This window comes from Pseudomonas sp. NKUCC02_KPG (assembly GCF_019345465.1).
Taxonomy (GTDB): Bacteria; Pseudomonadota; Gammaproteobacteria; order Pseudomonadales; family Pseudomonadaceae; genus Aquipseudomonas.
Map to the genome: position 1 here is coordinate 1 of NZ_JAHKRC010000015.1, position 57671 is coordinate 57671.

The following is a 57671-nucleotide window of genomic DNA, read 5'->3' on the forward strand; positions in this document are numbered from 1 at the left end:
CGATAGCATCAACGCGGTGTATCAGATACACCCCGTTGATGCTATCGCGAGCAAGCCCGCTCCCACACGCGGTTTAGCTGTACACCCTGCCAAGGAGTTGGCGATGGCTTTCAAACTGGTCGAGCACGTCACGACCGATTTGCTCTTGGGTGAAGCCCATCAGGTCGTACTCCTGGTTGCCGTTGTGCAAATACACCTCGGCCCGGTAATAACGACTGCGCACTTCATCCTGTTCGGACTCGCTCGGTGCGGCCAGATAACCGTCCAGGCTGACTTCGTAGACAAACGGGTTGCCCTCTTCCATCTCCACCCGCACGCCCATGCAACGCTTGGCACTGCCCAGCAGGGTTTGCACCTCCAGGCCCCGACTGCGCAGCTGTTCTGCCGCATCTTCCAGGGCCGGGGTCACGTGTTTGTCCATAAAGCGCTGCACCACCGCCTGGGTCGGTTGCAGGTCCTGGGCAGTCAAGCGCTCGCTGAAACCTCGACGACCACGGGCGGCCAACTCGGCTTGTTCCTGCTCAACCAGGGTGTCCTGGCGCATCGCTTTGTGCAGGCCAAACATAAACAGGACCAATACCACCGAAAACGGCAGACCGGCCAGCACCACCATCGTTTGCATGGCCGCAAAGTTACCGGCGAACAACAGGCCGATGGTCACCAGAGTGATCACCGCAGACCAGAAGATACGCAGCCAGTGCGGCGCGTCTTCATCCACATCGCCGCCTTTGCACGACAGGTTGGCCATCATCACCGCGCCGGAATCCGCCGGGGTCAGGAACAGCACAAAGCCCACAAAGATCGACACGCCGATGACGATTTTCGACGCCGGGTAATGCTCAAGCAGTTGGTAAATAGCCATCGACGGCTGTTCAAGCGCCGTTTTCCCCAACTCCACCGCACCGTGGTTAACCACCAGGTCCAGTGCCGAGTTACCGAAGATCGACAGCCAGGCCAGGGTGAAGCCCAGCGGAATCAACAACACGCCCGCCACCAGTTCACGCACGGTACGACCACGGGAAATACGCGCGATGAACATCCCTACGAATGGTGCCCAGGAAATCCACCACGCCCAGTAGAACAGGGTCCACAGGCCCAGCCAGCCCTCGGTTTTCTTGCTGTCGCCTTCATACACGTACAGGTCGAAGGTTTTCATGACGATACCGTTGAGGTAGTCACCGGTGTTTTGCACAAAGCCGTTGAGCAGGTGCAGCGTGGGGCCGAACAACAACACGAAAATCAGCAAGCCGCTGAACAGCACGATGTTCAGGTTGGACAACCGGCGGATGCCGTTTTCAACGCCAGAGACAGCGGCGATGGTGGCCACAGTGCTCATCACGATGATCACGATCAGCAGGTTGGTATTGCTGTGTTCCATGCCGAACAGGTTCTCAAGCCCGGACGACACCTGCATCGAGCCAATGCCCAGGTTGGTCACCAGCCCCAGCAGGGTCACGAACATGCCGAAGCCGTCCACCGCATGGCCAGCAGCACCTTTGACCCAACGCTCGCCCATCAACGGATACAGCGCCGAACGCAGCGCCAGCGGCTGGTTGTGACGGTAGGCAAAATACGCCACGGCCAGGCCGACCAGCGCGTAAATCGCCCAGCCGTGCAGGCCCCAGTGCAGGAAGGTCAGTTGCAACGCCTGACGCGCGGCTTCGTGGCTGCCCGACACGCCTTCAGGCGGGTTGAAGTAGTGATCCAGCGGCTCGGAAGCGCCGAAATAGAGCAAGGAAATACCGATACCGGACGAAAACAACATCCCGGCCCAGGCGCCATAGCTGAAATCCGGGGTGTCTTGCTTGGTGCCCAGCTTCAGTTTGCCGTAGGACGAAAACGCCAGACCGACTACGAAGATCAGGTAAGCGGCGATCACCACCATGTAATACCAACCGAAGCTGCGCGACAGCCATTCCTGGGCAACGCCCAGAATACGACCCGCTTCTTCGGGGGCAATGATCAAAATGGCAGTCAACAACAATATCAAGGCAGTGGAGGTGTAAAACACCCAACCATTGACCGTCACCTTTTGCGGCGGGGTCTTTATAAGAGAGGCAGAACTCATTGCACGGGTGCTCCAGGCAGTGCGAGACAAGGACTTAAGGCAACGCACCACTCGACCAAAGGGTTGGATTACGACCAACGGTCGAGTGATATAAAGACACCGCTAAAAAACCGGACCCGCCCAGACCGCGTTCAGAACCTGTGTGCGTCCCCTTGAAATCAAGGGCTGCCCCGCGTGGTCTGGTGCGTTATGCCTGTTTGGACCTCCTGTCAGCGCCTGCGAAAGCCTGCTTCTGCCTAGGTTCCATGGGAATTTACCGTGTCGTTTTGCGCCATTCATGCGTAAGGAAACGACATAAATCGCGACGATTTGTCGCAGAGCTTATTCTTTGTTGATTGAACGTTCAATCAAAACAAAATAGACTGGCTGTCGTTCAGTGATGCTTATGCACTGCTCGCCGGCCCAAGGAGATTTGCGAAATGCCCAAGGTCGGTATGCAACCCATACGCCGCCAGCAGTTGATCGAAGCCACGTTGACGGCGGTCGATCAGGTCGGGATGGCAGATGCCAGCATTGCGCTGATTGCCCGTCTGGCCGGTGTGTCGAACGGCATCATCAGTCACTACTTCAAAGACAAGAACGGTCTGATTGCCGCCACCATGCGGTACTTGATGAACGTCTTGATCGACAACGTCACCGAGCGCCGCCTGGCGTTAAGCGATGACAGCCCACGGGCTCATCTGCAGGTGATTGTTGAAGGCAACTTCGACGCCAGCCAGGTCAGTGGCCCGGCAATGAAAACCTGGCTGGCCTTTTGGGCCGCCAGCATGCACCAGCCGTCGTTGCACAGATTGCAGCGGATCAACGATCACCGCTTGTATTCCAATCTGTGCTGCCAGTTTCGCCGCGTAATGCCGCAGGCCCAGGCCCGCAATGCAGCACGGGGCCTGGCAGCTCTCATCGATGGTCTATGGTTGCGGGGTGCCCTGTCGGGAGACGCGTTCGACACCGAACAGGCACAACGCATCTGCTACGAATACATGGATCTACAACTGGCGAAACAGGTGAGTTAGGCCCCAATAAATGCTTAACCCCTGAACTGTCGTGAGTTTGAGTTGCCCCAATCAGATGGCACCCGACTCACGACCAACGCCAACCACTTATGCACTTGCGAGGATTTTATGGCCCGTTTCGAACTGCAAAAACTCTACATCGACGGCGGCTACACCGACGCCGGTAGCGACGCTACTTTCGATGCCATCAACCCGGCTAACGGCGAAGTCCTCGCTCAAGTGCAACGCGCAACCAAAGAAGACGTCGAGCGCGCGGTTGTCAGCGCTGAAAAGGGCCAGAAAATCTGGGCCGCCATGACGTCCATGGAGCGCTCGCGCATCCTGCGTCGCGCCGTGGAAATCCTGCGCGAGCGCAACGATGAACTGGCCGCCCTGGAAACCCTGGACACCGGCAAGTCGTACTCCGAAACCCGTTACGTCGACATCGTGACCGGTGCCGATGTACTCGAATACTACGCAGGCCTTGCACCCGCCATTGAAGGCGAGCAAATCCCGCTGCGCACCACCTCTTTCGTTTACACCCGCCGCGAGCCGCTTGGCGTTGTAGCCGGTATCGGCGCGTGGAACTACCCTATCCAGATCGCCCTGTGGAAAGCCGCACCGGCACTGGCTGCCGGTAACGCGATGATCTTCAAGCCAAGCGAAGTCACCTCCCTGACGACCCTCAAGCTGGCCGAGATCTTCACCCAGGCGGGCCTGCCGGATGGCGTGTTCAACGTACTGACCGGCAGTGGCCGTGAAGTCGGTACCTGGCTGACCGAGCACCCGCGCATCGAAAAAATCTCGTTCACCGGCGGCACCGACACCGGCAAGAAAGTCACCGCCAGCGCCACCAGCTCGTCCTTGAAAGACGTGACCATGGAACTGGGCGGCAAGTCGCCCCTGATCATTTTCGACGACGCCGACCTGGATCGCGCCGCAGATACCGCGATGATGGCCAACTTCTACAGCTCGGGTCAGGTGTGCACCAACGGCACTCGCGTGTTTATCCCGACGGCCATGAAGGCTGCGTTTGAAGCCAAGATCCTGGAGCGCGTTGCGCGCATCCGCATCGGCAACCCGGAAGACGAAAACACCAACTTCGGCCCGCTGGTCAGCTTTGCTCACATGGAAAGTGTGCTGGGCTACATTGCCAAGGGCAAAGAAGAAGGCGCCCGCGTACTGTGCGGCGGCGAACGCCTGACCCAGGGCGATCTGGCCAAGGGCGCATTCGTGGCACCTACCGTGTTCACCGACTGCACCGACGAGATGACCATCGTCAAAGAAGAAATCTTCGGCCCGGTGATGAGCATCCTCACCTACGACACCGAAGAAGAAGTGATCCGCCGCGCCAACGACACCGAGTTCGGTCTGGCTGCGGGCGTCGTGACCCGGGACCTGAACCGCGCCCACCGCGTCATCCATCAACTGGAAGCGGGTATTTGCTGGATCAACGCCTGGGGCGAGTCCGACGCAAAAATGCCGGTAGGCGGCTACAAGCAATCGGGCATTGGCCGTGAAAACGGCATCAGCTCGCTGGCTCAGTACACCCGGATCAAATCGGTACAGGTAGAGCTGGGCGACTACGTCTCGGTGTTCTAAACCCAACTGGCAGCCGATTACCTGTAGTCGCTGCCACAGGCTGCGATGAAGTCCGTGGAGGCTTCGGGAAAACGGGTTGCTGAGCAACCCTTCGCAGCCTTCGGCAGCGACTACAGGCTTGTTTATTTCAAAGAGGGTGCATTTTATGTCCCAAGAATTCGATTACATCATCATTGGTGCCGGCTCTGCCGGTAACACCCTGGCGACCCGTCTGACTGAAGACCAAGGCGTCACCGTGCTGCTGCTTGAAGCGGGCGGCCCGGACTACCGTTTCGACTTCCGTACCCAGATGCCGGCCGCCCTGGCATTCCCGCTGCAGGGTCGTCGCTACAACTGGGCCTTCGAAACCGATCCAGAGCCACACATGGACAATCGCCGCATGGAATGTGGCCGTGGCAAGGGTCTGGGCGGTTCGTCCCTGATCAACGGCATGTGCTACATCCGTGGCAACGCGATGGACTACGACGGCTGGGCAAAACTGCCAGGCCTCGAAGACTGGGATTACCTGAACTGCCTGCCGTACTTCCGTAAAGCCGAAACCCGCGACATCGGCCCCAACGATTACCACGGTGGCGATGGCCCGGTCAGCGTGACCACGCCCAAAGCCGGGAACAACGTGTTGTTCCACGCCATGGTTGAAGCAGGCGTACAGGCCGGCTACCCGCGTACCGAAGACCTGAACGGCTATCAGCAGGAAGGTTTTGGCCCGATGGACCGCACCGTGACGCCTAACGGCCGTCGCGCCAGTACCGCCCGTGGCTACCTGGACACCGCCAAGCAGCGCTCGACGCTGACCATCGTGACCCACGCCCTGACCGACAAGATCGTTTTTGAAGGCAAGCGCGCCGTTGGCGTTTCCTACATGGTCGGCGACAGCGACACCCGCATCCAGGCCAAGGCCCGTAAAGAAGTGCTGCTGTGCAGCGGCGCAATTGGTTCGCCAACCGTGCTGCAACGCTCCGGCGTCGGCCCGGCCGAACTGCTCAACAGCCTCGATATTCCGGTCGTTCACGACCTGCCGGGCGTTGGCCAGAACCTGCAGGATCACCTTGAGCTGTACCTGCAGTACGCCTGTACCCAGCCGGTTTCGCTGTACCCGTCGCTCTTGTGGTGGAACCAGCCGGCCATTGGCGCCGAGTGGATGTTCCTGGGCAAAGGCATTGGTGCCAGCAACCAGTTCGAAGCCGGTGGTTTTATCCGCACCCGCGAAGAATTCGAATGGCCGAACATTCAGTACCACTTCCTGCCGGTAGCGATTAACTACAACGGCAGCAATGGCGTAAAAGAACACGGTTTCCAGGCGCACATGGGCTCCATGCGTTCGCCAAGCCGTGGCCGGATCAACGTGAAGTCCAAGGACCCGCGTGAGTACCCGAGCATCCTGTTCAACTACATGGCAGCCGAGCAAGACTGGCAGGAATTCCGTGACGGCATCCGCCTGACCCGCGAAATCATGCAGCAGCCTGCGCTGGATGCGTACCGTGGCCGCGAAATCAGCCCTGGCATCGACAAGCAGACCGACGAAGAGCTGGATACCTTTATCCGCGAACACGCCGAGACTGCATTCCACCCGTCCTGCTCGTGCAAGATGGGCACCGACGAGATGGCCGTGGTAGACGCCGAAGGCCGCGTGCATGGGATGCAGGGTCTGCGTGTGGTCGATGCGTCGATCATGCCGCTGATCACGACTGGCAACCTCAACGCACCGACGATCATGATTGCCGAGAAAATCGCCGACAAGATCCGTGGCCGCCAGCCGTTGCCGCGCAGCACTGCCGACTACTACGTGGCAGGCGATGCACCGGTTCGCGGCAAGCCGCTGCGTGAAGTCAGCCGTACCGCGCAGTAAGCACACCACCCTGTAGTCGCTGCCGCAGGCTGCGAAAAGGGCCGAAGGACCTTCGCTTTTGAAATGAGCGAACCCTTCGGGCCCGATCGCAGCCTTCGGCAGCGGCTACAGGTTTGTTGCCGTTTTTGGTTTCATCTTCCCCCCCGCTTGCCCCCGGCCTCAACGCAGGCCTACTCTGTTGCCTCGTTTCGCTCCCCTATTCCAAACCTCGATACGTTTCCCGTTTTTCGGAGGTCAGTGCATGTTCGATTTTTACCCTCAGCTCAAGCAACGCTTTGGCGCGTTGCGCACCCGGGCCGAGTTCTTTTCGCTGCGTTATGTGCGCGAGTCCGGGCAATACCTGTCGGTACGCAAGAACGTCGCAGAACCTCCTTCATTCAATCACGATCAGGGCGCGATGCTCACGGTGCGGCTCAAGGGTGTCGAAGCCTACGCCGCCACCAATGACCTGTCGCAAGCCGGCTTGCAGGCAGCCCTGGAACGTGCCGAGGCACAGGCTCAACTGATTGCTGCCCACGCCCTGCTCGATCTGAGCCAGGAGCCGGTGTCCCACGAACGCGCTGACTACTACTCGCCCCATCTCGATCAAGCATTCCCGTCACTCAACGAATGCTTTGAACTGTTGGGCGCTGAGTCGGCTGCCGTCCCCAAGGACGAGCGGCTGGTCAGCTGGGACGTTTCGTTGGGCCTCAATCACGTCGAGCAGATCTATCTCAACAGCGCTGGCGCCGAGTTGCGCCGGGCACAACGTTTTGTCTACCCGGGCATCAGCGTCACCGCCTATGACGGCAACGACAGCCAGACCCGCAGCCTGGGCCGCGAAAACTTCGGTCAGCAAGGTGGCGCCGACGTGATCAGCCGCTGCGGGTTGATCGGAGCCGCGCCAAAGGTCGCCGACCAGGCCCTGCAATTGCTGCTGGCACCCAATGCCCCAAGCGGCAAACGCGACCTGCTGCTGATGCCCGACCAGATGATCCTGCAAATCCACGAATCCATCGGCCACCCGCTGGAACTGGACCGCATCCTCGGTGACGAGCGCAATTACGCAGGCACCAGCTTCGTCAAGGCCAGCGACTTTGGCAGCCTGCAGTACGGTTCCAAACTGCTGAACGTCACCTTCGACCCTGACATTCCCGAGCAGTTGGCCAGCTACAGCTTCGACGATGACGGCACACCGGCCCACAAGGAGTTCCTGATCCGCGAAGGCCTGCTGCTGCGGCCTTTGGGCGGCGCGCTGTCGCAGTTCCGGTCGGGCCTTGATGGCGTGGCCAACAGCCGCGCCTGCGGCTGGAACCGCCCTCCGATCGACCGCATGGCCAACCTCAATATCGAACCTGGCGACCAGTCGATGGCCCAACTGATTGGCGGCATTGAACACGGCATCCTGATGGCCACCAACCGTTCCTGGTCGATTGACGATGCGCGCAACAAGTTCCAGTTCGGTTGCGAGTGGGGCCAGTTGATCGAGAACGGCGAACTCAAGGGCGTGGTGAAAAACCCCAACTACCGGGGTATTTCCGATCAGTTCTGGCGCAACCTCAGCGCCGTGGGTGACGCCAGTACCTTCAAGGTGCTGGGCACGCCGAACTGCGGCAAGGGCGAACCCAATCAGGTGATTCGCGTAGGGCATGCGTCACCCGCGTGCGTGTTCAATCAGATTGATGTGTTTGGAGGCGATGTCTGATGAGTACCCCATTGAGTCAGGCCGAGCAGTTCAAGGCGTTGGTCGAATGGCTGGGCAAGGCCATTCGACCGCCAGAGCAGTTCACCCTGAGCTACGACGCCGAAGCCTCGGAGTTCATCCGTTTCAACAAGGGCAAGGTGCGCCAGGCCGGGCGTGTGCAGCAGGCCAGCCTGAGCCTGAAACTGATCAACGACGGCCGCCACGGGGATATCCGCCTTACCCTGGCCGGTGAGCCGGATGTCGACAAACAGCGCCTGGCCGACGCGGTGCAACAACTGCGTGACACTTTGCCGTTGTTGCCCGCCGACCCTTATTTATTGCTGAACCCCCAGCCTTGGCACAGTCATGAGGTGCAGGACCATCCACTGCCGGACACCGCTCGGGTCCTGGATGAAATCCGCCGTGCGTGCGACGGCGTCGATCTGGTGGGGTTTTATGCCTGCGGCCCGATCAGCTATGGCTACGCCAGTTCCGAAGGTGCGTTTGGCTGGCATCAGGCCAACAGTTTCAACTTCGACTGGAGCCTGTTCCACAGCAACGGCCAAGCGGTGAAAGCCAGCTACGCCGGGGCCGATTGGGACAGCGAACGTTTCGCCCAGCGCATGCAACTGGCCCGTGAGCAACTGAGCTTTCTGGATCGCCCGCTCCATGCCCTGGCACCCGGCGAGTACAGGGCCTACCTGGCCCCCGCGGCGCTGGAAGAAGTGATGAGCATGTTGTGCTGGGGCGGTTTTTCGGCACAGGCGCTGGCCAGCAAATCCAGCCCATTGCAGCGACTGTACGGCGGTGATGCGCAACTGAGCCCCCTGGTGTCATTTGACGAGCAGGTCAGCCAGTCCCTGAGCCCGGCGTTTTCCGGCGAAGGGTATCCGCGCCAGGACTTGTCCCTGGTCAAGCACGGCAAGGCCAACCAGCAACTGGTGGGTTCGCGCAGTGCTGCCGAATATGGCCTTGAGGTCAACGGCGCGCCACAGGGCGAGGCGCCGAGCGCACTGGCGATGGCGGCGGGTACGCTGGAGCAGGCCGATATTCTCAAGCAATTGGGCACCGGGTTGTACATCAGCAACCTGTGGTACTTGAACTACTCGGACCAACCGGCCGCGCGCCTGACCGGCATGACCCGTTTTGCCACCTTCTGGGTCGAAAACGGCGAGATAAAGGCCCCGGTCAACACCATGCGTTTTGATGACAGCGTCTATAGTCTGCTGGGCTCGCAGTTGGAGGCACTGACGGCAGATCGTGAGTTGTTGCTGTCGGCCAGCACCTACGACCAGCGCCAGACTGCGTCGAATCTGCTGCCGGGAGCGTTGGTCAAGAAGCTCACGCTGACGCTGTAATACCTGTAGTCGCTGCCGAAGGCTGCGATGAAGTCCGTGGAGGCTTCGGGAAAACGGGTTGCTGGGCAACCCTTCGCAGCCTTCGGCAGCGACTACAAAGAATGCTCATCATAAAAAAGAGGTCTTATGCCCGTACGCCCGGTTCTGAGTCCTGAAACCCTGCGCTGGTTGCCGTGGGTTGTGGCCATCGCGTTTTTCATGCAGTCGCTCGACGGCACCATCCTCAACACCGCCCTGCCCGACATGGCCAGGGACTTGAAAGAAAACCCGCTGCGCATGCAAGGCGTGATCGTTGCCTACATGCTTACCGTGGCCCTGCTGATCCCTGCCTCGGGCTGGATTGCCGACCGCTTCGGCACCAAGAAAATCTTCTTCAGCGCCATTCTGCTGTTCAGTTTCGGCTCGTTGCTTTGTGCGTTGTCCAACACCCTCAACGAGCTGATTGGGGCACGGATCATCCAGGGCCTGGGCGGTGCGCTGATGCTGCCCATCGGACGGCTGGTGGTGCTCAAGGCTTACCCGCGCTCGGAGTTGGTGCGGATCATGGGGTTTATCACCATCCCGGGCCTGCTCGGTCCATTGATCGGCCCCACGATGGGCGGCTGGATGGTGCAGTACCTGAGCTGGCACTGGATTTTCCTGATCAATCTGCCGGTGGGCGTTCTGGGCTGCTGGGCAGTCTGGCACTTCATTCCGGACCTGCGCGGCAGCGAGCGCACCCGCTTCGACGGGCTGGGTTTCGTGCTGTTTGGCGCCGCGATGATATTTATCACCATTGCGATGGAGGGGCTGGGCGAGTTGCACATGCCGCATTTGCGCGTGATGTTGCTGCTCTTCGCCGGGATGGCGTGCCTGGCGGCCTACTGGTTGCGGGCGGGCAATATCAGCAACCCGCTGTTCTCGCCGGCACTGTTCAAAACCAAAACCTTTGCGGTGGGTATTCTGGGTAACCTGTTTGCTCGCCTGGGCAGCGGGGCGCTACCGTTCCTGGTGCCGTTGCTGCTGCAAGTGGCGCTGGGCTACTCGCCGTCACAAGCCGGGATGAGCATGCTGCCACTGGCCGCAGCCGCCATGCTGGCCAAGTGGATAGCCCGACCGCTGATCGAGCGCGCGGGGTATCGCACGGTACTCACGGCCAACACCTTTGCCCTGGGCCTGATGCTGGCCAGCATGGGCCTGGTCACCGAACACACGCCCTACCCGCTGTTGCTGTCAATGCTGGCCGTTTTGGGGGCGATCAACTCGTTGCAGTTCACCGCGATGAATACCGTCACCCTGATCGACCTCGATGACGCCAGCGCCAGCAGCGGCAACAGTTTGCTGTCGGTGGTGGCGCAATTGTCCTTGAGCCTGGGCGTGGCCTGCGCCGGGGCATTGCTCGGCGGCTTCACTGGCGATGGCGGCAGCGACGGGGTGGACACGGTGCTCGGGGCATTCCAGCTGACCTTCCTCACGGTCGGGATCATGGCGATGCTGGCAGCGGCTATTTTCCTGCAACTGTCACCGCAGGACGGCCGCAAACCCAAGGCCAACTCGGAGCATGACCTGGAACATTAAGCGACTTTTTAATCAGAACTGGATGACATCTCGTCCAGAATGTTCAGGCAAAGGGCATGGGACTGGTACACTGCGCGACATTTTGTTTTGCAGGCCAGTCCCGTGACCACCATTGCCACCGCTTTTAACACTCTGCCTCTGTCCGCCGCCATGCTGGCTAACCTCGACTCCCTCGGTTATGCCCAGATGACGCCGATTCAGGCGCAGAGCTTGCCGGTGATCCTCAAAGGCATGGACCTGATCGCTCAGGCCAAGACCGGCAGTGGCAAAACTGCCGCCTTCGGCATCGGCCTGCTGAACCCGATCAACCCGCGCTTCTTCGGCTGCCAGGCCCTCGTGATCTGCCCGACCCGCGAACTGGCTGACCAGGTTGCCAAGGAAATCCGCCGTCTGGCCCGCGCCGAAGACAACATCAAAGTGCTGACCCTGTGTGGCGGCGTGTCTTTCGGTCCGCAAATCGGTTCGCTGGAGCACGGTGCGCACATCATCGTCGGCACGCCGGGCCGCATTCAGCAGCATTTGCGCAAAGGCTCGCTGGTACTGGACGGTCTGAACACTCTGGTACTGGACGAAGCGGACCGCATGCTGGACATGGGTTTCTACGATGCCATCGAAGACATCATTGTAAAAACCCCGGAGCGTCGCCAGACCCTGCTGTTCTCGGCCACCTACCCGGCCGGTATCAAGCAACTGTCGTCCAAGTTCATGCGCAACCCTCAGCAAGTAAAAGCCGAGGCGCTGCACACTGACAGCCAGATCGAACAACGCTTCTACGAAATCTCCCCTGAAGAGCGCATGAGCGCTGTAACCAAGGTGCTGGGCCATTTCCGCCCGCAATCTTGCGTAGCGTTCTGCTTCACCAAGCAGCAGGTTCAGGAAACCGTTGATCACCTGACGTCCAAAGGCATTTCGGCTGTTGGCCTGCATGGCGATCTGGAACAGCGCGACCGTGACCAGGTGCTGGCGATGTTTGCCAACCGCTCGACTTCAGTACTGGTTGCCACCGACGTAGCGGCCCGTGGTCTGGACATCGACGCGCTGGACATGGTGCTCAACGTTGAGCTGGCCCGTGATTCGGAAATCCACATTCACCGTGTTGGCCGTACCGGCCGCGCTGGCGAAAAAGGTGTTGCGATCAGCCTGGTTGCCCCGTCCGAAGCGCACCGCGCCCAGGCCATCGAGCAGCTGCAGAAAGCCCCGCTGAACTGGGAAACCCTGGACACCCTGACCTCCCAGGGCGGCGCACCGTTGCTGCCGGCCATGAGCACGCTGGTGATCGGTGCCGGTCGTAAAGACAAGGTTCGTCCGGGCGATATCCTCGGTGCCCTGACGGGTGACGCGGGCATCCCGGGTGCCCAGGTTGGCAAGATCGCGATCTTTGACTTCCAGGCCTACGTGGCCGTTGACCGCACCGTGGCCAAACAGGCTGCCCAGCGCTTGAGCGAAGGCAAAATCAAAGGCCGCGTATTGCGCGTTCGGGTTTTGTAAGAGATCGCCTGAACACTGGCGATCACATGTGGGAGCGGGCTTGCCCGCGATGCAAACAACTCGGTTCAGCTGAATCACCGGGGTGCTGCAATCGCGAGCAAGCCCGCTCCCACATTAGGTTTGGATTGACTATGAATTTTGTGAGGACACCGCTTTGCGCTCTACCGACGTTGTGATTATTGGCGCTGGCGCCGCTGGTTTGATGTGCGCGCTGACCGCTGCCGGTCGCGGGCGAAAGGTCATGCTCATCGACCACGCCAACAAGGCGGGCAAAAAGATCCTGATGTCGGGCGGTGGCCGCTGCAACTTCACCAACATGTACACCGAACCCAACAATTTTCTGTCGCAGAACCCGCACTTCTGCAAGTCGGCCCTGGCCCGCTACACCCAGTGGGACTTTATCGAGATGGTCGCCAAACACGGCGTGCCCTATCACGAGAAAAAACTCGGCCAACTGTTCTGCGATAACAAATCCAGCGACATCCTGGAAATGCTCCTCGATGAGTGCCAAAAAGCAGGCGTCAGCCTGCACCTGGACACCTCGGTCGAGCAGATCGAAAAAACCGACAACGGTTACAGCCTCAACACAACGCTGGGGCCGATTGACTGCCTGTCGCTGGTGGTCGCCACCGGCGGCCTGTCGATCCCGACGCTCGGTGCCACCGGCTTCGGCTATCAAATCGCCAGGCAATTTGGCCACACCTTGCTGCCCACCCGCGCGGGCCTGGTGCCGTTCACCATCACCGACCAGCTCAAAGAGATCTGTACCGAACTCTCGGGCACGTCAGTCGACTGCCTGGTGAGCTGCAACGATCAGAGCTTCCGGGAAAATATCCTGTTCACCCATCGAGGCTTGAGCGGACCGGCGATTTTGCAGATTTCGTCGTTCTGGAATACCGGCGACACGGTTGAAATCAACCTGCTGCCCGACCTCGATGCGCTGAGCTGGTTGCAAACCCAGCAGGCCGAACGCCCCAACAGCGAACTGAAAACCCTGCTCGGTGAGATTTTCACCAAGAAGATGGCCAACCTGTTGGCCGAGCACTGGTTCGAGTCCAAGCCCATGAAGCAGTACACCCCGGGTGAACTGGCGCACGTGGCTGACAAACTGGCGAGCTGGAAAGTGATACCGGCTGGCACTGAAGGCTACCGCACTGCTGAAGTGACCCTGGGCGGGGTTGATACCCGCGAAGTGTCTTCCAAGACCATGGAGTCGCTGAAAAGCCCCGGCCTGTACTTTGTGGGTGAAGTGCTGGATGTGAGCGGCCACCTGGGCGGCTTCAACTTTCAGTGGGCGTGGGCTTCGGGGTATGCGGCGGCGCAGTACGTTTAACGCCAGGTGGCATTAAAAATATTTTGTGTTCGATGTGACAGTGCCATTGCGCTGTCGTCTTAACTGGCTCAAGTTAGCGAATCACGAGCCAGGCACCGCCACTCCATGTCATCGAAAAGCTTTCAGCATTCCCTGCGCCGCTTGTGGGCGCTGGACAAGTTCAGTTACAGCGTGCGGGTGTTTGTCGCCCTGACCGGCAGCATGGCTTTTTGCTGGTATCAGGATGAAATGTCGCTGCTGATCCCGCTGTTCCTGGGGATTATCGCCAGCGCGCTGTCCGAGACTGATGACAGTTGGCAAGGCCGACTGAACGCTTTGCTGGTAACGCTGGTGTGCTTCACCGCCTCGGCACTCAGTGTCGAACTGCTCTTCCCCTATCCCTGGCTGATGGTCTGCGCGCTTGCCCTGGCCAGCTTCGGCCTGACCATGCTCGGTGCGCTGGGCGAGCGCTACGGGGCGATTGCTTCGGCCACACTGATTCTGGCCGTGTACACCATGATTGGCGTCGACCAGCGGGGTGGCGAAGTCACCAATTTCTGGCATGAACCCTTGCTGCTGGTGGCGGGCGCGGCCTGGTACGGGATGCTGTCGGTACTGTGGCAGGCGCTGTTTTCCAATCAACCGGTACAGCAAAGCCTGGCGCGGTTGTTCTGGGAGCTGGGCCTGTACCTGAAGATCAAATCGTCGCTGTTCGAGCCGATCCGCAAGCTGGATGTCGAAGCCGGCCGACTGGAACTGGCGCGGCAAAACGGACGTGTGGTGGCCGCGCTCAATACCGCCAAAGAGATCATTCTGCACCGGGTCGGCAACTCCCGGCCGGGCTCCAAGCTCAGCCGCTACCTCAAGCTGTACTTCCTGGCGCAGGACATCCACGAACGCGCCAGTTCTTCGCACTACCCCTACAACGCCCTGGCCGAAGCCTTCTTCCACAGTGACGTGATGTTCCGCTGCCAACGCCTGCTGCGCCAGCAAGGCGTGGCCTGTCAGCGCCTGTCGGAGTCGATCAAGCTGCGCCAGCCGTTTGTCTACGACGACAGCTTTGCCGAAGCGCTGAGCGACTTGCACGCCTCGCTCGAACACTTGCGCATCCAGAGCAACCCGGCCTGGCGCGGACTGTTGCGTTCACTGCGGGCACTGGCCGCCAACCTGGGCACCCTCGACCGTTTGTTGAGCGACGCCAGTAACCCCGACAACCTGGCAGATGCCACCGACAGCAGCCTGCTGGACCGTTCGCCACGCAACCTCAAGGACGTGTGGTCGCGCCTGCGTCAGCACCTCACACCCACGTCGCTGATCTTTCGCCACGCCTTGCGTCTGCCTTTGGCCCTGAGCATCGGTTTTGCGATGGTGCACTGGATTCACCCGAGCCAGGGCTACTGGATCATCCTCACCACGCTGTTCGTGTGTCAGCCAAGTTACGGCGCCACCCGACGCAAATTCAGCCAGCGCATCATCGGCACCGCCATCGGCCTGGCCGTGGGCTGGGCGCTGTTCGATCTGTTCCCCAACCCGCTGGTGCAGTCGATGTTTGCGGTGGTGGCCGGTGTGGTGTTCTTTATCAACCGCACCACGCGCTACACCTTGAGCACCGCAGCCATCACCCTGATGATCCTGTTTTGCTTCAACCAGGTGGGCGACGGCTACGGGCTGTTCCTGCCGCGACTGTTCGATACCCTGGTGGGCAGCGTGATTGCGGCGGCAGCGGTATTCCTGTTCTTGCCGGACTGGCAGGGCCGACGCCTGAATCAGGTACTGGCCAATACCTTGAGCTGCAACAGCCAGTATCTGCGCCAGATCATGCAGCAGTACGCCCAGGGCAAAAGCGACAACCTCGCCTATCGCCTTGCGCGGCGTAACGCCCATAACGCCGATGCGGCGCTGTCGACCACACTGGCCAATATGCTGATGGAACCGGGGCACTTCCGTAAGGATGCCGACATGGGCTTCCGCTTTCTGGTGCTGTCCCACACCTTGCTCAGCTATTTGTCAGGACTGGGCGCTCACCGTGACACCGAGCTGCCCGGTGAAGTGCGGGAACAGTTGATCGAGGGCGCCGGACGCAGGATTGCCGACAGCATTGACCAGATCGCACAGGATCTGGCGTCCAAGCAGGCGGTGGCGGTACAAAGTGATGATGAAGAAGCACTGGCCAGCGAGCTTGAGCAAATGCCCGACGAGATCGATGAAAACCAGCGTCTGGTGCAAACCCAACTGGCGTTGATTTGCCGTCAGCTCGGGCCGCTGCGCACCCTGGCTGCACATTTGGTCAAGGCACCTTAGAACTTGGCGCGAGTACACATCGCGCCTACTATCGGGTCATACACTCACCAAGAAGGACACGATCGTGACCACCGACTGGCTCTGCAAACACCACAACGACCTGGGCAAGGAACAGCTCTACGCCATTCTGGAATTGCGCTCGAAAGTATTCGTCGTCGAGCAGAAATGCGCCTACCAGGACGTCGACGGGCAAGACCTGACGGGGGACACGTTGCATGTGATGGGCTGGCAGAACGATCAACTGGTGGCGTATGCCCGCGTGCTCGACCCTGAATCCCAGGGCGGCGACGTGGTGATCGGCCGCGTGATCATTGCCCCCGAGGGTCGCGGGCAAAAGCTGGGGCATGTCCTGATCGAGAAAGCCCTGGAAAACATCGAGGATTACTGGTCGGGGCAGCCCGTGTTCTTGTCCGCCCAGGCGCACTTGCAGCCGTTCTACGGGCAACACGGGTTTCGCGCCGAGGGCGAAATGTATCTTGAAGATGACATCCCGCACATCGGCATGCGCCTGACGCCTCAGGGATAACCCAGCACCTGCTTGATCTGCACCAGATGCTCGCCGACCCAGGTTTTGTCGACAGGGCCCCAACTGTGAATCTGATAACGCCCGGCATGATTACGGGCGCCGTCCTGCTGCTCGAACTCGCAGACAATATCCAGATCAGCCAGCGCCGCGATGGTGTCCTGCGCGGTACGGCGCGGCATGCCGGTCACTTCGGTCAGTGCGGGCACGCTGCTGGCAATCTGGCTATCGATTAACCAGGCCACGTACAAGCGCCGGTAAAAGCTGCTTTTGGTTTTGCTGACGTCCATTCAGAACTCCTGATGCGGATGATTGCTGGCTTTCTGTGGGAGCGGGCTTGCTCGCGATTCAGGCGCTGCGGTCCTTCTGGGAAGACGCGTCGATACCATCGCGAGCAAGCCTGCTCCCACACGGGTTCAGGGTTGGGGTTTTCCTGCCAAGTCACGCCACGTCAGATACACCCGCAAGTCAAACTCCAGCTGGTGGTAACCCGGCAACATGTGTTCGCACAATTTGTAAAAAGCCTTGTTGTGGTCCGACTCCTTGAGATGGGCCAGTTCGTGAACCACGATCATCTTCAGGAATTCAGGCGCCGCCTCCTTGAACAACGAGGCCACACGCAGTTCTTTCTTGGCCTTGAGCTTGCCACCCTGAACCCGTGAGATGGCGGTATGTAACCCCAGCGCACGGTGAGTCAGGTCGAGCTTGTTATCAAACAGCACCTTGTCGAAGGACGGCGCATTGCGCAGGTATTCCTGCTTCAGTTCCAGCGCGTAGGTATACAGCGCCTTGTCACTTTGCACCGCGTGACGCTGCGGGTAGCGTTCGCTCAGGTAGCTGCCCAACTGATCGCGCTCAATCAATTGGCGCACCTGCTCTTGCAAGGTCTGGGGGTAGGCCTGGAGGTACTTGAGAACGGTCATGGGACGCCAACGCACAGCATAGAAGGGCGCCAGTGTAGCGAATTCAACCCAAAGGCGCCCACGTCAGACTTTTACGCGGACATAAGCCAGACATTTCCGAGAAAACCCGGTGCCCACAAGCGTCGCTTGCAGCCCGAAAAGCCTCGGGGCTATCTTCACCAGTCGCCGATGATCCCCGTGGAAGAGACATGAAAAAGACGACGCCCGACGATCCCAAAGCAAATCACACCCCCCGTGATGATCATCAGCACGATGAGGCCACCCGCCGTATTCTCGATGCCGTGCTCCGTGCCCCGCCTGTTGACCTCGACAGCCTCAAGCCCACCAATGCGCAACATGTCAGCCCCAAATCACCCTTTGCCGTGCGGCCTGATATCCGGGCAATAGAGGCCTTGTCTCACATCTGGCTGATGCTCAAGAGCACAGAAGAGGTCTCGGATGAAATCACCGAGTATGCCAGTGGCATCGAGCGCGGGCTGATATGGTCATTGGTGCATTCGGTCGAGATGTCCCGCTCGCTGGTGAGTGCCCTGCTCAAGGCCAATGGCGTTGATCCGGAACAATTACACCGATCTGCATAAACATCGCACCCACAAAAAAGCCCGCATCGCTGCGGGCTTTTCAGTACGCGCCGGTCTTAGTTGACCTTGGCGTTCAGCTCACCTTTGAGGTAACGCTGGTACATCGCTTCCAGGGAGATCGGCTTGATCTTCGAAGCGTTACCGGCAGTACCGAAGGCTTCGTAACGAGCGATACACACGTCACGCATGGCCGTTACGGTGGCGCCGAAGAACTTGCGCGGGTCGAACTCGCTCGGGTTGGTTGCCATCAGGCGACGCATGGCGCCAGTCGATGCCAGACGCAGATCGGTGTCGATGTTGACCTTGCGCACGCCGTGCTTGATGCCTTCAACGATTTCTTCTACCGGCACACCGTAAGTTTCTTTGATGTCGCCGCCGAACTCGTTGATGATCGCCAGCCATTCTTGTGGAACAGAAGACGAACCGTGCATCACCAGGTGAGTGTTCGGGATACGCTTGTGGATTTCTTTGATGCGGTCGATCGCCAGCACGTCGCCAGTAGGTGGCTTGGTGAACTTGTAAGCGCCGTGGGAAGTACCGATGGCAATGGCCAGGGCATCCACTTGAGTGCGCTTGACGAAGTCAGCGGCTTCTTCCGGGTCGGTCAGCATCTGGCTGTGATCCAGAACGCCTTCTGCGCCGATGCCGTCTTCTTCGCCAGCCATACCGGTTTCAAGCGAACCCAGGCAGCCCAGCTCGCCTTCAACCGACACACCGCACGCGTGTGCCAGGGCAACGGTTTGCTGAGTAACGCGAACGTTGTAGTCGTAGTCGGTAGGGGTTTTGCCGTCTTCGCCCAGCGAGCCGTCCATCATGACCGAGCTGAAGCCCAGCTGGATCGAGCGCTGGCACACGTCAGGGCTGGTGCCATGGTCCTGGTGCATGCACACCGGGATATGCGGGAATTCTTCGATTGCAGCCAGGATCAGGTGACGCAGGAAGGGAGCACCTGCGTACTTGCGCGCACCGGCCGAAGCCTGAACGATCACCGGGGAGTCGGTCTTGTCAGCGGCTTCCATAATGGCGCGCATCTGCTCAAGGTTGTTTACGTTGAAGGCTGGAACGCCGTAGCCGAATTCGGCGGCGTGGTCCAACATCTGGCGCATGCTGATAAGTGCCATTGTGAGTGTCTCTCCCGGACAAGGGTCGTTAATCGTGCAAGCCTGCCGTAGCGGCGGCTGCTATTCAAGTTATTGCAGATCGGGGGTTGTGCCCCATTCTGCCAATCCGATTTAGCTGAAACGATACAGCTCCAGCTATAGCTATGCGGCCTGATTGTGAGAGCGGGCTTGCTCGCGATGCAGGCAATTCGGTCTATTTGCCGAACCGCGGTGATGCAATCGCGAGCAAGCCCGCTCCCACGCAAAAACCCATATCAAATCAAGGGCACCCACGCTCTTGTGAAGCCTTGGGCGACTCGTATTTTTCCAGCGCTTCAGGACCTGAGCGTTTATTGACCAGCGGCACGCTTTGCGCCTGCCAGTCTGCCTGGTAGCAACCACTCTCTTCAGGGGTTGCAGCTTCGGGCGTCGGCTTGCCCGAACTGGCGCAACCGGCCAAAAAGCCCACGATCATCAACAGCGGTAACAACTTGACCATGTCCATGCTTCCTTTCAGGGCCTGAAACACCTTCAGGCTTTGGCGCGGCTTTCCAGAATTTCGACGGCAGGCAGTACCTTGCCTTCAACGAACTCAAGGAAGGCACCACCGCCGGTGGAGATGTAGGAAATTTGATCAGCAATGCCGTACTTGTCGATAGCCGCGAGGGTGTCGCCGCCACCCGCGATCGAGAACGCTGCGCTGTCAGCAATGGCCTGGGCCAGAACCTTGGTGCCGTTACCGAACTGGTCAAACTCGAACACACCTACCGGGCCGTTCCACAGGATAGTCTTTGACGACTTCAGCAGCTCGGCGAAATGCGCGGCGGTTTGTGGGCCGATGTCCAGAATCATGTCGTCGGCAGCCACATCAGCGATCAGCTTGACGGTTGCAGCAGCGCTTTCAGCGAACTCCTTGGCCACGACCACGTCAGTCGGCAGAGGCACATTGACCTTGGCGGCGATGGCGCGGGCGGTGTCCAGCAGATCAGGTTCGTACAGCGATTTGCCAACCGGGTGCCCGGCAGCTGCCAGGAAGGTGTTGGCAATACCGCCACCCACGATCAGCAGGTCGCAGATCTGGCTCAGGCTGTTGAGCACTTCAAGCTTGGTCGACACCTTGGAGCCGGCAACGATAGCGGCCATCGGCTTGGCCGGGGCGCCCAGTGCCTTGCCCAGTGCGTCCAGCTCGGCAGCCAGCAACGGGCCAGCAGCCGCAACCTTGGCAAACTTGGCCACGCCGTGGGTCGAGCCTTCGGCGCGGTGGGCAGTACCGAAAGCATCCATCACAAACACGTCGCACAGGGCGGCGTATTGCTGGGCCAACTCGTCGGCGTTTTTCTTTTCGCCCTTGTTGAAGCGCACGTTTTCGAACAACACGATGTCGCCCGCTTTAACGTCGACGCCATTGAGATAGTCGCTGACCAACGGCACTTCGCGGCCCAGGGCCTTGCTCAAGTAATCGGCTACAGGCTTGAGGCTGTTTTCAGCCGAGAACTCACCTTCAGTCGGACGTCCCAGGTGCGAGCAGACCATAACCGCCGCGCCTTTTTCCAACGCCAGCTTGATGGTCGGCAGCGAAGCAAGGATGCGCGCATCGCTGGTGACTACACCGTCCTTGACTGGGACGTTGAGGTCTTCGCGGATCAGTACGCGCTTACCTTGCAGATCGAGGTCGGTCATCTTCAACACGGTCATGGGTCGCAGTTCCTGAGTTTCTAATGTTAGAGAGCGGGTTTGGGGTGAGTAACGTGCAAATAGTGCTCTGCCACATCGATCATTCGATTGGCAAAACCCCATTCGTTGTCGAACCAGGCCAGCAGGTTCACCAGCCGGGGGCCGGAAACGCGGGTCTGGCTGGCATCGACAATGGCCGAATGCGGGTCATGGTTGAAATCACAGCTGGCGTGGGGCAACTCGGTGTAGGCCAACAAGCCTTTGAGCGGGCCGCAGGTGGCCGCCTCGCGCAGCAGGCGGTTCACCTCTGCGGCATCGGTGTCCCGTGCCGTGGTCAGGGTGATATCCAGGCACGACACATTCAATGTCGGTACCCGCACCGCTTTGGCTTGAATTCGGCCGGCAAGTTCCGGCAACAAACGCTCAATGCCCTTGGCCAGGCCGGTAGAGACCGGAATGACCGACTGAAAGGCCGAGCGTGTACGACGCAGATCTTCGTGGTGGTAGGCATCGATCACGGGCTGATCGTTCATCGCCGAGTGAATGGTGGTAATCGATACATACTCAAGACCCAATGCCTCATCCAGCAAACGCAGCAGCGGCACGCCGCAGTTGGTCGTGCAGGAGGCGTTGGACACCAGTCGTTCTTCGCCGGTCAGGCTGTGCTGGTTAACGCCGTAGACGATGGTGGCGTCAACATCGGCGTCACTGGCCATCGGTTGCGAAAACAGCACGCGGGGAGCCCCGGCATCAAGGAAACGCTGGCCGTCGGCGCGGGTGTTGTAGACGCCGGAGCATTCCAGCACCAGGTCAACACCCAGGGCAGCCCAGTCGATCCCCTCGGGGGTGGCACTGCGGAACACTTTCACGCAGTCGCCATTGATATGCAGGCAGTCGCCTTCGATCCGTATCTCGCCGGGAAACCGGCCATGGGTGGAGTCGAAGCGCGTCAAATATTCGAGACTGGCCATATCGGCCAAATCATTGAGTGCAACAATTTCAAACCCGGCAGCGGCCCCTCGCTCGAACAACGCACGCAGGACGCAACGACCAATCCGGCCGTAGCCGTTGAGTGCAACTTTGTAGGGACGCGGTTGGGGCATGGGGTTCTCTTATTAAAAGCCTGTAGTCGCTGCCGAAGGCTGCGATCAAGACCGCACGACCTTCAAAAAAACGGGCTGCTACGCAGCCCTTCGCAGCCTGTGGCAGCGACTAACTAAAACGCGGCAGCCAGGGCCACCGCGGCTTGCTTTAGTCTTCCAGCAACTCGTCAGCCTGACCCAGGATGTTTTCCAGGGTGAAGCCGAACTCTTCGAACAAGGCTGGCGCAGGCGCCGACTCGCCGTAAGTGGTCATGCCGATGACGCGGCCTTCCAGGCCCACGTACTTGTACCAGTAGTCCGCGTGGGACGCTTCGATCGCAATACGGGCGCTCACCTGCAGCGGCAGAACCGACTGCTTGTAGCCTGCATCCTGAGCTTCGTACACGCTGGTGCATGGCATCGATACAACACGTACCTTGCGGCCTTGCTCGGTCAGCTTCTCGTAAGCCTGAACCGCCAGGCCCACTTCGGAACCGGCCGAGATCAGGATCAGTTCAGGCTCGCCTGCACAATCCTTCAGCACGTAACCACCACGGTTGATGTCGGCAATCTGGCCAGCATCACGGGTTTGGTGGTTCAGGTTCTGACGCGAGAAGATCAACGCCGACGGGCCGTCGTTGCGCTCCAGGGCGAATTTCCAGGCCGCTGCGGATTCCACCGCATCGGCTGGGCGCCAGGTGTCCAGGTTCGGCGTGGTACGCAGGCTGGTCAATTGCTCGACCGGCTGGTGCGTCGGGCCGTCTTCGCCCAGACCGATGGAGTCATGGGTGAACACATAGATCACGCGCTGCTTCATCAGGGCCGACATGCGGATGGCGTTGCGGGCGTATTCCATGAACATCAGGAAGGTCGCGCCGTAAGGCACCAGGCCGCCGTGCAGGGCAACACCGTTCATGATGGCGCTCATGCCGAACTCGCGTACGCCGTAGTACACGTAGTTGCCGCTGGCGTCTTCAGCCGAAACACCTTTGCAGCCTTTCCAGAGGGTCAGGTTGGAACCGGCCAGGTCAGCGGAGCCGCCCAGCAGTTCTGGCAACAGTGGGCCAAAGGCATTCAATGCGTTCTGGCTGGCTTTACGGCTGGCGATGGTTTCGCCCTTGGCCGCGACTTCAGCGATGTAGGCGTTGGCCTTGGCATCGAAGTCAGCAGGCAGTTTGCCGCTCAGGCGACGGGACAGCTCGCCGGCCAGCTCAGGGAACTCGGCCGCGTAGGCAGCAAAGCGCTTGTCCCACTCGGACTCAACCGCAGCACCGGCTTGCTTGGCATCCCATTCGGCGTAGATATCAGCCGGGATTTCAAACGGACCGTGGTTCCAGTTCAGGGCCTGGCGGGTCAGGGCGATTTCGTCGTTGCCCAGTGGAGCACCGTGGCAGTCTTCCTTGCCCTGCTTGTTCGGCGAGCCGAAACCGATGGTGGTTTTGCAGCAGATCAGCGTTGGCTGGTCGCTTTTGCGTGCGGTTTCGATCGCGGTCTTGATTTCTTCCGGGTCGTGACCGTCAACATTACGGATCACTTGCCAGTTGTAGGCTTCGAAACGCTTTGGCGTGTCGTCGGTGAACCAGCCTTCAACTTCGCCATCGATAGAGATGCCGTTGTCGTCGTAGAACGCGATCAGCTTGCTCAGACCCAGAGTGCCGGCCAACGAGCCAACTTCGTGGGAAATGCCTTCCATCATGCAGCCATCACCCAGGAACACGTAGGTGTGGTGATCAACGACGTTATGGCCAGGGCGGTTGAACTGAGCGCCCATGACTTTTTCTGCCAGGGCAAAGCCCACAGCGTTGGCCAGGCCCTGACCCAGCGGGCCAGTGGTGGTTTCAACGCCCGGCGTGTAGCCCAGCTCCGGGTGACCCGGGGTGCGGCTGTGCAGCTGGCGGAAGTTTTTCAGGTCGTCGATCGACAGGTCATAGCCGGTCAGGTGCAGCAACGAGTAGATCAGCATCGAACCGTGGCCGTTGGACAGCACAAAGCGGTCACGGTCAGCGAACGAAGGGTTGCTCGGGTTGTGCTTCAGATAATCGCGCCACAGTACTTCGGCGATATCCGCCATACCCATAGGGGCACCTGGATGGCCGCTGTTGGCTTTTTGCACGGCATCCATGCTGAGTGCACGAATGGCGTTGGCACGCTCACGACGGCTGGGCATCGCTGTTCTCCTGGGTATTGAAAGTTAAATCGAAACGGAAAAAAGGCGAGCATTTTCCCTCAGGCAACGCCCTCGGGGCAATGACAGATAGTCGCAAGAGGCGTTTTTCCTGTGCTTAACCGTTCAACCTGTTAAGGATCGGACATTTCGTTTCGTTAATAAGCACACACTCTCCGACAAACGCGCCACTTATCGACCAATATCAAAACTTTTCGATATTGAACTTGCGGGGGCTGTACGGGGTAACTAGACTGCGGCCCCATGAACTTACGCATGCCTTCAATCCGCCATGACGATAGCGACGAGCTCTCCGCCCTGTGCAAGGCTGGAGGCGATCCGCTGCGACTCAATGTGCTGCGCGCGTTGGCCAACGATTCGTTTGGTGTGCTGGAGCTGACGCAGATTTTTGCCACTGGCCAATCAGGCATGAGTCACCACCTCAAGGTGCTGTCTCAAGCCAGGCTGGTCGCAACACGACGCGAAGGCAATGCGATTTTTTATCGCCGTGCCCTGCCCCACACCGAGCAACCAGGCGGAAAACTCCATGCTGCGCTGCTGGAAGAGGTCGATAACCTGACCTTGCCCACCGATGTACAAGCGCGAATCAGCGCAGTACATGCACAGCGTGCAGCCGCCAGTCAGGACTTTTTCTCACGCGTAGCCGAGAAGTTTCGCGCTCAACAGGATTTGATCGCCGGCTTGCCGCAATACCGGGACAGCGTTTTGACGCTGCTCGACAAACTGAGCTTCGACCCGGCGGCCACGGCCCTGGAAGTCGGTCCCGGCGATGGCAGCTTCTTGCCCGACCTGGCTCGCCGCTTCCATCAGGTCACGGCGCTGGACAACAGCCCGGTCATGCTTGGGCTGGCCCGCCAGCTCTGTGAACGCGAGTCACTGAACAACGTCAGCCTGATCCTGGCCGACGCGCTACACGATGCACAGCTGCAAGCCGACTGCGTTGTCGTGAACATGGTCCTGCACCATTTCGCCGCACCGGCCGAAGCACTTCAGCAACTGGCAACCTTGCTGCAGCCGGGCGGCAGCCTGCTGATAACAGAGTTGTGCAGCCATAATCAGGCGTGGGCCCGCGAGGCATGCGGTGATTTGTGGCTGGGTTTTGAACAAGATGATCTGGCCCATTGGGCCACCGCTGCGGGACTCGTTCCCGGGGAAAGCCTCTATGTAGGCTTACGTAATGGTTTCCAGCTTCAGGTCCGCCACTTTCAGCGGCCAACTGGCGACACTCACCATCGGTAAATATTAGGAAACCGTCGAGATGAGCGAATACTCCCTTTTCACCTCCGAGTCCGTGTCTGAAGGGCATCCGGACAAAATCGCCGACCAGATTTCTGACGCGGTGCTGGACGCCATCATTGCTGAAGACAAGTTCGCCCGTGTGGCGTGCGAGACTCTGGTGAAAACCGGCGTAGCAATCATCGCGGGCGAAGTCACCACGTCGGCCTGGGTCGACCTGGAGCAGATCGTTCGTGACGTGATCACCGACATCGGCTACACCAGCTCCGACGTCGGCTTCGACGGTGCTACCTGCGGCGTGATGAACATCATTGGCAAGCAGTCCCCTGACATCAACCAGGGTGTTGACCGTGCCAAGCCTGAAGATCAGGGCGCCGGTGACCAGGGCCTGATGTTCGGCTACGCCAGCAACGAAACCGACGTGCTGATGCCTGCACCGATCACCTTTTCGCACCAACTGGTACAGCGCCAGGCCCAGGCCCGTAAATCCGGCCTGCTGCCGTGGCTGCGCCCGGACGCCAAGTCCCAGGTAACGTGCCGTTACGAAGGCGGCAAGGTTGTCGCCATCGACGCCATCGTGCTGTCGACCCAGCACAACCCTGAAGTGTCGTACACCGACCTGCGCGAAGGCGTGATGGAACTGATCGTCAAGCACGTGCTGCCAGCCGAGCTGCTGCACAAGGACACCCAGTTCCACATCAACCCTACCGGCCAGTTCATCATCGGTGGCCCGGTGGGCGACTGCGGCCTGACCGGTCGCAAGATCATCGTTGACACCTACGGCGGCATGGCCCGTCACGGCGGCGGCGCGTTCTCGGGCAAGGATCCATCCAAGGTTGACCGTTCGGCTGCTTACGCCGGTCGTTACGTGGCCAAGAACATCGTGGCTGCCGGCCTGGCTGAGCGCTGCGAGATTCAGGTTTCCTACGCTATCGGCGTCGCTCAACCGACTTCGATTTCGTTGAACACCTTTGGTACTGGCAAAATTTCCGACGAGAAAATCATCAAGCTGGTACGTGACGTATTCGACCTGCGTCCATACGCCATCACCACCATGCTTGACCTGCTGCACCCGATGTACCAGGAAACTGCAGCGTACGGCCACTTCGGTCGTACGCCGCAGATCAAGACCGTTGGCGACGATACCTTCACCACGTTCACGTGGGAGCGTACCGACCGCGCTGAAGAGCTGCGCGCTGCCGCCGGTTTGTAATTAAGCCTGCTGCACCAGAAGCCCCGGACAGGTGACTGTTCGGGGCTTTTTGCTGCTCATGGATAACGTTCGACGGATTGCTTGCCTGCGGATGCTGCTAACATCCACGGTTTGGATCAGCCGAAACGCGCTTGCGTGGCGTTTTTTCAGCCTTATTTAATTGTCATCTTTTGTCATGGAGCCATTTATGAAATTACTTTCACCGCTCGCCCTGTTGACTGTTTGCGGCCTGCTGGCAACGCCTCTGATGGCCGCAGACGCAGCGCCGGAACTGACCGGTTGCGCTGCCAAGAAACAAGCCATCACCCTGCAACTTGAGCAGGCCCGCGCGCACGGCAACAGCAACCAGGTCGCGGGCCTGGAAAAAGCCCTGAGCGAAGTCACCGAGCACTGCACTGACGCGGGCCTGCGCAAGGAACGTGAAAACAAGGTGCTGGAAGCCAAGCACGAAGTGAGCAAGCGCCAGGCTGATCTGGACAAAGCCATGAAGAAAGGCGACCCGGAGAAAATCGACAAACGCAAAAACAAGCTGGCCGAATCGCGCAAGGAACTGCAAGAAGCGCTGGATCAGCTGGATAAATAAGTCTCGCGATACGGATCTCCTGTGTGGGAGCGGGCTTGCTCGCGATGGCAGCACCTCGGTGATTCAGAAGTCCCGAGTCGTGCTTGTCGCGAGCAAGCCCGCTCCCACAGAAGGCGGGTACCGGCTGATCTTTACTCAGTGATTCCTGAATTCCTTGTGGCACGCACTGCAGGTGTCTTCCACTTTCTGCACGGCAGGCGTCAGGTTACTGGCTTTGTAGGGTTGTACCTGGCTGGCGATCACCAACTCACCGGTTGCGCCCTCCAACTGGCGCGCCAGTTGCTGAAAACGCTCCTGCTTTTGCCAGACATCATCGGTAGCACTGGTCAGGTCGGACTCCTTAACCTGTGGGAAATGCTTCCACGGCTCGTGAGCCAAAGCGTCCAACTTGATGGCACCTTCGGTAAAGCGCGGACCGTCAAAGGGAATCCGACCTCGCAACATGCCCCCCAGGTCTTCGCTGGTTTTTAGCATCTGCTTGAAAATCGCTTTACGCTGGCCCAGCGGCGAATCGGGATCCACCCCGCCACACGCAGACAACGTCAGGCAGGCCAGCACAACAACAGTCAATCGTTTAAAAGTCATGGTCGCTTCAGGTCACGGAAATCGGTCGCCAGTATCCTCGCGTCACCTGCAAAGACCAATACCCCTATTGAATACAAGGATTGCCAGAGGGTTATCCGGCCTCGGCAAACCTCGAAGGAATTTCACCCATGAACACATTTTTCAAGCCTCTGGCCTGGGCGTTGCCCGTTGCCCTGTTGCTGGCCGGATGTAACGGCACCGACAAGGACGCCGACAAGAATGCCACCCAGCCAGAACCCCACACGACCTACAGCAAGGCTGACTGGAGCGCACTGCCTGAAGTGACGGGCAGCGACCTGCAAAGCGGTTTTGCTTCATGGCGCAGCGCCTGTACCCGACTCAAGGCCGACCCCAACTGGGGCCCCGTGTGCAGTGACGCAGCCGCCTTGCCTGCCAGCCCGAGCGTGGCCGACATCAGCAACTTCCTGCAAACCCACCTCGACGTGTACAGCCTGCGCTCGGCCGAAGGCAGCAGCGACGGCCTGATCACCGGTTACTACGAACCGGTTTACCCCGGCAGCCTCAAGCCGACCCAGGCCGCCAACGTACCCATCTATGGCGTACCGGCTGACTTGATCGTGGTCAACCTGGACAGCATCTACCCCGAGCTCAAAGGCAAACGCCTGCGCGGTCGCCTTGAGGGCCGTGTGCTCAAGCCTTACGACACCGCAGAGACCATTAACAGCAAAGGCCTGCAAGCACCGGTACTGGCGTGGCTGACCGACCCGATGGACCTGCAGTTTTTGCAAATCCAGGGCTCGGGCCGGGTTCAACTCGACAATGGCCGCCAGCTGCGCATCGGCTATGCCGACCAGAACGGCCATCCGTACAAACCGATTGGCCGCTGGCTGGTTGAACAGGGCGAACTGAAAAAAGAAGACGTGACCATGGGCACCATTCACACCTGGGCCATGGCTCACCCGCAACGGGTCCACGAGATGCTGGCCAGCAACCCGAGCTACGTGTTTTTCACCCAGAACCCGGACAGCAACGAAGGCCCGCGCGGCTCGCTGAACGTGCCGCTGACGGCTGGCTACAGCGTGGCGGTGGACCGCAAGGTCATCCCGCTGGGCAGCCTGCTGTGGCTGTCGACCACCCAGGCTGATGGCCAGCCCATCGTACGCCCGGTAGCCGCCCAGGACACCGGTGGCGCCATTGCTGGCGAAGTGCGGGCCGATTTCTTCGTGGGCACCGGCCCTGAAGCCGGGAAGATTGCGGGCGACATGAAGCAGAAGGGCAATATCTGGCTGCTATGGCCGAAAGGCGCGGCGCTGCCGCAGTAAAACCACCTGCATGCAATGAAACCAAACCTTTGTGGGAGCGGGCTGGCTCGCGATGGCATCACCGCAGTGCATCAGGCAAACCGGATTGTCTGCATCGCGAGCAAGCCCGCTCCCACACATTGGTTATTGGCTTGCGTTTACATCGACACAAAAAAGAAGCTGACCACCAGTCCCATGCCGATAAACCACACGATGGAGCGCAGGATCGCCCAGTCGGCCAGGTAGCAGATGATGTACAGCATGCGGCTGGTAACGAACAGAACCGCTAGCACATCAATGGTCACGGGCTGGGCGTTCCCTACGATATCGGCAATGATCACCGCCGCCGCAAAGGCCGGGGTCACTTCGAAGCTGTTGAGCTGGGCGCTGTGGGCACGCTTGGCAAAGCCTTGAAGGTTGTCCAGAAACGTACGTGGATCATGGTTTTGTTTGGGCCCGAACTTGCCGTCGCTGAACTTGGCAAAAGCGGTACACACATAGGTCAAACAGAAGGCAATAAGCACACACCAGAAGGCAACCGTCATTGGAATTTCCTTTTTAGAGTTTCAACACGAGTATGGGTGGCCTGCTACAGCGCCAGTGCGCACATGCAACCTCAGTGCAACTGCGTGGTCAATGACCTCGCACATCGCGCCCATTTGCCACACCCCGGGGATGTGCCCCTGATGCCCGCGCCTGCATCCAAACATAACCCGTACTGATCGGGTTTCCATTCATTCTCGCCACCACAGGATCCCGGATGCTTGAGCTTGTTGCTGCGTTTATCTGCCTGACCTCACTACTGACTTACGTGAACTTCCGCTTTATCGGCCTGCCGCCGACGATTGGCGTGATGGTCACTGCCCTAATGTTTTCGTTGCTGCTGCAAGGCTTGAGCTTTATCGGTTATCCGGGCCTTGAAGAGCGCGTGCAAGAACTGATCGGCCAGATCGACTTCGGCGATCTGCTGATGAACTGGATGCTGTCGTTCCTGCTGTTTGCAGGCGCCCTGCACGTCAATATCAATGATGTACGCAGCTATCGCTGGCCGATTGGCCTGCTGGCCACCGTCGGTGTGCTGATCGCCACCACCGTGATCGGCAGCCTGGCGTACTGGATTTTTGCCCTGTTCGGCTGGCATATCAGTTTCCTGTACTGCCTGTTGTTCGGCGCACTCATCTCCCCCACCGACCCGATTGCCGTGCTGGGTGTACTGCGGACCGCCAACGCCTCCAAACCGCTGAAAACCACCATCGTGGGCGAGTCGCTGTTCAATGACGGCACCGCTGTTGTGGTGTTCACCGTGTTGCTCGGCATCCTGCAACTGGGCGAAACCCCGAGCCTGAGTGCCACGGCCATGCTGTTTATTCACGAAGCCATCGGCGGCGTGGTGTTCGGTGGTTTGATCGGTTACCTGGTGTACCGGATGATCAAGAGCATCGAGCAGTATCAGATCGAAGTGATGCTGACCCTGGCACTGGTGATCGGCGGCTCGGCCATGGCCAGTGAACTGCATGTGTCGGCGCCGATCGCGATGGTTGTCGCAGGTCTGATCATCGGTAATCTGGGCCGTAACAAGGCCATGAACGAGATGACCCGTCGCTACATGGACGGTTTTTGGGAGTTGCTTGATGACATGCTCAACGCGCTGCTGTTCGCGCTGATTGGCATGGAACTGTTGCTGCTGCCGTTCTCATGGCTGCATTTGCTGGCGGCCAGCGTTCTGGCCGTGGCCATTTTGCTGTCGCGCCTCTTGACCGTGGCACCGGCCATTGTCCTGCTGCGCCGCTGGCGTACCGTGCCACGGGGCACCATCCGCATCCTGACCTGGGGTGGCCTGCGCGGCGGTGTTTCGGTAGCGCTGGCCCTGGCATTGCCACTGGGCCCGGAGCGTGACCTGATCCTGAGTATCACCTACATCGTGGTGCTGTCCTCGATCCTGTTCCAGGGTTTGACCATCGGCAAACTGGTCAAGCACGTGACCAAGGATGCGCCGGTAGAGGTTGAGCACGCGCACTGATCCCGGTGTTTTTCCCCGCCTTGGCTACACTCACGTTCCTGAGGCCTTAAGGCATGACACACAAAGGGGAACGGGATGAGTACTTCTGCTGCCTATGCACCACCCAGGCGCCCTCTGGGCGCCAACATCATGATCATCACCGCATTGATTGCTCTGGGCATTACCGCCTGGCGGTTCTTCACTCCCTTGTCCGGGGTGACAGATTCCGGGGGGGCAATGACGGCGATGCTGGCCGAGTTTGTGCTGTTTGTCCTGGGGGTGGTGCTGGCTCAAGCCAGGGCGGGAGGTCTGCGAAATTTCGTCCTCTTCCTGGCCTGGGTCGGTGTGATCGGAACAACGTTTGCCGCATGCCTGCTGCACGGTTGGTGGACAGCCGCCGTTCTGGGGATCTACGCCCTGGGTGTGATCATTGAAACCTTTGCCGGCAAGCCAACAAGGAGCGCGATATGAGCGCGATCACAAAACAGTTTTTGACAGCTCCGGCCTTGTGCTTGCTGGCGGGTGTTTCCAGCGTCCACGCGCAAGACACCTACACCGTCCCGCCGCCTTTGCTGGCACCGTCCAGCATCTCTGCCGAGGACGCAAAACTGCCGATCCCCAGCGGCAAGGAGTGGGACAGTTTCCACGGGCAACTGAGCTCGCAAAAGTATTCGCCCCTGACTCAAATCAACAAGGACAACGTCGGCAAACTGACCAAGGTCTGGGAATACTTCACCGGCGACATGTCCACGGGCACCGGCAAAATCCCGCCGTCGGTCTGGTCCGCGACACCTATTTTTGCCAATGACACGTTGTACGTCGGCACGCCTTTTTACCGGATCATTGCCCTGGAGCCCGAGACCGGCAAAGAAAAGTGGACCTACGACACCAAGTCGAAACTGGTCGCCGAAACCCAGCCCGCGCTGAAATCACGTGGCGTGGCCTACTGGCAGGAAAAAACCCCTCAAGCGGGCGTGGCCTGCCAGAAGGTCGTCTACCTGGGCAACATGACCGCGCAGCTCTACGCGGTAGACGCCGACACCGGCAAGCCTTGCGAAGGCTTCGGCAAAAACGGGGTGGTGGACGTCAACCAATGGAACACCATGAACGCGAAATGGCCGCTGTCACAGTTGCAGCCACCCACCGTCATCGGTGACAAGTTGATCGTGGGCTGGGCCGGTAAAGACTGGGAATACGAAGTTGAATCCCCGGGCTCACTGTTTGCCCTCAATGCCCGCACCGGCGCGCTGGAGTGGGAATTCAAGCCGATCCCCGAGGAAGAGGCAGGCAAAACCGGCACTGCCAACATCTGGACAGCCATGTCGTATGACCCGGCGCTGGGCTTGCTGTATATCCCCGTGTCCTCGCCTTCACCCAACTATTGGGGCGGCAACCGGACCAAGCCGATTCCGCTGGGCACTTCCACCACGGCCCTGGATATCAACACCGGCAAGGTCGTGTGGTCTCGTCAGTGGGTTCACCACGACATATGGGACTACGACATCAACTCGGCCCCGACGCTGATGGACATCACCGTCAACGGCAAGCCCGTGGCAGCACTGGTGCAAGCGACCAAGATGGGCTTTTTGTTCACCGTTGACCGCCGCACCGGCGAGGACGTATGGCCGATTGAAGAACGCCCTGTACCCCAGGGTGATGCTGCTGGAGAGGTGTACTCGCCAACCCAACCGTTCCCGACCAAGCCTGCACCGTTGATGGATCAATCGAAAAAACCGGCGATCTGGAAAATCGCCGACATTGTCGGTTTTGGCCAGTGCACAAAAATGTGGGACGGCCTGGAATACAACGGCATGTATTCGCCGCCCAGCACCAAAGGCAACGGCGTACTGGCCTACCCGGACAGTGCCGGTGGCGTGCAATGGGGCGGTGTAGCGTTTGATCCGGTCAGCCAGGTCGCCATTGTGAACACCTCCCACATTGTGCAGATGATCAAGCTGTGGGACCGCGCCTCCTACGACAAGCAACCCAAAACTGCAGGCAACGAGAACGGCTTCTACCCACAGATCGGCGCGCCTTACGGCATGAGTTTGCTCAACGCACAGAACTGGGCAGGCATGCCGTGCTGGGCACCGCCTTTCGGTGAAATCGTGGCGATCGACATGCGCACCGGTGACGTGAAATGGCGTCGTCCGATGGGCGCCGTCCAGCAGTGGGGTTGGTACATGCCTGAAGACATGGGCTCGCCGACCATTGGTGGCCCGGCAGTGACCGCAGGTGGCGTGGTGTTCATTGGTGCATCGATGGATGCCAAGGTCCGTGCCTATGCCCTGGAAGACGGCAAAGAGCTGTGGTCGGACATCGTCATGGCCCCTGCCGTCGCCAACCCTGCCGTGTATGAATACAAAGGCCGACAATATGTGGCGTTTGTGGCGGGCGGCAACTCGATCATGAAAGATCAGGTAGGGGACCAGGTGGTGGTGTACGCACTGCCCAAGTAACAGAAAATAACCTGTAGTCGCTGCCGCAGGCTGCGATAAGGGCCGAAGGACCTTCGCTCTTGGAAAAAACGCGAACCCTTTGGACTCGATCGCAGCCTGCGGCAGCGGCTACACGGATGTTTGATCAGCCCGCCAACCGCTGCAACTGCTCGCTGGCCCGCTCGGCGAACAATTGCAGCAACCCTTCCAGCGTATGCGCCGGGGCTTCGTCCGCCCGGGTCACCGCGTACAGCGTAATCGGCAGCGCCGGGCTCAAGGGCCGGATCAAGGTGCTTGCCCGTGAAGCACCCAACGCCGTAAACGGATCAATCACCGCCAACCCCGCACCCGACTCCACCATCGCCCGCGCCAGCGAATAGGTCTGCACCGCGATGCTGATGCGCGGCGGTGGCTCTACTGCTTGCAGGTAGCTGTCCAGCCGGGCAAACAGCGGATCGGCACTGCTCAGCCCGATCAACGGCGCGTCCGCCAGCTCATCCAGTGCGAGCGGTACGCCTTCGCTTTCATCCGCCCAGTAACCCCGCGGCGCCAGCGCTACGAGTACACCGTGGGCCAGCGCCCGCGCCTTGAGCCCCGGATGATCGGGCAGCTTGAAGGTCAGGGCCACGTCCAGTTCGCGCATCAACAGGTTCTGCACCAGCTCACGGCTGTGGGCGCTGGCCAGTTCACAGTTGATATCGGGATAACGACGGGTCCACTCGCTGATCACCGGCGGCAACAGTGACAACGCCAGCGCGGGCGTGCTGCCAATGCGCAAACGATGCCCCGGCTCACGGCGCAGGCTTTCGGCCAGGCGCTGCACACCTTGCAGGCTCTCGGTCACCTTGTCGACTTCGCGCTCCAGCAACAGCGCTTCGGGGGTGGGCTGCAACTTGCCGCGCACCCGCAGAAACAGCGGGAACCCCAACCGCTGTTCAGCGTGTTGCAGCACCTTGCTCACCGCAGGCTGGGAGACATGCAGCAACTGGGCAGCCGCACTCACCGACCCGGTTTGGCGAATCGCCTGGAACACTTCTATATGACGCAAGCGCATGGCAGCAGTCCATAACCTTTGTTTATGGGAGGACCATCTTTATTCATTGTTCGCCGCCTGTCACCTGCCCCTAACCTGAAGCCTGTTCAACAGTGGCTAGGGACTGACATGGCACAGCGAGTTTGCATCATCGGCGGGGGCGTTATCGGGCTGGCAACGGCGTATGCATTGGTGCGCGACGGCTTTGACGTGAGCGTGATCGAGGCCCAGCCCACCCTGGGCAGCCAGACCAGCTTTGCCAATGGCGGTCAGCTTTCCTACCGCTACGTCGCCCCCCTGGCCGATGCCGGTGTGCCCTTGCAAGCGGTGGGCTGGATGCTGCGCGGCGACTCGCCGCTCAAGCTGCGCCCACGCATGGACCCGGCCCAATGGCGCTGGCTGGCGTCGTTTATAGCCGCGTGCCGTGGTTCGGTGAACCAGCGCAATGGCGCGCATTTGCTGCGTCTGGCATTGCTCAGCCAGGCCACATTGCAGCAATGGCGCGAAGAAGATCAGCTGGACGGTTTCGCCTGGCAGCGCAACGGCAAACTGGTGGCGTTTCGTGAACGCAGCCACTTCGACAAAGCGCGCAAAAAAGTTATCCACAGCTCATTTCAACACGCGCTGTCCGCCAGCGAATGCGCCAGCCTGGAACCCGGCCTGCAAGGCTCGGCATTTGTGGGAGGTATCTACACCCCGAGCGAAGAGGTCGGTGACTGCCACGCGTTCTGCCAACAACTGGTCGCCCGCTTGCAGGCCAGTGGCCGTTGCACGTTCTTGCTGGGTAAAACCGTCACCCGCCTGCGTCATGCCAACGGTGAAGTCCAGGCTGTGGAAATGGGCGACGAGGTGCTGGCGGTGGATCAACTTGTGCTCGCAGCGGGGCACAACAGCCCGGCCCTGCGCCTGCCGGGGATGAACCTGCCGCTGTACCCGCTCAAGGGCTACAGCCTCACGCTTGCCCTGACCGACCCGCAAAAAGCGCCACAGGTGAGCATCACCGACTACGACCGCAAAATTGTCTACGCCCGCATTGGCGAGCAATTGCGCATTGCCGCGATGGTCGACATTGTCGGCTTCGATCCCTCGCTGGACCCCAAGCGCCTGGCGCAAATGCGCCAACTGGCCAGCAGTACTTTCCCGGAAGCGGGCGATTATCACGACGCTATCGAGTGGGCTGGCATGCGTCCTGCTACCCCGAGTGGCGTTCCCATTCTTGGCGCCAGTGGCTACCGCAACCTGTGGCTCAACCTGGGCCACGGCGCGCTGGGCTTTACCCTGGCCTGTGGCAGCGGGCGCTTGCTGAGCGAGCTAATTGCACACCGTAAAACGTCCATTGACCTGCAAGGCCTGGCTGCCTGAGTGCACCCTCCCAACCAGAAGGAATGCCCGATGACGATTGCCCGCATCAACAGCAATGACCGTTTGAGCGCCGCCGCGACGTTCGAGGCGCTGGTATTTTTGTCCGGACAAGTTCCTACGCAAAGCGAGGACATCACGGCACAGACTCAAGAGGTCTTGAGCAAGATCGACGCACTGCTGGCCGAAACCGGCAGCGACAAGGACCACATCCTTAACGCCACCATTTACCTGCAAGACATTCAGCGCGACTTCGCCGCCATGAATGCCGTGTGGTCAGCCTGGCTATCGGCAGGCAAGGCGCCTACCCGCACCACCCTGCAAGCCGAACTGGCACGGCCTCAGGTGTTGGTGGAAATAAGCGTGATTGCCGTTCGTCATTAATCTGTTTTAAGGGAAAACAACAACATGAAAAAACTTACCTTGATCAGTTGCACCCTGGGCCTGTTGATCAGCCACACCGTGCAAGCCAATGAGACGCCGCTGCAAGGCACGCTAAAGAAAATCGCCGACTCCGGAAGTATTACCTTGGGTTATCGCGATGCCTCGGTACCGTTTTCGTATGTCGGGGACAACAGCGGCAAACCGATGGGCTATTCGGTGGAGTTGGCGAACAAAATCGTTGAACGTATCCAGCAGCAAGTGGGCGACAAACCGCTGAAGGTCAAATACAACCTGGTGACTTCGCAAACCCGTATCCCGCTGGTGCAGAACGGCACCGTTGACCTGGAGTGCGGCTCAACCGGCGTGACCGCCGAGCGGCAAAAGCAGGTGGCGTTTTCCTATGGGTTTATTTACGTCAAAGGCCAATTGCTGACCGCCAAGGACAGCGGCATCAAGGGCTTCGATGATTTGCGGGACAAGAACGTCGTCACGACGGCTGGCACCACCAATGAGCGCTTCATCAAAAGCTACAGCGCCGACCACAAGATGGGCATGAACGTCATCAGCGCCAAAGACCATGGCGAAGCCTTCAAGATGCTCGAAACCGGCCGCGCCGTAGCGTTTTACATGGACGACGCGCTGCTTTACGGCGAACGCGCCAAAGCCCGTGATCCGCACAAATGGGTGGTTGTAGGGGATGAACAATCCCGGGAAATCTACAGCTGCATGGTGCGCAAGGACGACCCGCAGTTCCTGGCGGTGGTCAACAAGACCCTGGCTGATTTGTATCAGTCCGGTGAAATCACCAGCATTTACCAGCGCTGGTTTGAACAACCGATCCCGCCCAACGGCCTGAACCTGGAATTCCCGATGACCGCCGAGCTAAAACAGATCATCGCCAAGCCGGTGAGTGATCCGGTGGAGTAAGGGCGTCAAAAAAAGTCTTCCGTTACACCCTCACCTTCAAACCAGCTGTCCCAAGACGCGCCTGCTGCACTCAGGCGCGTGCTGCTTCCGTGCGTTGCCAGCGTATCCAGCGACTTGTCGACATAACCCTTGGCCAGCTCCACCAAGTGCATGACCGACAACACCAAATCGCGCGCAGGCCCGCTCAGGCCATTCCCCGCCTCATTCGCGCAGGCACCCGCACAGCGCAACAAGTCTGACGCCTGGGCCAAAGCCGCTTCTGAATTGACACTGTCCGGGATGGCCAGCATGGCCGTGCCTATAGGGCGATAAGGCTTATGGTTTTGCAGGTAGTAATTGAGCGCACGTTCGACGGCGATACGATCCAGCAACGGGTCGTTACTGTCAGCAGCATCGAGGGGAGAAACGGGTGGATCGGGGGTGATTTTTTCATGGCTAGCTCCGAACTCGTTTAGGGAGCTGCCCCCAAGTCGCTACTAAACGAACGGGTGGCAGCCGTACGCAGGTTAGTAGACCGGTGAGCTCGGAAACCGGCGCGCCCGAAGGCGCCCTGCGCACGGCCACCATAAAGCGGGGCCGAAAAAAAGCGCCTCACTAAGGTGGCGCCTTGCGCCTTGCTCATCTACCAGGCTACTAAACCCGACCGCTGTTTTGCAGCGATTGGCCGAGACTATTCCCCGAAATGGACAGGCGCAAGCGAACGGAATCTTCTCGGATGATTCACGAGAATGAAAGCGAAACGTCGTACGAAACCACTGAAATTGAAGCCCGCTCCCACAAAAGCAAAAAAGGGCTGAGGCTGACTTAGAAATCGCCCCACAACTGCTGCGCCACGGCCAGGGCTACCACCGGCGCGGTTTCGGTGCGCAGCACCCGTGGGCCAAGGCGTGCAGGCTGGTAGCCGGCGGCTTGGGCCAGATCGATTTCGTTGTCGGTCAGGCCGCCTTCAGGGCCGATCAAGAACGCCAGCGTCGCAGGCTTGGCGTGACTGGCCAAGGGCTCCGATACCGGGTGCAGCACCAGTTTCAAGTCAGCCTGCGTGGTTTTGATCCAGTCGCCGAGCAGCACTGGCGGATGAATCACCGGCACCCGCGAACGGCCGCATTGCTCGCACGCACTGATCGCCACTTGCCGCCAGTGGGCCAGGCGCTTGTCGGCGCGCTCGTCCTTGAGCCGCACTTCGCAGCGCTCGCTCATGATCGGCGTGATTTCAGTGACCCCCAGTTCAGTGGCCTTTTGAATCGCCCAGTCCATGCGCTCGCCACGGGACAGGCCCTGGCCGAGGTGAATGGCCAATGGCGATTCGATTTGCCCGACAAAGGTTTCGTCCAGCAACACGCGCACGCGTTTTTTGCCGACTTCCAGCAAGCGCCCCAGAAACTCCTGGCCCGAGCCGTCGAATACCTGCAGGGCATCGCCCTCGGCCATACGCAGCACGCGGCCAATGTAATGCGCCTGGGCCTCAGGCAACTCATGTTCACCAAGGCTCAAGGGAGCGTCGATAAAGAAGCGGGACAATCTCATTTATATTCTCTGGAAAAGGGCTCTGTACTTTGTAGTCGCTGCCGCAGGCTGCGAAGAGCTCCAGGGCGGACAGGACTGCTGCGCAGCCCATCGCAGCCTGCGGCAGCGACTACAAGGGGATGCTGCGGTTTAACCCGGGTCACGGAAGTCTGGATGAAAGTTCGACGGCACGGCCACGCTGATGTCGTTGCGCGTCGCAAGGTCGATCCCTTCACTGGCCACCTCGGCCAAAAAGTCGATCTGCTCCGGGGTGATCACGTAAGGCGGCAAGAAATACACCACGCTGCCCAATGGACGCAACAACGCGCCCCGCTCCAGCGCGTGCTGGAAGACTTTCAGGCCTCGACGTTCCTGCCACGGGTATGCAGTTTTGCTGGCTTTGTCCTGGACCATTTCAATGGCCAGGACCATACCAGTCTGACGCACCTCCGAGACATGGGGATGGTCTACCAGATGCGCGGTGGCGCTGGCCATGCGTTGCGCCAGGGCCTTGTTGTTTTCGATCACGTTGTCTTCTTCGAAGATATCCAACGTCGCCAGGGCCGCCGCGCAGGCCAGCGGATTACCCGTGTAGCTATGGGAATGCAGAAAGGCGCGCAAGGTCGGGTAGTCATCATAAAACGCGCTGTACACCTCGTCCGTGGTGACGCATGCAGCCAGCGGCAAATAGCCACCGGTCAGCGCCTTGGACAGGCACAGGAAGTCCGGTGTGATGCCCGCCTGCTCACAGGCAAACATCGTCCCGGTTCGACCAAAGCCCACGGCGATTTCATCGAGGATCAGATGCACGCCGTAGCGATCACAGGCCTCGCGCAGCAGTGTGAGGTAGACCGGGTGGTACATGCGCATGCCGCCCGCGCCCTGGATCAGCGGCTCAACGATCACCGCCGCAACCGTGTCGTGATGCTCGGCCAGTGTCTGTTCCATGGCCAGAAACATCGTGCGAGAGTGCGCTTCCCAACTCACGCCTTCGGGGCGCAGGTAGCAATCGGGGCTAGGCACTTTGATGGTATCGAGCAGCAACGCCTTGTAGGTTTCGGTGAACAACGGCACATCACCCACCGACATGGCTGCCATGGTTTCGCCGTGGTAGCTGTTGGTCAGGGTCACGAAGCGTTTTTTATTCGGCTGTTCGCGATTGAGCCAGTAGTGAAAGCTCATTTTCAGCGCAACTTCGATACACGACGATCCGTTATCGGCGTAGAAGCAACGAGTCAGCCCTTCAGGCGTCATGTTCACCAGACGCTCGGACAGTTCGATCACCGGCTGATGGCTGAAACCGGCAAGGATCACGTGCTCCAGTTGATCGACCTGATCCTTGATGCGCTGATTGATACGCGGGTTGCAGTGGCCAAACACGTTGACCCACCAGGAACTCACCGCATCCAGGTAACGTTTGCCTTCGAAGTCTTCAAGCCACACACCTTCGCCGCGCTTGATCGGGATCAACGGCAGTTGCTCGTGATCCTTCATTTGGGTGCAGGGGTGCCATAACACGGCAAGGTCGCGCTGCATCCACTGATTATTCAGGCCCATTTCCACTCTCCTGGCGCTGGTTCCCGACATCTGCGGGTAAACAATCGCGCAAGCCTATGCAATCCGCAGGCGTGTCACAACCCATTACAAATTCCGGCAGCGTATAGACGCTTGCAGACCCGCAAGAAGGACACTAAATATTGTTAACGTTTGCTTAATTATTGCCTCACAGGCTACACATCGTATTTATCGATACCTTGCAGCTAAAAAATGAGCTTTCAATCGATAGGTAAACCATTAGTCTTAGATCCAAGTTCCTACAGGATGTTGGCAATGCAGCTACGTAACTCTTCTTCTCGATATGGTGCCGTCAGCATTCTCATGCACTGGACCGTTGCGCTCGCGGTGTTCGGACTGTTCGCCCTGGGTTTATGGATGGTCGGTCTGGACTATTACAGCCCTTGGCGCAAAGAAGCCCCTGACCTGCATAAAAGCATTGGCCTGACGTTGCTCGCCGTGATGGTGCTGCGTGTACTGTGGATCTGGATCAGCCCGGCGCCACCGGCACTGGCCAGTTACAGCAAGGCAACGCGTATTGGGGCCAAACTCGGCCACGGCTTTTTGTACCTGAGCCTGTTTGCCGTGATGATCGCCGGCTACCTGATCTCCACCGCAGAAGGCGTGGGCATCCCGGTCTTCGGCCTGTTTGAAGTCCCTGCACTGATTTCCAACCTGCCCGACCAGGCCGATGTGGCCGGTGTCGTGCACTTATACCTGGCGTGGACCGTGGTGATTTTTGCCGGTTTGCATGGTCTGATCGCTTTGAAACACCACTTTATAGATCGTGATGCGACCCTGACTCGTATGCTGGGGCGCAAAGCCTGATGCTCGACCTCAACTCAAAAGGAAAAGAAAGCATGTTGAAAAAGACCCTCGCTGCGCTCGCTCTCGGTACCGCACTGCTGACCGCAGGCCAGGCCATGGCTGCTGACTACACCATCGACAAGGAAGGCCAGCACGCCTTTATCGACTGGAAAGTCAGCCACCTGGGCTTCAGCTTCATTCACGGTACTTTCAAGGACTGGAGCGGCACATTCTCGTGGGATGCAGCCAAGCCTGCCGACAGCAAGATTGACGTGACCCTGAAAACCGCCAGCCTGTTTTCCAACCACGCAGAACGTGACAAGCACATCGCCAGCAAAGACTTCCTGGACGTGAGCAAGTACCCGGAAGCGACCTTCAAGTCGACCAAGGTTGTGCCGACTGGCGACAAAACAGCTGACGTGACAGGCGATCTGACCCTGCACGGCGTGACCAAGCCTGTGACCTTCAAGGCAACGTTCAACGGCGAAGGCAAGGACCCATGGGGTGGCGAACGCGCTGGCTTCAACGCGACCACGACTGTGAACCTGAGCGACTTCGGCATCAAATCCCCAAGCAAGGATCAGACCCTGAGCCTGGATATCTCGCTCGAAGGCGTGAAGGCCAAGTAATAGCGCTTCTATACGGCTAACAAAAAACGCCCCGGCTTGCGAAAGCCGGGGCGTTTTTTTGTGCGGATCAAAAGCGCCCTCTCTACCGTGAGGGCGCTTTAGACTCAGCGGTTACGCGTCAGCAGTGCCGGCTTCTCGCCACGAGGGCGGTTCGGCAGTTGATCGAGCTGCTCAGGCGTCGGGAAGCGATCGCTTTTCGACTCTTTGTGCATGATCTTCGGCTGATTCTCACGTGGGCCTTTAACCGCTGGCTCTTGACGGGCATCGTCACGGGCCGGGCGGTTTTCGCGACGGGCTTGACCGTCACGCGGGGCACCACTGCGTGGACCGCTGCGCTTGGCAGGCGGTGTGCCAGTGGTAGCGCCGCTGCCAGTACGCGGAGCATTCTGACGACCACCGGTACGCGCGGCAGGTGCTGCGCCAGTGCCTTGAGCCGGAGCTCCCGGACGACGGCCGCGGCTCTGGTTGTTTTTGTTCTGGTACGGGCTGACGTAATCAGCGCGGTTACCAAAGTTGTCCACATCGTCATCACGGAACTCGTCCGGCGCACGGTTGGCGTCTGAACGAGGCGCTGGCTGACGCTGCTCACGGGCAGGCTGAGCTTCGCGTGGCTTTTGCTCACGAGCTGGACGCTCGCTGCGAGCAGCCGCCGGTTTTTCTTTGCTCTTTTCCTTGCCCTTGTCTTTACGACCGCCGCCACCGCCCGGGTTACCCGGACCGTCGCCACGTGGACCGCGTGGCGTGTTGCGCGGGTTACGCACATCCGGACGCTCGCGTACTTCAGGCTTTTCGGCCTCTACGGTGCTGGAGTCAAAACCCATCAGATCACCATCGGCGATTTTCTGGCGGGTCATGCGCTCGATGCTTTTCAGCAGTTTTTCTTCGTCCGGAGCGACCAGCGAGATGGCCTCACCCGAACGACCGGCACGGCCAGTACGGCCGATACGGTGAACGTAATCTTCGTCGACGTTTGGCAGCTCGAAGTTGACCACGTGTGGCAACTGATCGATATCCAGGCCGCGAGCGGCGATATCGGTCGCTACCAGAATGCGTACGGCACCGGCTTTAAAGTCGGCCAGGGCTTTGGTTCGTGCGTTCTGGCTCTTGTTGCCGTGGATGGCCACAGCGCTAAGGCCGTGCTTGTCCAGGTACTCGGCCAGACGGTTGGCACCGTGCTTGGTCCGGGTAAAGACCAGAACCTGTTCCCAGGCGCCTGCGGTGATCAAGTGCGCCAGCAGGGCACGCTTGTGGGTAGCGGGCAGACGGAAAACCCGTTGCTCGATACGCTCGACCGTGGTGTTGGGTGGCGTAACTTCGATACGTTCCGGGTTGCGCAGCAGCTTGCCGGCCAGATCGGTAATGTCCTTGGAGAACGTCGCCGAAAACAGCAGGTTTTGACGCTTGGCTGGCAGACGCGCGAGGACTTTTTTCACGTCATGGACGAAGCCCATGTCGAGCATGCGGTCGGCTTCGTCGAGCACCAGGATTTCAACGTGGGACAGATCTACGCTGCCTTGACCGGCCAGGTCGAGCAAACGACCCGGGCAGGCAACCAGTACGTCAACACCGCGGGCCAGAGCCTGGACCTGAGGGTTGGTACCCACACCGCCGAACACGCAGGCGCTGACGAACTTCAGATCGCGGGCATAGAGCTTGAAGCTCTCGTGCACCTGGGCGGCGAGTTCGCGGGTCGGTGTCAGGACCAGCACGCGTGGTTGGCGTGGGCCGTGGCGCTGGGATTTGTCCGGGTGGCCATTGGGAAACAGCTTTTCCAGGATCGGAAGAGCGAAGCCGCCGGTTTTACCAGTACCTGTCTGAGCCGCAACCATCAGGTCGCGACCTTGCAACACGGCGGGGATGGCCCGCTGTTGCACCGGAGTAGGCTCGGTATAGCCCGCAGCTTCAATGGCGCGGACTAAAGCCTCGGAGAGACCGAGGGAAGCAAAGGACATGAGAAATCCTGTTCTAGTTAGGGCTTGGCCCAAAGGGATAGTCTTGCCTGGCGTGAATGGCGTTTAAGATGACGCAATCCCGTCCGGTCCTGCTCCAGTCCACAAGGCTCATGCGCACCGCTCGCGCGGGCAAGAGCTGCGCAGTAGCGGGGTTGAGTGGCTTGTACAAGGACGAGCGGCCGGGCGTAAGCCTGGCGGAAAGCCCGGAGTATAACAGAGCAATCACGGCGCGCCGATTTCATGCTGCCCAACGGTTTTTTCAAGAGGAGCCAAAAAACCTGTAGTCGCTGCCGAAGGCTGCGAAGGGTTGCGAAGCAACCCGTTCCCTCGAAGGCCCATCGGACCTTCTCGCAGCCTGCGGCAGCGACTACCGTTTTCTGTTTAGCGCGGCAGCTTGAGGTTGTTCCAGATCGCCAGGCTCGGATCAGCCTGGTTCAGGGTGTAGAAGTGCAACCCCGGTGCGCCGCCATCAAGCAGGCGCTCGCACATTTCGCTGATGACCTGCTCGCCAAACGCCTGGATGCTCTGCGTATCGTCGCCATAGGCTTCAAGTTGCTTGCGGATCCAGCGCGGGATTTCAGCACCACAGGCGTCAGAAAAACGCGCCAGCTTGCTGTAGTTGGTGATCGGCATGATGCCCGGCACGATAGGGATCATCACTCCTGCAGCTTCCACGCGCTCGACAAAACGGAAGTAGCTGTCGGCGTTGAAGAAGTACTGGGTGATCGCACTGTCAGCGCCAGCTTGGGCCTTGCGTACGAAGTTGCTGATATCGTCTTCGAAGTTGCGCGCTTGCGGGTGCATTTCCGGGTAGGCGGCCACTTCGATGTGGAAGTGATCGCCGGTTTCTTCACGAATGAAGCTCACCAGGTCATTGGCGTAGCGCAGCTCACCACTGGCCATGCCCATACCCGAAGGCAGGTCGCCGCGCAGTGCAACAATGCGTTTGATACCTGCAGCCTTGTACTGGGCCAACAGGCCGCGCAAATCGGCCTTGCTGTCACCCACGCAGGACAGGTGCGGTGCAGCAGGCACTTTTACTTCGCTCTCCAGCTGCAGCACGGTATTGATCGTGCGGTCGCGGGTCGAGCCACCGGCACCATAGGTGCAGGAGAAAAAATCCGGGTTGTAGGTCGCCAGTTGGCGAGCCGTGTTCATCAGCTTTTCATGTCCAGCATCGGTCTTGGTCGGGAAGAACTCGAAGCTGAAACGACGGTCTTGAGACATGGGAATACCCTTGCGTACGCGAAGGAGGCCAGTGATGCCCCCTGACGCTGAACTCACACAAAAAAAAGGCGGTCAGTGCAAGCCTGACCGCCTTTTTTAATCAGTAGCGATAAGCGTCTGGCTTGAACGGGCCTTCGACGGTAACGCCGATGTAGTCAGCCTGTTGCTTGGTCAGTTGCGTGACCACGCCGCCGAAGCCGCGAACCATTTCCAGGGCCACTTCTTCGTCCAGCTTCTTCGGCAGGACTTCTACGGTCAGGCGCTCGGCTTGCAGCTCGGCTGGCAGGTCAGCGTACTTCTGGGCGAACAGGAAGATCTGGGCCAGAACCTGGTTGGCGAACGAACCGTCCATGATGCGGCTTGGGTGACCTGTGGCGTTGCCCAGGTTAACCAGACGGCCTTCGGCCAGCAGGATCAGGTAGTCGTCGTTCTGTGGGTCGAATTCGCCCAGGCCAGTACGGTGAACCTTGTGAACCTGTGGCTTCACTTCTTCCCATGCCCAGTTCTTGCGCATGAAAGCGGTGTCGATTTCGTTGTCGAAGTGACCGATGTTGCACACTACGGCGCGTTTTTTCAGCGCAGCCAGCATGTTTTTGTCGCACACGTTAACGTTACCGGTGGTGGTCACGATCAGGTCGATCTTGCCCAGCAGCGCAGCATCGATGCTGGCAGCAGTGCCGTCGTTCTGGCCGTTGATGAACGGCGAAACCACTTCAAAACCGTCCATGCAGGCTTGCATGGCGCAGATCGGGTCAACTTCGGACACTTTAACGATCATGCCTTCCTGACGCAGGGACTGGGCCGAACCCTTGCCCACGTCACCGTAGCCGATGACCAGTGCTTGCTTGCCGGACAACAGGTGGTCAGTACCACGCTTGATGGCATCGTTCAGGCTGTGACGGCAGCCGTACTTGTTGTCGTTTTTGCTTTTGGTGACCGAGTCGTTGACGTTGATCGCAGGGATCATCAGCTCGCCTTTGGCCAGCATGTCCAGCAGACGGTGAACACCGGTGGTGGTTTCTTCAGTCACGCCGTGGATCTTTTTCAGCATGGCCGGGTATTTCTTGTGCAGCAGCTCGGTCAGGTCGCCGCCGTCGTCGAGGATCATGTTGGCATCCCAAGGCTCGCCATCTTTGAGGATGGTTTGCTCAAGGCACCACTCGTACTCTTCTTCAGTCTCGCCTTTCCAGGCGAAAACCGGGATACCGGCAGCAGCGATAGCAGCGGCAGCCTGATCCTGAGTCGAGAAGATGTTGCACGAGGACCAACGCACTTCGGCACCCAGGGCAACCAGGGTTTCGATCAGTACGGCGGTCTGGATGGTCATGTGAATGCAGCCCAGAATCTTCGCGCCCTTGAGCGGTTGTTCTGCTGCATAACGGCGGCGCAGACCCATCAGGGCTGGCATTTCGGACTCGGCGATGAACGTTTCGCGACGGCCCCATTGGGCGAGGGACATATCAGCGACTTTATAGTCGGTAAAACCTGCAGGCGTGTTTACAGCGCTCATCAAGAGCCTCCATTCGTTTAATCGCGAATGGGCGCCGTTGTGCGTTTAGTGCCTGAACAGGGGACCCTGATCAAACAACGCCCCATCCGAGCCTGACAGGTTGAACCTGCTGCAGCGCCCCTCGGACAGGTGGCGGGAACGGTACTGGGTATTAATGACCGTTTTGAAACGGGGGGTATTATAGCCATCCGGGCAAGTGATCCCAAGGCTTTTTCTTTGACCCTATCGAGACCATAGTCCAAGGTTAATAGAGCTAAGTGCCGTGGTCTGACATCATGGCCCGCATCTAAGGCAAGACGGTCAGGAGCGAATATGAATTTTCACACCCGCAAATGGGTTAAACCCGAAGACCTCAACCCCAACGGCACCCTGTTCGGTGGCAGCCTGCTGCGCTGGATCGACGAAGAAGCCGCGATTTACGCCATCGTCCAACTGGGCAACCAGCGCGTGGTCACCAAGTACATCTCCGAAATCAACTTTGTCAGTGCTTCGCGCCAGGGCGACATCATCGAACTGGGCATCACCGCCACTGAATTTGGCCGCACCTCGATCACTCTGACCTGCGAAGTGCGCAACAAGATCACCCGCAAAAGCATCCTGACGGTGGACAAGATGGTCTTCGTCAACCTGGGCGAGGACGGCCTGCCCGCACCGCACGGGCGCACCGAGATCAAATACGTCAAAGACCAGTTTCAGGACTGATGACCAGGCTTGATGCCTGGCCTATGTAGTCGCTGCCGCAGGCTGCGAAGGGTTGCGCAGCAACCCGTTTAATTGGAGGCCCATCGGCCCCATCGCAGCCTTCGGCAGCGACTACAGGTTTTGAGTGAACAGCTACAGCCCCTGCGTGTCGTACCTTTACACACGCAACGGTCATGAAGCTCATGGAAACCCAAAAGTCCGGCAAAACCCCCAACCTGTCGGCTGAAGAAGAGCACGACGTCACCAAAAACCAGCCACCACGCGCCGCCGTCCTGCACGAAATCATTCGCTTGCAGGGCGATCAGGAGCTGGAGCGCAGCATCGCCGCCCTGTTCTGGTCGGCACTCGCCGCAGGGCTGACCATGGGCCTGTCGCTTATGGCCATGGGCTTGCTCAACTCGCGCCTGCCCGACGGCGAAGCCTTCAAGGTCATCGCCAGCTTCGGTTACTGCGCAGGTTTTTTGGCCGTCATCCTTTCCCGCCAGCAATTGTTCACCGAAAACACCCTGACCGCCGTGTTGCCGATCATGAGCAAACCCACGCTCAACAATTTCGGGCGCCTGCTGCGGCTCTGGGGGGTGGTGCTGGTGGGTAACCTGATGGGCACCCTGCTGGTGGCCTACGTCATGCTGCACCTGCCGATTTTCGATACGCCGACCGACAAGGCCTTTCTTGAAATCGGCCGCAAGGTCATGGAAAACGACGCCAGTCAGATGTTTGCCAAGGGCATCGTTTCAGGCTGGATGATCGCCACCATGGTGTGGATGATCCCTTCCATGGAGAGTGCCAAGATGTGGATCATCATCCTCATCACCTACTTGATGGCGCTGGGCGACTTCACCCACATCGTGGTCGGCACGGCCGAAGTGTCCTATCTGGTGTTTGCCGGGGAACTGCCCTGGAAAGACTTCTGGCTGATCTTTGCCGGCCCGACCCTGGCCGGCAATATCATCGGTGGCAGTTTTATTTTTGCCCTGATCAGTCACGCGCAGGTTCGCAGTGACACTAAAAAACTGCCCTGAATCAGATCACGTAATGCGCGATGGCCACAAAGTGCAGCAGGCTGCCGGCAATCACAAACAGATGCCAGATACCGTGGGCATGGCGCAGGCGGTGGTCCAGGGCAAAAAAGATAATCCCCACGGTGTACATCACCCCGCCCGTGGCCAGCCAGATAAAGCCCGCGGTGCCCAGCGCCGCGAGTAACGGCTTGACGGCCACCAGCACAATCCAGCCCATCACCGCGTAAATCACGATAGACAGAATGCGCGCCTCGGAGCGTGGCTTGATCTCTTGCAGCATGCCGATCACCGCCATGCCCCACACAATCCCGAACAGCGACCAGCCCCACGGGCCATGTAGCGTGACCAGGCAAAACGGCGTGTAACTGCCCGCGATCAGCAGGTAAATCGACAAGTGATCAAACTTTTGCATGATCACCTTGGAGCGCCCGCGCACGCTGTGGTACACGGTCGATACGCTGTACAACAGCACCAGCGTGACGCCATAAATGGCCACACTGACAATCTTTTGCGGGCTGCCATCCAGGCACGCCATCACCAGCAACCAGATACTGCCCACTGCTGCTGCAACCGCACCCACCAGATGAGTCCAGGCGTTGAGCTTTTCACCGTGATACATGTGCAACATCCTCAAGAACTGACAGTGCGACTGTGTCACCCGGTTACTAGATAAGGGTCAGGGGTGTGAAGTTAAAGGGCAATGCGGCGATTCAAGATGTTCGTGATGGCGGCACCACGAGACCGCATCGCCAGCATCGCGAGCAAGCCCGCTCCCACATGATCCAGAAACTCGCCAGCGTTGGCTGCAGACGCTTCTCGTTAATCGCCAAATGCCTCAAACCGCAGCATCAGCACCTGTTCAAGCAACTGCTGCGTGCTGCCCAACAGGCTCGCCAACAATCCCTCATCTTCGTCCATGTAACCTTCGTATTCCGCGAGGTTACGGCGCTCATGGCACAAGGCAAACAAACGCACCTGCACTTTGTCGATTGTTGACGTATGGATCAGGCTTTGAAAAACCAGATAACGCCGGTCTGATCGATACCCGTACAGCCGCAAGGCGGTCAGTGCAATGGCGTGGGCTGCGTTGTAGGCCAGATCGAAACGGCTGGCGAAAGACAACTGGGCGCTGCCTGCATCTTTCAGGCGATCAACCGCTGAACGCAGCAGCCCTTCACACTCCTTGCGATCGGGTGGTTCAACCTTCAAGCCTCCAGTGCGTACCAGATTTTCCAGGTTTTCATTTTTCTCCATCCACGGGCTCCAGCGGGTCATGACCGATCAGCGTGATTTTTTCCTGTTGCGCAACCCTCACGACAAAGCTGTTTCCGGCAGCCAGCTTGGCGGCCCAGTCCTGAGGGGTGTAGAGCGTCGGGTTGATGGTACGACCCAACGATTCTTCAAGCGGCATCAGGTGCTCCATGACGTCACTGTAATGCAGGTTTTCACCCATCAGCATAAGGTCGATATCGCTGCCGACGTGTGCCTGATCCTTGGCAACCGAGCCATATACAAATGCCCATTGCAACTGTTCTGCGAAAGGCATCAGTGCCACACGCAGCGGTTCAGAGAGCCCCGAGGTCTTGCGGATAATGCTCAGCAGCTCCTGATAAATCGGGCACTGTGCATTTGCCTGGTAGTGAGCCTGATTTCCCTGACGGGTCACAGTGAGAATGCCTGATCGCTCTAGACGCCCCAGCTCGCGCGTCAAACTGCCTTTGCCTACCTTTGCCCAACGTGCAATTTCATTGACGTAAAAGCTCTGGCCAGGCTTGCCAAAAAGCAGGCCCAGCACTTTTTGCTGCGTGGTGGTAAAGAGCGCATCACTGAGCGATAACATGTTCACGGCTCCGCCTAAGAGTCCCAAAAAGGGAACGATAAGTCCCTTTTAGGGACTGATCAAGCTTGACCTGTTAGAGCGGGATTAGTCCGCAGCCCCGCGCACCAACCTTTCCAGCGCCAGCAAGTCCGGGATTTTCGCCACGTGGTCCCCCACTTGCACCGCCGCACGCTCCAGCGGGCTGAGCGGTACGTCGACAAAGCTCAGCTGGCTGTCGAGGCGATAGGAGCGCGGGATGCCTTGTACCACCAAAGCGATAAACTTGAGCGCCGGGTCGCCGCCCAGGGTGTTGAGGATGACGATCCGCGCACGCTCACCGACCACCAGCGGCCCGCCGCAGGCGGCTTCAAAGCTGATCAATGGCAACTGGTGGTCGCGCCAGGTGATCTGGCGCAGGTGCCAGGGCGGTGAGTCGCTGCTGGGGTCGCCGCGCTGCCAGCCGATCAGTTCGGCAATGGCAACGTTGGGCAGCAGCAGATAGCGGTCAGCCAGCGGCAGCAGCAAACCGGTCAGGCTGCCCACGCGATGATCAAGCATGAAAGTTGCTCCAGTAGGCGATTCGCTCCAGCAACACCGACTCTTGATACGGTTTGCCCAGGTAGTCGTTGACGCCAATGGCCATCGCACGGTTCTGGTGTTTTTGCCCGGTGCGCGAGGTGATCATGATGATCGGCAAGTCTTTGAGACGCGGGTCGTTGCGCACGCGGGTGGCCACTTCGAAGCCGTCCATGCGCGGCATTTCGATGTCCAGCAGCATCAGGTCAGGGGTGTGCTCTTCGAGCACGCTCATGGCGTCGACCCCGTCCTTGGCGGTGATGACGTTCATGCCGTTGCGCTCCAGCAGGCGACTGGTGACTTTGCGCACCGTGACCGAGTCATCCACCACCAGCACCAGCGGCGGGCGTACGGCCGGGGTGAACTCCAGCGCGCCGACGGCTTCGTGATGTGCTCGCTGCAACGGCTGACGCGCCTGATGGGCGCGAATATAAGCCAGCAGATCGAGGATCAGCACCACCCGGCCATCCCCCAGAATGGTCGCACCCGACAACCCCTGCACCCCGGTAAATTGCGGGCCGAGGCTTTTGACCACGATTTCTCGCGAGCCTGCCAGCGCATCGACTTGCAACGCCACGCGCTGATCCTGGCAATGCACCAGCAACACCGGCAACGAATGGCTTTCGCCCACGAGCTTGGGTTTGCCCACGGTTTGCAGCAACTCCCCCAGATAACGCAACTCATAGGTCTGCCCGCCGTAGTGATACAGCGGGGGATTGAGCTGGTAATACCCCTCCAGCTCATTGGGCATGACTCGCACGATGCCTTCGACGGTGTCGAGGGCAATGGCGTATTGCTCGTCGGCGCATTGCACCATCAGCGCCCGGTTGAGCGAGACGCTGAAGGGCAGGCGGATCTGAAAGTGCACGCCCTGCCCGGCCACCGAGTCGATGGTCATGCTGCCGCCCAACTGCCGAACTTCTTCGTGAACCACGTCCATGCCGACGCCGCGGCCGGAAATCTGAGTGATTTTTTCAGCGGTGGAGAACCCCGGTTGCAGGATGAACTGCAAGACATCGCGGTCGCTGATCGTCGCCTGCGGATCCAGCAGGCCGCGCAAAATAGCTTTTCGGCGTACGGCTTCAAGCGGCACGCCGGCGCCATCGTCATGCATGTCGAAGACCACGTCGCCACCTTCGTAAGACAGCTCTAGACTGATCAATCCCTGCTCCGGCTTGCCGCTGGCGTGACGGATATCTGCTGGCTCGAGACCGTGGTCGACGGCGTTGCGCAACATGTGTTCCAACGGCGCCACCATGCGCTCAAGCACGTTGCGGTCGATTTCAGCCTCGGCATTGATCACGCTGAATTCGACCTGCTTGCCCAGCTCACTGGCCACCTGGCGCACGACCCGCTTGAGGCGCGGCAATACGCGCTCGAACGGCACCATGCGCGTACCCATCAGGCCTTCCTGCAGCTGGGTGTTTACCCGCGCCTGCTTCTGCAAAAGGCCGTGGGCATCCTGATTGCGCGCAGCCAGTGTGGCCTTGAGGTCGAGCAAGTCCGAAGCCGATTCGAACAATGCACGGGACAGCTGTTGCAGCAGGGAATGACGGTCCATCTCCAGGGGATCGAATTCGTCGTAAGCCACGCCATCGGCTTCGGTGTGCGAGCGGCTGTGCAGGCGCCCCTGGGTTTCGCTGTCGAGGCGACGCAGTTGGTCCTGCATCCGCTCAAGGGTGGTCTGCATTTCGTTGAGAGCGATCTGACCATCGTTGACCTGCTGCTCAACGCGCCCACGGATGATCGAGGCTTCGCCTGCCAGGTTGACCAGGTCTTCCAGCAACTCGGCCGGCACCTTGAGGGTGTCCAGCCCCGTGCGTTCACCTTCGGGCAATGGCGGCGCCACAGGCTCGGACTTGGAAGCTGCGGGAGCCTCCTGACGGGTGTTGCGTTCAATCCTGCGGATTTTCTCTATCAGCGTCTGAGGCGAAGGCAGCGGCTGGCCACTGCGCAACGCATCGAACATTTGTGCAAGCTGGTCATGGCAACGCTCAAGCAGCACAAACAGCTCGGCATTGGGTGCCAGCAAGCCAGCCGAAATATCTTCGAAGAGGGTTTCAAGTTCATGGGCAAAGTCGCCAATGGCGGCAACCTCAACCATCCGCGCCCCACCTTTGAGGGTATGCAGATCACGCAGCAGGTTTTCGACTTCGAGGTGGCTCTGGGGGTCGGCCTGCCAGCGCGATAACGCCGTGCCCGAGCTTTCGAGAATATCGAAAGCCTCGTCGAGGAAGATATCCTGCAATTCAGGGTCGGCCGTGTTCAGCGCTGCATCGGGCTCGGCTTCAGTGTTGCCCGGTTCGACAGGCGAATGGCTGTAGAGACGAAACCCGCGAATGGCCTCGATCAGTTCATAAGATTCGCTCAACGGCTGCTTGTGCTTGAGCTGATCGAGCATCAGTGCCAGTTGCTCATGGCTGCGCTCAAGCAAGTGGCTCAATGCCGGGCTTTCACTCAGTCTCCGGTCCAGCAGACCTTCGTAGAGGTGCTCCAGCTCATGGGCCAGATCGGCAATCGGCTCGATCCCGGCCATGCGCGCCCCACCCTTGAGGGTGTGCAAATCGCGCTGCAAGGAAGACAGCGAAGCCAGGCTGTCGGGGGCGACCAGCCAACGCTGCAGGGCCTGCCCGACACTGTCGAGAATATCCACCGCCTCTTCGAGAAAGATTTCGACGATTTCCTCGTCGACATCATCGTCCTGCCCAGCCCCCAACTGGTCAGTCGCGGCGCCCAGTTCGGTGATGTCCAGCGTCTGGCCGCCATCACGGCGAATCAGCCCCGTGGCGTCAGGCGCCAGCCCTTCGTGCAGCAGCGCATGCAAGGTCTGGATCAGCTCCGGCTGCGGGATGATTTCTTGCCCCGCCGCCAGTTGATCGAGCATGTTGATCAACGCTTCCTGAGCATCATCGGCCGCCTCGAAGAACCGCTCACTGGCCGCCAGGCTGCTTTCCTCAACGGCGCCATACAGGTCGAGCAAGGCTTCGCACACGGCATCAATGGGGTGCAGGTCCAGCAGGTGTGCGGCCTGGGCCAAGGCAGTCAGCTGGTCCAGCAGGGTATCCAGGCCCTCCCGCTGCTGGGGGTTCTGATGCCAGTTTTTAAGCAGCTCTTCGGCGTCAAACAGGATGTCCATGCTTTCGCCCAGAAACTCGGTAATCCGTTGCGGGTCGCGCTGGGCCACCCAACTGCTGGTGGGCGTATTGAGCAGGGTTTCAAGACGGGTGGCGATCAGTCGCTCGGTGCGCTCGATCAGGGAGCGAGCCCCCTTGATCTCGGCCAGCGGGTCACTGTCCAGTTGCTTGAGGCCGTGGTGCAACAAGCCGTCAGCCTCCCGCAACAGCTCAATTTCTTCCTGCCCGAGGGCAAGATGATGGGCCTTGTACTCACGGACCAGATGATCCAGTGGCGCCGCCAGTTCGGCCATGTGCACCACGCCCGCCATGTGCGCACTGCCTTTGAGGGTGTGCATGGCCAGTTGCAGGTCGTCGCTGGCATACAGCGGCATTTGCTCGCGGGCCCGATCCAGAAAACGGTCAAGACGCTCAAGGTGGGTTTGCGCTTCCTGTCGGAAGATGTCCAGCAACTGCGGGTCGAAATGGCTGGCGTCCTGAGCAATCAGCAGCGGCTGCGGCTCACCTTTGGCCAGGCGCTGTGCCCGAGCGGCCAGTTGGTCGACGTCTTCGCGCTGACGCTGGCTTTGCTCGGCAAACGCCTGAATCAGCTCGGGCAGCATCACCAGCACGTCTTCAAGCAGTTGAAAGATCTGCGGGGACGGCGCCACGCTGCGCTCAATCACGCGATTGAGCAGGTTCTCGACCGCCCACGCCAATTCCCCCAGCACCAGCGCACGCACCATGCGCCCGCTGCCCTTGAGGGTGTGAAAGCCGCGGCGCAGTTCTGCAAGTGCGGCGCTGTCCGCCGGGTTGGCGACCCATTGCGGCAGGCAATCGTGCAGGGTGATCAGTACTTCGTCGGTCTCTTCCAGAAAGACGTCCAGCAACTCTTCATCCAGGGGTTCTTCATCCATCGGCGGCGGCAGCAGGCTGGCGGGCATGTGCTGCGCAGGCGGATTGAGCGTAGACAGCGGACTCGCCAGCACATCGGCCAGGTTCCCCTGCAGATCCGGCATCAGCGGTTGATCCGCGGGGCTGCAGGCGTCATCCAGCAACGGTCCGGCAGGCTCGGCCGGGGCATAGCCCAGCCTGGCCAGGCTGTTTTCGGCCCAATCCAGCACCCGCTCGCCCGCGGCTCCCGGGTCCTGGGAGAGACGCTCCAGGTAATACTCGATGCTGCTCAGGGCTTCGGCCAGATGATCCAGTTGCTGCGCTGTCGGGATATCAGCCCCCTGCAGCAGGCGCTCGCACAGATAGTCATGGCAGGCTTGCAGCAGGCTGGCAGCGCGGCTCAGGGGGATCATTGCCAGCGCACCACGGATTTGTGTGATCAGCGCAGGCAGTGGCTGCAAGTGCAGGCGGTCATGGCCGGCCATCACGTAATCGGCGATCAGATCCTTCACTTCCTCAAGGCCGATGCGCGCCTCCTTGATCACCAGTTGATGGATCTGCATGAGGTCGGTGGTGGGCAAACGGCTCTCTTCGCGCTGCGAGGGCTCAACGCTGCCAACCATGCCAGCCAATGTGGCCTCTACGTAGAGCAAGGCTGACGCGACATCCATCAACACCGCATCGGTTGGCTCGCGCTGGCCCTGGGCCAGACTTTGCATCACCGCCAGTTGATCGATGATGACTTTGCGCGGCTGACCAAACCCCAGCACCGCCAGGGTGTCAGCGATCTGGCGCAACGGGGCCATCAGGCTGCTCAGTTCCGAGACGTGCAAACGGTCGCTGCGCACAAACAGGTCGAGGCGCTCCTTGACCCGCACCAGTTCTTCGCACAATGCCGCAACCACTGAGCGCATCGCGTCGCGGTCGGGGCCAGCCAGCCGCGCCCGCTCCTCATCGACCATCGCCGCATCGGGCATGGCCTGATCCAGTTCGTAATGGTTTTTCAGGGCGAGCATTTTCGAGGTCGGATGCTCGGCCTTGGCGATGTAAAACAGCAGGCTGGTGAGCAACTCTTCGGGCGCAGGCTGATTGACGGCCTCGATACCTTGCTCCAGCAGGCGCTTGAGTTCCTTGTCGGACTTTTTAAGCAGGCTGCGCAGGGCCGGGCTGTTCGGGACCCGCCCCTTAAGCATGCCATCGACCAGGGCCGCGGCTATTTTCCACAAGGCGTTGAGCGGCGAACCCAGGCACAGGCTTTGAAGCCGTGCGAACACCCCGGCCATCATTTCCAGATGGGCCTGCACGGCTTCGCCACGGCGCAAACCCAGAAACGCGGTTTGCAAGGTATGGCGCAGAATCCGCAGCTCCCGCGGCAAGTCTGCGGGGAGCAAACGGGCCAGGGCGGCCGGGTCCAATGGGGGCAACACTTGCAAGGGCGGGCTGAACAGACTGGTTTCCGAGAGCAGGGCTTCGCCACGGGCGCTGCGCAAGTCATTGAGCAACGGCAACACCACCAATGGCCAATCCCGTCGGGCACTGTGTACTCGGTCCAGGTACAACGGCAATTGGCTGAAGGCTTGCTGCAATAACCGCAGGGCTTCGTCGAGCTGGCTGACGCGGCCCTGTTGCAAGGCAATGACCAACTGCTCCATCTCTTCTGCCAGCAACGCCGCGCCGTAGAACTCGACCATCAGCAAGCTGCCATGCACCTGATGAATACAGGCCAGGCATTGCTCCAGCGTGTCGGCGGCAGGCTGTTGCGCGTAGGCATCCAGCGCCACGCGGGCCTGTTTTAGCGTGTGGGCAATTTCGCCTTTGACCCACTCAAGGGCCACATAGTCGTGCCGGTCAACCATAACGACTCCAGTCAGAATTGCAGCGCATTACTGTGGACCAAGGTCTTTAGGCGGCGCAGGCAATGTGAAGCCAGATACCGAACGCCGCAGCTGGCTGGCCATTTTGGCCAGATTACCGATGCTGTCGGCGGTCGCAGTGGAGCCCGACGAGGTCTGGTTGGTGATTTGCTGAATGACGTTCATGGTCAGGGAGATCTGCGCCGCCGAAGTGGTCTGCTGCTGCGCGGCGTTGGAGATGCTTTGAATCAGGTCCGCCAGATTTTGCGACACGCCTTCGATCTCCTCCAGCGCCACTCCGGCGTCATGGGCCAGACGGGCACCGCGCACCACTTCGGTGGTGGTTTGCTCCATGGAAATCACCGCCTCGTTGGTGTCGGCCTGAATCGCCCGCACCAGGGTTTCGATTTGCCGCGTAGCCGCCGATGAGCGCTCGGCCAGGCGCTGGACTTCGTCGGCCACCACGGCAAACCCGCGCCCGGCATCGCCGGCCATCGAGGCCTGGATGGCCGCGTTCAACGCCAGGATATTGGTTTGATCGGCAATATCATCAATCAGGCTGACAATGTCGCCGATTTCCTGGGAAGACTCGCCCAACCGCTTGATCCGCTTGGCGGTGTCCTGGATCTGATCACGAATGTTGTCCATGCCATGAATGGTGTTATGCACCACTTCGTTGCCCTTGTTGGCAATCGCCACGGAACGCTCCGCCACCGCTGAAGACTCCGAAGCGTTGGCCGACACCTGATCGATGGAGTGGGCCATTTGCTGGATGGCTCCCGAAGCCTCGGCAATTTGCTGGGCTTGATGCTCGGAAGCCTCGGCCAACTGCATGGCGGTTGCCTGGGTTTCCTGCACGGCTGCCGCGACCTGACCTGCGGTGTGGTTGATCGTGGCCACCAGCTCGCGCAGTTGGTCGATCGAGTAGTTGATGGAGTCGGCAATGGCCCCCGTAAAATCTTCGGTGACAGAGGCCGTCACCGTCAGGTCGCCGTCGGCCAGATCGGCAATTTCGTCCAGCAAACGCATGATCGCGTTCTGGTTGCGCTCGTTCTTTTCGGCCGTTTCACGCAGTTGGCGATTGGTTTCGCGCACCATCACCAGCCCGATCAGGATGATTGATGCCAGTGCCAGCAAGCCCAATACGTAACCGCCAATAATGTCGAGCGAGCGCCCGGTGGCGAGATTTTCAAAGCCGTTGGCCAGGGTCGACGCTTCATCAAGCAGGGTTTG

48 protein-coding genes and 1 riboswitch (1 of these 49 running past the window's edge) are annotated in these 57671 nt (G+C 59.7%); of the genes, 25 read left to right on the plus strand and 23 right to left on the minus strand.

Annotation, left to right across the window (positions count from 1 at the left end; genetic code table 11):
- Positions 1 to 73 precede the first annotated feature (73 nt).
- Positions 74 to 2011, minus strand: coding sequence for a BCCT family transporter (locus tag KO536_RS19045; protein ID WP_326399150.1), 1938 nt, complete (start codon positions 2009 to 2011; stop codon positions 74 to 76).
- A 476-nt stretch (positions 2012 to 2487) separates the two neighbouring features.
- Here KO536_RS19045 and betI point away from each other — a divergent pair, with 476 nt between their 5' ends.
- The 10 genes from betI (at position 2488) to KO536_RS19095 (ending at position 16716) form a co-directional block, all read left to right on the plus strand.
- The gene (betI, locus tag KO536_RS19050; protein ID WP_019822931.1) at positions 2488 to 3081 is read left to right on the plus strand and encodes a transcriptional regulator BetI; all 594 of its coding nucleotides are present in this window, start codon (positions 2488 to 2490) and stop codon (positions 3079 to 3081) included.
- 108 nt (positions 3082 to 3189) lie between these two features.
- Positions 3190 to 4662, plus strand: a complete 1473-nt coding sequence (gene betB, locus KO536_RS19055; protein ID WP_219262648.1) for a betaine-aldehyde dehydrogenase — start codon at positions 3190 to 3192, stop codon at positions 4660 to 4662.
- Between the two features lie 145 nt (positions 4663 to 4807).
- Positions 4808 to 6511, plus strand: coding sequence for a choline dehydrogenase (gene betA / locus KO536_RS19060; protein WP_219262649.1), 1704 nt, complete (start codon positions 4808 to 4810; stop codon positions 6509 to 6511).
- A 241-nt stretch (positions 6512 to 6752) separates the two neighbouring features.
- Complete coding sequence (locus KO536_RS19065) at positions 6753 to 8195, plus strand: TldD/PmbA family protein (protein WP_219262650.1); 1443 nt, start codon at positions 6753 to 6755, stop codon at positions 8193 to 8195.
- A complete protein-coding gene (locus tag KO536_RS19070; RefSeq protein ID WP_219262651.1) occupies positions 8195 to 9532 on the plus strand; it encodes a TldD/PmbA family protein in 1338 nt (445 codons plus the stop codon). The genes KO536_RS19065 and KO536_RS19070 overlap by 1 nt, the downstream gene beginning before the upstream one ends.
- A gap of 126 nt (positions 9533 to 9658) precedes the next feature.
- Complete coding sequence (gene mdtD / locus KO536_RS19075) at positions 9659 to 11089, plus strand: multidrug transporter subunit MdtD (RefSeq protein ID WP_133075215.1); 1431 nt, start codon at positions 9659 to 9661, stop codon at positions 11087 to 11089.
- A 150-nt stretch (positions 11090 to 11239) separates the two neighbouring features.
- Entirely contained in the window at positions 11240 to 12577 is a 1338-nt protein-coding gene (gene dbpA, locus KO536_RS19080; protein WP_241486165.1) for an ATP-dependent RNA helicase DbpA, read from the plus strand.
- A gap of 154 nt (positions 12578 to 12731) precedes the next feature.
- Positions 12732 to 13910 carry an NAD(P)/FAD-dependent oxidoreductase gene (locus KO536_RS19085; RefSeq protein WP_133075214.1) on the plus strand — a complete coding sequence of 393 codons (1179 nt, stop codon included), beginning with the start codon at positions 12732 to 12734 and terminating at the stop codon, positions 13908 to 13910.
- Positions 13911 to 14015: 105 nt separating this feature from the next.
- The gene (yccS, locus tag KO536_RS19090; protein WP_133075213.1) at positions 14016 to 16190 is read left to right on the plus strand and encodes a YccS family putative transporter; all 2175 of its coding nucleotides are present in this window, start codon (positions 14016 to 14018) and stop codon (positions 16188 to 16190) included.
- A gap of 64 nt (positions 16191 to 16254) precedes the next feature.
- On the plus strand, positions 16255 to 16716 hold the full coding sequence (locus KO536_RS19095; protein WP_133075212.1) for a GNAT family N-acetyltransferase: 462 nt from the start codon (positions 16255 to 16257) through the stop codon (positions 16714 to 16716).
- On the opposite strand, the gene KO536_RS19100 is transcribed toward KO536_RS19095, so the two are convergent.
- Positions 16707 to 17003, minus strand: coding sequence for a helix-turn-helix domain-containing protein (locus KO536_RS19100; RefSeq protein ID WP_133075211.1), 297 nt, complete (start codon positions 17001 to 17003; stop codon positions 16707 to 16709). The genes KO536_RS19095 and KO536_RS19100 overlap by 10 nt on opposite strands.
- Before the next feature lie 126 nt (positions 17004 to 17129).
- Positions 17130 to 17636: a YgjP-like metallopeptidase domain-containing protein gene (locus KO536_RS19105; protein ID WP_133075210.1), complete on the minus strand. Its 507-nt coding sequence runs from the start codon at positions 17634 to 17636 to the stop codon at positions 17130 to 17132.
- Between the two features lie 188 nt (positions 17637 to 17824).
- Between KO536_RS19105 and KO536_RS19110 the strand changes: the two genes are divergently transcribed.
- On the plus strand, positions 17825 to 18217 hold the full coding sequence (locus KO536_RS19110; protein WP_219262652.1) for a hypothetical protein: 393 nt from the start codon (positions 17825 to 17827) through the stop codon (positions 18215 to 18217).
- A 56-nt stretch (positions 18218 to 18273) separates the two neighbouring features.
- Here KO536_RS19110 and fba read toward each other — a convergent pair whose 3' ends face one another.
- The 5 genes from fba to tkt form a co-directional block, all read right to left on the minus strand.
- Positions 18274 to 19338 (minus strand): class II fructose-bisphosphate aldolase, encoded by a 1065-nt coding sequence (gene fba, locus KO536_RS19115; RefSeq protein WP_004419605.1) that lies wholly within the window; start codon positions 19336 to 19338, stop codon positions 18274 to 18276.
- A 259-nt stretch (positions 19339 to 19597) separates the two neighbouring features.
- Positions 19598 to 19816 carry a hypothetical protein gene (locus KO536_RS19120; protein ID WP_019827976.1) on the minus strand — a complete coding sequence of 73 codons (219 nt, stop codon included), beginning with the start codon at positions 19814 to 19816 and terminating at the stop codon, positions 19598 to 19600.
- 32 nt (positions 19817 to 19848) lie between these two features.
- Positions 19849 to 21012, minus strand: a complete 1164-nt coding sequence (locus tag KO536_RS19125) for a phosphoglycerate kinase (RefSeq protein ID WP_019827977.1) — start codon at positions 21010 to 21012, stop codon at positions 19849 to 19851.
- A gap of 26 nt (positions 21013 to 21038) precedes the next feature.
- Positions 21039 to 22094: an erythrose-4-phosphate dehydrogenase gene (gene epd, locus KO536_RS19130; RefSeq protein WP_219262653.1), complete on the minus strand. Its 1056-nt coding sequence runs from the start codon at positions 22092 to 22094 to the stop codon at positions 21039 to 21041.
- A gap of 148 nt (positions 22095 to 22242) precedes the next feature.
- Entirely contained in the window at positions 22243 to 24240 is a 1998-nt protein-coding gene (gene tkt, locus KO536_RS19135) for a transketolase (RefSeq protein WP_133075206.1), read from the minus strand.
- A gap of 261 nt (positions 24241 to 24501) precedes the next feature.
- Here tkt and KO536_RS19140 point away from each other — a divergent pair, with 261 nt between their 5' ends.
- The 3 genes from KO536_RS19140 (at position 24502) to KO536_RS19150 (ending at position 27290) form a co-directional block, all read left to right on the plus strand.
- Positions 24502 to 25497, plus strand: a complete 996-nt coding sequence (locus tag KO536_RS19140; protein ID WP_133075205.1) for a metalloregulator ArsR/SmtB family transcription factor — start codon at positions 24502 to 24504, stop codon at positions 25495 to 25497.
- A 19-nt stretch (positions 25498 to 25516) separates the two neighbouring features.
- A complete protein-coding gene (gene metK / locus KO536_RS19145; protein WP_133075204.1) occupies positions 25517 to 26707 on the plus strand; it encodes a methionine adenosyltransferase in 1191 nt (396 codons plus the stop codon).
- Between the two features lie 187 nt (positions 26708 to 26894).
- Positions 26895 to 27290 carry a DUF1090 domain-containing protein gene (locus KO536_RS19150; RefSeq protein WP_133075203.1) on the plus strand — a complete coding sequence of 132 codons (396 nt, stop codon included), beginning with the start codon at positions 26895 to 26897 and terminating at the stop codon, positions 27288 to 27290.
- A 135-nt stretch (positions 27291 to 27425) separates the two neighbouring features.
- Here KO536_RS19150 and KO536_RS19155 read toward each other — a convergent pair whose 3' ends face one another.
- Entirely contained in the window at positions 27426 to 27875 is a 450-nt protein-coding gene (locus KO536_RS19155; RefSeq protein WP_133075202.1) for a cytochrome c, read from the minus strand.
- A 128-nt stretch (positions 27876 to 28003) separates the two neighbouring features.
- Between KO536_RS19155 and KO536_RS19160 the strand changes: the two genes are divergently transcribed.
- Positions 28004 to 29158, plus strand: a complete 1155-nt coding sequence (locus tag KO536_RS19160; RefSeq protein ID WP_219262654.1) for a murein transglycosylase A — start codon at positions 28004 to 28006, stop codon at positions 29156 to 29158.
- Between the two features lie 137 nt (positions 29159 to 29295).
- Here KO536_RS19160 and KO536_RS19165 read toward each other — a convergent pair whose 3' ends face one another.
- Positions 29296 to 29682 (minus strand): MAPEG family protein, encoded by a 387-nt coding sequence (locus tag KO536_RS19165; protein WP_133075200.1) that lies wholly within the window; start codon positions 29680 to 29682, stop codon positions 29296 to 29298.
- 215 nt (positions 29683 to 29897) lie between these two features.
- Between KO536_RS19165 and KO536_RS19170 the strand changes: the two genes are divergently transcribed.
- From KO536_RS19170 to KO536_RS19180, 3 genes are all read left to right on the plus strand, one after another.
- The gene (locus tag KO536_RS19170; protein ID WP_219262655.1) at positions 29898 to 31157 is read left to right on the plus strand and encodes a sodium:proton antiporter; all 1260 of its coding nucleotides are present in this window, start codon (positions 29898 to 29900) and stop codon (positions 31155 to 31157) included.
- Between the two features lie 75 nt (positions 31158 to 31232).
- Positions 31233 to 31607, plus strand: coding sequence for a hypothetical protein (locus tag KO536_RS19175; RefSeq protein ID WP_133075198.1), 375 nt, complete (start codon positions 31233 to 31235; stop codon positions 31605 to 31607).
- Positions 31604 to 33595 carry a pyrroloquinoline quinone-dependent dehydrogenase gene (locus tag KO536_RS19180; protein ID WP_133075197.1) on the plus strand — a complete coding sequence of 664 codons (1992 nt, stop codon included), beginning with the start codon at positions 31604 to 31606 and terminating at the stop codon, positions 33593 to 33595. Before KO536_RS19175 ends, KO536_RS19180 begins: the two co-directional genes overlap by 4 nt.
- 124 nt (positions 33596 to 33719) lie before the next feature.
- Here KO536_RS19180 and KO536_RS19185 read toward each other — a convergent pair whose 3' ends face one another.
- Entirely contained in the window at positions 33720 to 34628 is a 909-nt protein-coding gene (locus KO536_RS19185) for a LysR family transcriptional regulator (protein WP_133075196.1), read from the minus strand.
- Between the two features lie 108 nt (positions 34629 to 34736).
- Between KO536_RS19185 and KO536_RS19190 the strand changes: the two genes are divergently transcribed.
- Genes KO536_RS19190 through KO536_RS19200 form a run of 3 tightly spaced genes read left to right on the plus strand, consistent with a single transcriptional unit; the run spans position 34737 to position 37277 of the window.
- On the plus strand, positions 34737 to 35969 hold the full coding sequence (locus KO536_RS19190; protein ID WP_133075195.1) for a D-amino acid dehydrogenase: 1233 nt from the start codon (positions 34737 to 34739) through the stop codon (positions 35967 to 35969).
- A gap of 30 nt (positions 35970 to 35999) precedes the next feature.
- Positions 36000 to 36350, plus strand: coding sequence for a RidA family protein (locus tag KO536_RS19195; RefSeq protein ID WP_219262656.1), 351 nt, complete (start codon positions 36000 to 36002; stop codon positions 36348 to 36350).
- A 24-nt stretch (positions 36351 to 36374) separates the two neighbouring features.
- Positions 36375 to 37277, plus strand: a complete 903-nt coding sequence (locus KO536_RS19200; protein WP_133075193.1) for a transporter substrate-binding domain-containing protein — start codon at positions 36375 to 36377, stop codon at positions 37275 to 37277.
- A 5-nt stretch (positions 37278 to 37282) separates the two neighbouring features.
- Here the strand turns inward: KO536_RS19200 and KO536_RS19205 are convergent, their stop codons facing one another.
- From KO536_RS19205 to KO536_RS19215, 3 genes are all read right to left on the minus strand, one after another.
- On the minus strand, positions 37283 to 37648 hold the full coding sequence (locus tag KO536_RS19205; RefSeq protein WP_257623006.1) for a DUF6124 family protein: 366 nt from the start codon (positions 37646 to 37648) through the stop codon (positions 37283 to 37285).
- 433 nt (positions 37649 to 38081) lie between these two features.
- Positions 38082 to 38801 (minus strand): 16S rRNA (uracil(1498)-N(3))-methyltransferase, encoded by a 720-nt coding sequence (locus tag KO536_RS19210; protein ID WP_219262657.1) that lies wholly within the window; start codon positions 38799 to 38801, stop codon positions 38082 to 38084.
- A 129-nt stretch (positions 38802 to 38930) separates the two neighbouring features.
- Entirely contained in the window at positions 38931 to 40337 is a 1407-nt protein-coding gene (locus KO536_RS19215; RefSeq protein WP_219262658.1) for an adenosylmethionine--8-amino-7-oxononanoate transaminase, read from the minus strand.
- Positions 40338 to 40610: 273 nt separating this feature from the next.
- On the opposite strand from KO536_RS19215, the gene KO536_RS19220 reads away from it, so the two are divergent.
- Both KO536_RS19220 and KO536_RS19225 read left to right on the plus strand, forming a co-directional pair.
- A complete protein-coding gene (locus KO536_RS19220) occupies positions 40611 to 41162 on the plus strand; it encodes a cytochrome b (RefSeq protein ID WP_133075190.1) in 552 nt (183 codons plus the stop codon).
- 32 nt (positions 41163 to 41194) lie between these two features.
- Positions 41195 to 41770, plus strand: coding sequence for a YceI family protein (locus KO536_RS19225; protein ID WP_133075189.1), 576 nt, complete (start codon positions 41195 to 41197; stop codon positions 41768 to 41770).
- 104 nt (positions 41771 to 41874) lie between these two features.
- On the opposite strand, the gene KO536_RS19230 is transcribed toward KO536_RS19225, so the two are convergent.
- From KO536_RS19230 to ahcY, 3 genes are all read right to left on the minus strand, one after another.
- Positions 41875 to 43722, minus strand: coding sequence for a DEAD/DEAH box helicase (locus KO536_RS19230; protein ID WP_133075188.1), 1848 nt, complete (start codon positions 43720 to 43722; stop codon positions 41875 to 41877).
- Between the two features lie 381 nt (positions 43723 to 44103).
- Positions 44104 to 44949, minus strand: coding sequence for a methylenetetrahydrofolate reductase [NAD(P)H] (gene metF / locus KO536_RS19235; RefSeq protein WP_219262659.1), 846 nt, complete (start codon positions 44947 to 44949; stop codon positions 44104 to 44106).
- Positions 44950 to 45049: 100 nt separating this feature from the next.
- Positions 45050 to 46459, minus strand: a complete 1410-nt coding sequence (ahcY, locus tag KO536_RS19240) for an adenosylhomocysteinase (RefSeq protein WP_219262660.1) — start codon at positions 46457 to 46459, stop codon at positions 45050 to 45052.
- 22 nt (positions 46460 to 46481) lie between these two features.
- Positions 46482 to 46588, minus strand: a riboswitch (S-adenosyl-L-homocysteine riboswitch).
- Between the two features lie 183 nt (positions 46589 to 46771).
- On the opposite strand from ahcY, the gene KO536_RS19245 reads away from it, so the two are divergent.
- Both KO536_RS19245 and KO536_RS19250 read left to right on the plus strand, forming a co-directional pair.
- Positions 46772 to 47161 (plus strand): acyl-CoA thioesterase, encoded by a 390-nt coding sequence (locus tag KO536_RS19245; protein ID WP_048361238.1) that lies wholly within the window; start codon positions 46772 to 46774, stop codon positions 47159 to 47161.
- 182 nt (positions 47162 to 47343) lie between these two features.
- Complete coding sequence (locus tag KO536_RS19250) at positions 47344 to 48183, plus strand: formate/nitrite transporter family protein (RefSeq protein ID WP_133075343.1); 840 nt, start codon at positions 47344 to 47346, stop codon at positions 48181 to 48183.
- A 1-nt stretch (position 48184) separates the two neighbouring features.
- Here the strand turns inward: KO536_RS19250 and KO536_RS19255 are convergent, their stop codons facing one another.
- The 6 genes from KO536_RS19255 to KO536_RS19280 all read right to left on the minus strand — a co-directional run.
- A complete protein-coding gene (locus tag KO536_RS19255; protein ID WP_086795678.1) occupies positions 48185 to 48802 on the minus strand; it encodes a hemolysin III family protein in 618 nt (205 codons plus the stop codon).
- A gap of 200 nt (positions 48803 to 49002) precedes the next feature.
- Positions 49003 to 49437, minus strand: a complete 435-nt coding sequence (locus KO536_RS19260; protein ID WP_133075185.1) for a hypothetical protein — start codon at positions 49435 to 49437, stop codon at positions 49003 to 49005.
- Complete coding sequence (locus tag KO536_RS19265) at positions 49424 to 50029, minus strand: transcriptional regulator (protein ID WP_133075184.1); 606 nt, start codon at positions 50027 to 50029, stop codon at positions 49424 to 49426. The genes KO536_RS19260 and KO536_RS19265 overlap by 14 nt, the downstream gene beginning before the upstream one ends.
- 78 nt (positions 50030 to 50107) lie before the next feature.
- Positions 50108 to 50560: a chemotaxis protein CheW gene (locus tag KO536_RS19270; RefSeq protein ID WP_133075183.1), complete on the minus strand. Its 453-nt coding sequence runs from the start codon at positions 50558 to 50560 to the stop codon at positions 50108 to 50110.
- Positions 50553 to 56441 carry an Hpt domain-containing protein gene (locus KO536_RS19275; RefSeq protein ID WP_219262661.1) on the minus strand — a complete coding sequence of 1963 codons (5889 nt, stop codon included), beginning with the start codon at positions 56439 to 56441 and terminating at the stop codon, positions 50553 to 50555. The genes KO536_RS19270 and KO536_RS19275 overlap by 8 nt, the downstream gene beginning before the upstream one ends.
- Before the next feature lie 27 nt (positions 56442 to 56468).
- Positions 56469 to 57671, minus strand: the 3' portion of a protein-coding gene (locus KO536_RS19280; RefSeq protein ID WP_133075181.1) for a methyl-accepting chemotaxis protein. Its footprint extends 855 nt past the window's final position; the window shows 1203 of its 2058 coding nt (coding positions 856-2058); its start codon lies beyond the right edge, outside the window; it ends in the stop codon at positions 56469 to 56471.

Coding starts and splice junctions, on each gene's coding strand:
- KO536_RS19275 (WP_219262661.1), bottom strand. CDS start 56,441: ATGGTTGACCGGCACGACTATGTGGCCCTTGAGTGGGTCAAAGGCGAA.
- betA (WP_219262649.1), top strand. CDS start 4,808: ATGTCCCAAGAATTCGATTACATCATCATTGGTGCCGGCTCTGCCGGT.
- KO536_RS19190 (WP_133075195.1), top strand. CDS start 34,737: ATGGCACAGCGAGTTTGCATCATCGGCGGGGGCGTTATCGGGCTGGCA.
- KO536_RS19195 (WP_219262656.1), top strand. CDS start 36,000: ATGACGATTGCCCGCATCAACAGCAATGACCGTTTGAGCGCCGCCGCG.
- KO536_RS19200 (WP_133075193.1), top strand. CDS start 36,375: ATGAAAAAACTTACCTTGATCAGTTGCACCCTGGGCCTGTTGATCAGC.
- KO536_RS19260 (WP_133075185.1), bottom strand. CDS start 49,437: ATGGAGAAAAATGAAAACCTGGAAAATCTGGTACGCACTGGAGGCTTG.
- KO536_RS19105 (WP_133075210.1), bottom strand. CDS start 17,636: ATGACCGTTCTCAAGTACCTCCAGGCCTACCCCCAGACCTTGCAAGAG.
- KO536_RS19180 (WP_133075197.1), top strand. CDS start 31,604: ATGAGCGCGATCACAAAACAGTTTTTGACAGCTCCGGCCTTGTGCTTG.
- KO536_RS19245 (WP_048361238.1), top strand. CDS start 46,772: ATGAATTTTCACACCCGCAAATGGGTTAAACCCGAAGACCTCAACCCC.
- KO536_RS19170 (WP_219262655.1), top strand. CDS start 29,898: ATGCTTGAGCTTGTTGCTGCGTTTATCTGCCTGACCTCACTACTGACT.
- KO536_RS19270 (WP_133075183.1), bottom strand. CDS start 50,560: ATGCTTGATCATCGCGTGGGCAGCCTGACCGGTTTGCTGCTGCCGCTG.
- KO536_RS19210 (WP_219262657.1), bottom strand. CDS start 38,801: ATGAGATTGTCCCGCTTCTTTATCGACGCTCCCTTGAGCCTTGGTGAA.
- KO536_RS19175 (WP_133075198.1), top strand. CDS start 31,233: ATGAGTACTTCTGCTGCCTATGCACCACCCAGGCGCCCTCTGGGCGCC.
- KO536_RS19110 (WP_219262652.1), top strand. CDS start 17,825: ATGAAAAAGACGACGCCCGACGATCCCAAAGCAAATCACACCCCCCGT.
- KO536_RS19255 (WP_086795678.1), bottom strand. CDS start 48,802: ATGTATCACGGTGAAAAGCTCAACGCCTGGACTCATCTGGTGGGTGCG.
- KO536_RS19125 (WP_019827977.1), bottom strand. CDS start 21,012: ATGACCGTGTTGAAGATGACCGACCTCGATCTGCAAGGTAAGCGCGTA.
- tkt (WP_133075206.1), bottom strand. CDS start 24,240: ATGCCCAGCCGTCGTGAGCGTGCCAACGCCATTCGTGCACTCAGCATG.
- KO536_RS19225 (WP_133075189.1), top strand. CDS start 41,195: ATGTTGAAAAAGACCCTCGCTGCGCTCGCTCTCGGTACCGCACTGCTG.
- KO536_RS19220 (WP_133075190.1), top strand. CDS start 40,611: ATGCAGCTACGTAACTCTTCTTCTCGATATGGTGCCGTCAGCATTCTC.
- KO536_RS19150 (WP_133075203.1), top strand. CDS start 26,895: ATGAAATTACTTTCACCGCTCGCCCTGTTGACTGTTTGCGGCCTGCTG.
- KO536_RS19155 (WP_133075202.1), bottom strand. CDS start 27,875: ATGACTTTTAAACGATTGACTGTTGTTGTGCTGGCCTGCCTGACGTTG.
- mdtD (WP_133075215.1), top strand. CDS start 9,659: ATGCCCGTACGCCCGGTTCTGAGTCCTGAAACCCTGCGCTGGTTGCCG.
- KO536_RS19065 (WP_219262650.1), top strand. CDS start 6,753: ATGTTCGATTTTTACCCTCAGCTCAAGCAACGCTTTGGCGCGTTGCGC.
- yccS (WP_133075213.1), top strand. CDS start 14,016: ATGTCATCGAAAAGCTTTCAGCATTCCCTGCGCCGCTTGTGGGCGCTG.
- metK (WP_133075204.1), top strand. CDS start 25,517: ATGAGCGAATACTCCCTTTTCACCTCCGAGTCCGTGTCTGAAGGGCAT.
- fba (WP_004419605.1), bottom strand. CDS start 19,338: ATGGCACTTATCAGCATGCGCCAGATGTTGGACCACGCCGCCGAATTC.
- KO536_RS19140 (WP_133075205.1), top strand. CDS start 24,502: ATGAACTTACGCATGCCTTCAATCCGCCATGACGATAGCGACGAGCTC.
- KO536_RS19230 (WP_133075188.1), bottom strand. CDS start 43,722: ATGTCCTTTGCTTCCCTCGGTCTCTCCGAGGCTTTAGTCCGCGCCATT.
- KO536_RS19160 (WP_219262654.1), top strand. CDS start 28,004: ATGAACACATTTTTCAAGCCTCTGGCCTGGGCGTTGCCCGTTGCCCTG.
- KO536_RS19120 (WP_019827976.1), bottom strand. CDS start 19,816: ATGGTCAAGTTGTTACCGCTGTTGATGATCGTGGGCTTTTTGGCCGGT.
- betI (WP_019822931.1), top strand. CDS start 2,488: ATGCCCAAGGTCGGTATGCAACCCATACGCCGCCAGCAGTTGATCGAA.
- KO536_RS19165 (WP_133075200.1), bottom strand. CDS start 29,682: ATGACGGTTGCCTTCTGGTGTGTGCTTATTGCCTTCTGTTTGACCTAT.
- epd (WP_219262653.1), bottom strand. CDS start 22,094: ATGCCCCAACCGCGTCCCTACAAAGTTGCACTCAACGGCTACGGCCGG.
- KO536_RS19070 (WP_219262651.1), top strand. CDS start 8,195: ATGAGTACCCCATTGAGTCAGGCCGAGCAGTTCAAGGCGTTGGTCGAA.
- KO536_RS19250 (WP_133075343.1), top strand. CDS start 47,344: ATGGAAACCCAAAAGTCCGGCAAAACCCCCAACCTGTCGGCTGAAGAA.
- betB (WP_219262648.1), top strand. CDS start 3,190: ATGGCCCGTTTCGAACTGCAAAAACTCTACATCGACGGCGGCTACACC.
- KO536_RS19215 (WP_219262658.1), bottom strand. CDS start 40,337: ATGGGCCTGAATAATCAGTGGATGCAGCGCGACCTTGCCGTGTTATGG.
- KO536_RS19100 (WP_133075211.1), bottom strand. CDS start 17,003: ATGGACGTCAGCAAAACCAAAAGCAGCTTTTACCGGCGCTTGTACGTG.
- dbpA (WP_241486165.1), top strand. CDS start 11,240: ATGCTGGCTAACCTCGACTCCCTCGGTTATGCCCAGATGACGCCGATT.
- metF (WP_219262659.1), bottom strand. CDS start 44,949: ATGTCTCAAGACCGTCGTTTCAGCTTCGAGTTCTTCCCGACCAAGACC.
- KO536_RS19185 (WP_133075196.1), bottom strand. CDS start 34,628: ATGCGCTTGCGTCATATAGAAGTGTTCCAGGCGATTCGCCAAACCGGG.
- ahcY (WP_219262660.1), bottom strand. CDS start 46,459: ATGAGCGCTGTAAACACGCCTGCAGGTTTTACCGACTATAAAGTCGCT.